The 57,671-nt window shown below is 59.1% G+C and carries 48 protein-coding genes, 1 tRNA gene and 1 pseudogene (2 of these 50 only partly in view); 20 read left to right on the forward strand and 30 right to left on the reverse strand.

The genetic code is table 11. The features are described from left to right. Together BM416_RS05175 and BM416_RS05180 are read right to left on the reverse strand one after the other, a co-directional pair. A protein-coding gene (locus BM416_RS05175; RefSeq protein WP_256577450.1) for a hypothetical protein crosses the window boundary here: on the reverse strand, positions 1-256 show its 5' portion. Its footprint begins 179 nt before the window's first position; the window shows 256 of its 435 coding nt (coding positions 1-256); the start codon lies at positions 254-256; its stop codon lies off the left edge, out of view. A gap of 61 nt (positions 257-317) precedes the next feature. Then, positions 318-1,529: an MFS transporter gene (locus BM416_RS05180; RefSeq protein WP_092486220.1), complete on the reverse strand. Its 1,212-nt coding sequence runs from the start codon at positions 1,527-1,529 to the stop codon at positions 318-320. A gap of 122 nt (positions 1,530-1,651) precedes the next feature. Here BM416_RS05180 and BM416_RS05185 point away from each other — a divergent pair, with 122 nt between their 5' ends. From BM416_RS05185 to BM416_RS05200, 4 genes are all read left to right on the forward strand, one after another. Beyond that, entirely contained in the window at positions 1,652-2,293 is a 642-nt protein-coding gene (locus tag BM416_RS05185) for a TetR/AcrR family transcriptional regulator (RefSeq protein WP_092486223.1), read from the forward strand. Positions 2,294-2,433: 140 nt separating this feature from the next. Then, positions 2,434-2,955 carry a sigma-70 family RNA polymerase sigma factor gene (locus BM416_RS05190; RefSeq protein WP_092486226.1) on the forward strand — a complete coding sequence of 174 codons (522 nt, stop codon included), beginning with the start codon at positions 2,434-2,436 and terminating at the stop codon, positions 2,953-2,955. Beyond that, positions 2,952-3,902, forward strand: coding sequence for a FecR family protein (locus tag BM416_RS05195; RefSeq protein WP_092486229.1), 951 nt, complete (start codon positions 2,952-2,954; stop codon positions 3,900-3,902). Before BM416_RS05190 ends, BM416_RS05195 begins: the two co-directional genes overlap by 4 nt. Before the next feature lie 75 nt (positions 3,903-3,977). Next, positions 3,978-6,389 carry a TonB-dependent siderophore receptor gene (locus BM416_RS05200; RefSeq protein ID WP_092486232.1) on the forward strand — a complete coding sequence of 804 codons (2,412 nt, stop codon included), beginning with the start codon at positions 3,978-3,980 and terminating at the stop codon, positions 6,387-6,389. 27 nt (positions 6,390-6,416) lie between these two features. Here BM416_RS05200 and BM416_RS05205 read toward each other — a convergent pair whose 3' ends face one another. Continuing rightward, positions 6,417-7,472, reverse strand: a complete 1,056-nt coding sequence (locus BM416_RS05205; protein WP_092486235.1) for an NAD(P)-dependent oxidoreductase — start codon at positions 7,470-7,472, stop codon at positions 6,417-6,419. Positions 7,473-7,536: 64 nt separating this feature from the next. Further along, entirely contained in the window at positions 7,537-8,433 is an 897-nt protein-coding gene (locus tag BM416_RS05210; RefSeq protein ID WP_092486238.1) for a LysR family transcriptional regulator, read from the reverse strand. A gap of 122 nt (positions 8,434-8,555) precedes the next feature. Between BM416_RS05210 and BM416_RS05215 the strand changes: the two genes are divergently transcribed. The 3 genes from BM416_RS05215 (at position 8,556) to BM416_RS05225 (ending at position 11,811) form a co-directional block, all read left to right on the forward strand. Continuing rightward, the gene (locus BM416_RS05215; RefSeq protein ID WP_092486241.1) at positions 8,556-9,218 is read left to right on the forward strand and encodes an RraA family protein; all 663 of its coding nucleotides are present in this window, start codon (positions 8,556-8,558) and stop codon (positions 9,216-9,218) included. A gap of 11 nt (positions 9,219-9,229) precedes the next feature. After that, on the forward strand, positions 9,230-10,438 hold the full coding sequence (locus tag BM416_RS05220) for a pyridoxal phosphate-dependent aminotransferase (RefSeq protein WP_092486244.1): 1,209 nt from the start codon (positions 9,230-9,232) through the stop codon (positions 10,436-10,438). A gap of 95 nt (positions 10,439-10,533) precedes the next feature. Further along, on the forward strand, positions 10,534-11,811 hold the full coding sequence (locus tag BM416_RS05225) for a cation:dicarboxylate symporter family transporter (protein ID WP_092486247.1): 1,278 nt from the start codon (positions 10,534-10,536) through the stop codon (positions 11,809-11,811). A gap of 53 nt (positions 11,812-11,864) precedes the next feature. Here BM416_RS05225 and BM416_RS05230 read toward each other — a convergent pair whose 3' ends face one another. Continuing rightward, the gene (locus BM416_RS05230; RefSeq protein WP_027603994.1) at positions 11,865-12,323 is read right to left on the reverse strand and encodes an Hsp20 family protein; all 459 of its coding nucleotides are present in this window, start codon (positions 12,321-12,323) and stop codon (positions 11,865-11,867) included. A 259-nt stretch (positions 12,324-12,582) separates the two neighbouring features. On the opposite strand from BM416_RS05230, the gene BM416_RS05235 reads away from it, so the two are divergent. From BM416_RS05235 to BM416_RS05265, 7 genes are read left to right on the forward strand one after another with little or no spacing between them, the layout of a single operon-like run. After that, positions 12,583-13,398, forward strand: coding sequence for an ABC transporter permease (locus BM416_RS05235; RefSeq protein WP_092486250.1), 816 nt, complete (start codon positions 12,583-12,585; stop codon positions 13,396-13,398). After that, the gene (locus tag BM416_RS05240) at positions 13,388-14,656 is read left to right on the forward strand and encodes an ABC transporter ATP-binding protein (RefSeq protein WP_092486253.1); all 1,269 of its coding nucleotides are present in this window, start codon (positions 13,388-13,390) and stop codon (positions 14,654-14,656) included. The genes BM416_RS05235 and BM416_RS05240 overlap by 11 nt, the downstream gene beginning before the upstream one ends. Continuing rightward, positions 14,653-15,975 carry a polysaccharide pyruvyl transferase family protein gene (locus BM416_RS05245; protein ID WP_092486256.1) on the forward strand — a complete coding sequence of 441 codons (1,323 nt, stop codon included), beginning with the start codon at positions 14,653-14,655 and terminating at the stop codon, positions 15,973-15,975. Before BM416_RS05240 ends, BM416_RS05245 begins: the two co-directional genes overlap by 4 nt. After that, a complete protein-coding gene (locus BM416_RS05250; RefSeq protein ID WP_092486259.1) occupies positions 15,968-16,672 on the forward strand; it encodes a 2OG-Fe(II) oxygenase family protein in 705 nt (234 codons plus the stop codon). Before BM416_RS05245 ends, BM416_RS05250 begins: the two co-directional genes overlap by 8 nt. An 11-nt stretch (positions 16,673-16,683) precedes the next feature. After that, positions 16,684-18,840 (forward strand): glycosyltransferase, encoded by a 2,157-nt coding sequence (locus tag BM416_RS05255; protein WP_092486261.1) that lies wholly within the window; start codon positions 16,684-16,686, stop codon positions 18,838-18,840. A 19-nt stretch (positions 18,841-18,859) separates the two neighbouring features. Continuing rightward, positions 18,860-19,837 (forward strand): class I SAM-dependent methyltransferase, encoded by a 978-nt coding sequence (locus BM416_RS05260; protein WP_256577451.1) that lies wholly within the window; start codon positions 18,860-18,862, stop codon positions 19,835-19,837. A gap of 13 nt (positions 19,838-19,850) precedes the next feature. Further along, positions 19,851-21,920 (forward strand): glycosyltransferase, encoded by a 2,070-nt coding sequence (locus BM416_RS05265; RefSeq protein ID WP_092486264.1) that lies wholly within the window; start codon positions 19,851-19,853, stop codon positions 21,918-21,920. Here the strand turns inward: BM416_RS05265 and BM416_RS05270 are convergent, their stop codons facing one another. The 7 genes from BM416_RS05270 to BM416_RS05300 all read right to left on the reverse strand — a co-directional run bounded on the left by BM416_RS05270 (position 21,921) and on the right by BM416_RS05300 (position 28,627). After that, entirely contained in the window at positions 21,921-22,790 is an 870-nt protein-coding gene (locus BM416_RS05270; RefSeq protein WP_092486267.1) for an NAD(P)H-binding protein, read from the reverse strand. After that, positions 22,783-23,694, reverse strand: coding sequence for a glycosyltransferase family 2 protein (locus tag BM416_RS05275; protein WP_092486270.1), 912 nt, complete (start codon positions 23,692-23,694; stop codon positions 22,783-22,785). Before BM416_RS05275 ends, BM416_RS05270 begins: the two co-directional genes overlap by 8 nt. After that, entirely contained in the window at positions 23,672-24,778 is a 1,107-nt protein-coding gene (locus tag BM416_RS05280; RefSeq protein ID WP_175539035.1) for a glycosyltransferase family protein, read from the reverse strand. The genes BM416_RS05275 and BM416_RS05280 overlap by 23 nt, the downstream gene beginning before the upstream one ends. Then, the gene (gene wecB / locus BM416_RS05285) at positions 24,775-25,878 is read right to left on the reverse strand and encodes a non-hydrolyzing UDP-N-acetylglucosamine 2-epimerase (protein WP_256577452.1); all 1,104 of its coding nucleotides are present in this window, start codon (positions 25,876-25,878) and stop codon (positions 24,775-24,777) included. Before wecB ends, BM416_RS05280 begins: the two co-directional genes overlap by 4 nt. Positions 25,879-26,282: 404 nt before the next feature. Beyond that, positions 26,283-26,762, reverse strand: coding sequence for a YbaK/prolyl-tRNA synthetase associated domain-containing protein (locus BM416_RS05290; RefSeq protein ID WP_016964635.1), 480 nt, complete (start codon positions 26,760-26,762; stop codon positions 26,283-26,285). A gap of 16 nt (positions 26,763-26,778) precedes the next feature. After that, the gene (locus tag BM416_RS05295; protein ID WP_092486278.1) at positions 26,779-27,537 is read right to left on the reverse strand and encodes a sulfite exporter TauE/SafE family protein; all 759 of its coding nucleotides are present in this window, start codon (positions 27,535-27,537) and stop codon (positions 26,779-26,781) included. A gap of 4 nt (positions 27,538-27,541) precedes the next feature. Next, a complete protein-coding gene (locus BM416_RS05300; protein ID WP_092486281.1) occupies positions 27,542-28,627 on the reverse strand; it encodes a TauD/TfdA family dioxygenase in 1,086 nt (361 codons plus the stop codon). A 109-nt stretch (positions 28,628-28,736) separates the two neighbouring features. Here BM416_RS05300 and BM416_RS05305 point away from each other — a divergent pair, with 109 nt between their 5' ends. Next, a complete protein-coding gene (locus BM416_RS05305; RefSeq protein WP_092486284.1) occupies positions 28,737-29,669 on the forward strand; it encodes a LysR family transcriptional regulator in 933 nt (310 codons plus the stop codon). A 297-nt stretch (positions 29,670-29,966) separates the two neighbouring features. Here BM416_RS05305 and BM416_RS05310 read toward each other — a convergent pair whose 3' ends face one another. Beyond that, positions 29,967-31,133: an MFS transporter gene (locus BM416_RS05310; RefSeq protein ID WP_092486288.1), complete on the reverse strand. Its 1,167-nt coding sequence runs from the start codon at positions 31,131-31,133 to the stop codon at positions 29,967-29,969. A 94-nt stretch (positions 31,134-31,227) separates the two neighbouring features. Between BM416_RS05310 and BM416_RS05315 the strand changes: the two genes are divergently transcribed. Further along, positions 31,228-32,121, forward strand: coding sequence for a LysR family transcriptional regulator (locus tag BM416_RS05315; protein ID WP_027603978.1), 894 nt, complete (start codon positions 31,228-31,230; stop codon positions 32,119-32,121). Between the two features lie 39 nt (positions 32,122-32,160). Here BM416_RS05315 and BM416_RS05320 read toward each other — a convergent pair whose 3' ends face one another. The 7 genes from BM416_RS05320 to imm2 form a co-directional block, all read right to left on the reverse strand. Further along, positions 32,161-32,436, reverse strand: coding sequence for a ParA family protein (locus BM416_RS05320; protein WP_371856039.1), 276 nt, complete (start codon positions 32,434-32,436; stop codon positions 32,161-32,163). A gap of 491 nt (positions 32,437-32,927) precedes the next feature. Beyond that, positions 32,928-33,281 (reverse strand): hypothetical protein, encoded by a 354-nt coding sequence (locus tag BM416_RS05330; protein WP_256577453.1) that lies wholly within the window; start codon positions 33,279-33,281, stop codon positions 32,928-32,930. Between the two features lie 326 nt (positions 33,282-33,607). After that, complete coding sequence (locus tag BM416_RS30770; protein WP_235865602.1) at positions 33,608-33,745, reverse strand: hypothetical protein; 138 nt, start codon at positions 33,743-33,745, stop codon at positions 33,608-33,610. A 30-nt stretch (positions 33,746-33,775) separates the two neighbouring features. Beyond that, positions 33,776-33,982, reverse strand: coding sequence for a hypothetical protein (locus BM416_RS30775; RefSeq protein ID WP_235865603.1), 207 nt, complete (start codon positions 33,980-33,982; stop codon positions 33,776-33,778). A gap of 249 nt (positions 33,983-34,231) precedes the next feature. Continuing rightward, entirely contained in the window at positions 34,232-34,885 is a 654-nt protein-coding gene (locus tag BM416_RS05340; protein WP_256577454.1) for a DUF6990 domain-containing protein, read from the reverse strand. Positions 34,886-35,058: 173 nt separating this feature from the next. Beyond that, a complete protein-coding gene (locus BM416_RS05345) occupies positions 35,059-35,517 on the reverse strand; it encodes a hypothetical protein (protein ID WP_092486291.1) in 459 nt (152 codons plus the stop codon). 476 nt (positions 35,518-35,993) lie between these two features. Then, positions 35,994-36,350 (reverse strand): Imm2 family immunity protein, encoded by a 357-nt coding sequence (gene imm2 / locus BM416_RS05350; RefSeq protein WP_175539036.1) that lies wholly within the window; start codon positions 36,348-36,350, stop codon positions 35,994-35,996. Positions 36,351-36,637: 287 nt separating this feature from the next. On the opposite strand from imm2, the gene tnpB reads away from it, so the two are divergent. Next, a complete protein-coding gene (tnpB, locus tag BM416_RS05355; RefSeq protein WP_256577456.1) occupies positions 36,638-36,997 on the forward strand; it encodes an IS66 family insertion sequence element accessory protein TnpB in 360 nt (119 codons plus the stop codon). An 18-nt stretch (positions 36,998-37,015) separates the two neighbouring features. Beyond that, on the forward strand, positions 37,016-38,527 hold the full coding sequence (locus BM416_RS05360) for an IS66 family transposase (protein WP_092486293.1): 1,512 nt from the start codon (positions 37,016-37,018) through the stop codon (positions 38,525-38,527). Positions 38,528-39,237: 710 nt separating this feature from the next. On the opposite strand, the gene BM416_RS05370 is transcribed toward BM416_RS05360, so the two are convergent. From BM416_RS05370 to BM416_RS05395, 7 genes and pseudogenes are all read right to left on the reverse strand, one after another. Further along, complete coding sequence (locus tag BM416_RS05370) at positions 39,238-39,438, reverse strand: hypothetical protein (RefSeq protein ID WP_092486296.1); 201 nt, start codon at positions 39,436-39,438, stop codon at positions 39,238-39,240. 627 nt (positions 39,439-40,065) lie between these two features. Further along, entirely contained in the window at positions 40,066-40,389 is a 324-nt protein-coding gene (locus tag BM416_RS05375; RefSeq protein ID WP_175539037.1) for a hypothetical protein, read from the reverse strand. Positions 40,390-40,477: 88 nt separating this feature from the next. Continuing rightward, positions 40,478-48,208, reverse strand: a complete 7,731-nt coding sequence (locus tag BM416_RS05380) for a two-partner secretion domain-containing protein (RefSeq protein ID WP_092486302.1) — start codon at positions 48,206-48,208, stop codon at positions 40,478-40,480. Between the two features lie 33 nt (positions 48,209-48,241). Next, on the reverse strand, positions 48,242-49,963 hold the full coding sequence (locus BM416_RS05385) for a ShlB/FhaC/HecB family hemolysin secretion/activation protein (protein ID WP_092486304.1): 1,722 nt from the start codon (positions 49,961-49,963) through the stop codon (positions 48,242-48,244). 315 nt (positions 49,964-50,278) lie between these two features. After that, positions 50,279-50,371 (reverse strand): annotated as a pseudogene (locus BM416_RS30780) (ParA family protein); the annotation flags it as partial. A gap of 122 nt (positions 50,372-50,493) precedes the next feature. After that, positions 50,494-50,569, reverse strand: a tRNA-Asn gene (locus tag BM416_RS05390). A 60-nt stretch (positions 50,570-50,629) separates the two neighbouring features. After that, on the reverse strand, positions 50,630-51,526 hold the full coding sequence (locus BM416_RS05395; protein ID WP_092486306.1) for a LysR family transcriptional regulator: 897 nt from the start codon (positions 51,524-51,526) through the stop codon (positions 50,630-50,632). Positions 51,527-51,626: 100 nt separating this feature from the next. Here BM416_RS05395 and lldD point away from each other — a divergent pair, with 100 nt between their 5' ends. Further along, positions 51,627-52,769, forward strand: coding sequence for an FMN-dependent L-lactate dehydrogenase LldD (gene lldD / locus BM416_RS05400; RefSeq protein WP_092486309.1), 1,143 nt, complete (start codon positions 51,627-51,629; stop codon positions 52,767-52,769). A 282-nt stretch (positions 52,770-53,051) separates the two neighbouring features. Then, the gene (locus tag BM416_RS05405) at positions 53,052-53,978 is read left to right on the forward strand and encodes a GGDEF domain-containing protein (protein ID WP_092486312.1); all 927 of its coding nucleotides are present in this window, start codon (positions 53,052-53,054) and stop codon (positions 53,976-53,978) included. Between the two features lie 22 nt (positions 53,979-54,000). Here the strand turns inward: BM416_RS05405 and BM416_RS05410 are convergent, their stop codons facing one another. The 3 genes from BM416_RS05410 to BM416_RS05420 form a co-directional block, all read right to left on the reverse strand. Next, a complete protein-coding gene (locus BM416_RS05410) occupies positions 54,001-54,771 on the reverse strand; it encodes an iron-containing redox enzyme family protein (RefSeq protein WP_371856043.1) in 771 nt (256 codons plus the stop codon). 78 nt (positions 54,772-54,849) lie between these two features. Further along, the gene (locus tag BM416_RS05415; protein ID WP_092486317.1) at positions 54,850-57,312 is read right to left on the reverse strand and encodes an EAL domain-containing protein; all 2,463 of its coding nucleotides are present in this window, start codon (positions 57,310-57,312) and stop codon (positions 54,850-54,852) included. A 71-nt stretch (positions 57,313-57,383) separates the two neighbouring features. Then, positions 57,384-57,671, reverse strand: the 3' portion of a protein-coding gene (locus BM416_RS05420; protein ID WP_092486320.1) for an ABC transporter ATP-binding protein. It continues 1,515 nt past the right edge of the window; only the last 288 of its 1,803 coding nucleotides appear in the window; its start codon lies beyond the right edge, outside the window — the gene reads right to left on this strand; its stop codon occupies positions 57,384-57,386.

Genomic DNA, 57,671 nt, shown 5'->3' on the forward strand with positions numbered 1-57,671 from the left:
GATCGCTCAGGTCCGGCGCAGCCTGCACGCCGTCGTAGGTACCGGACAGGCGCGAATGGGTCTGGACGCTCAGGCGCAGGCTGCGACGCAGCAGCGCCACAGCCCCTTGCTGACCGATAATGGGGGTGAGTGCTGCGTCGATGTCCTGCAGGATCGAAACGATCGCCTCAGCGATGCTTGCAGGGTCAGCGGTAGGGCCAACACGGTGCGCCAGAGAAGCTACGATCTGGCGGCTCTCTTCGCTTAGCGTGGACATGTCGGGCTAATATCTGATGAATTCGCACTGATCGTACACCCTATTGCGCCCGGCCGAGGGGTTAATGGCCCACTGCCCCATGCGCAGTGCGCCGTCCGGGCCTGAAACCGTGGCCACGCGCCGCCCAGGCAATCGCCAGCGCCACCGCGATCAACCCCAGCATTGCCCACGGAAATGCGCCCACGCCCCAGGTGTCCAGCAGCACGCCACCGACCACGCCGCTGCCGGCAATCGCGCTGTTCCACGCCACCACGTTCAGCGACAGCGCCACATCCGCGCCCTCTCCCGCCGCATCCGCCAGGGCGGTTTGCAGCAAGGTCGCGGCGCCGCCGAAGCTCAGGCCCCAGACCGCCACGCCGAGGTAGATCACCAGTGGCACATTCCCCAGCAAACCAAATAGCACGCTTACCGCCGCAAACATCGCCAGGCTCACCAGCACGGTGTTGCGCAATAACGGTTCGACCAGTCTGGCCGTGAGCCAAATCCCCGCCAACGCAGCGATCCCGAAGACCAGCAACACCAGGTCCACGCGCTCGGCCAAACCGGCCGGCGCCACGAACGGGGCAATGTAGGTGTACAGAATGTTGTGGGCCAGCATCCAACTGATCACCACCGCCAGCACGGGGCGCACGCCCGGCGTGGTCAGCACCTTGTGCAGCGACAGGCGTTGATGGGCGGGCTGCGGCGCGTAGTCCGGGACTTTCACCAGCACCCAGGCGATCAGCACCAGGCTCACCGCCGACATCAGGCCGAACGTGGTACGCCAGCCCACCAGGCCACCGAGCCAGGTGCCCAACGGCACCCCCAACGACAGCGCAATCGGCGTGCCGACCATCGCCAGCGCCAGTGCCTTGCCCTGTTGGTGGGGCGCAACCATGCGCCGGGCGTAACCGGCCAGCAGGCTCCAGGCCAACCCCGCCGCCACCCCGGCAAAGAAGCGCGCCACCAGCGTTACGCCATAGTGGGATGACAACGCAGTGATCGAGTTGAACAGCAGGAAACCGACGATGGTCAGCAGCAGCACATTGCGCCGGCGCCAGCCACGGGTGGCGATGGTCATGGGGATCACCGCCAGCACCGAGCCCAGCGCATACGCGGTGACCATCTGCCCGGCCATCGACGGCGAAATCGCCAGGCCATCGCTGATCAACGGCAACAGGCCGGCGGGCAGGGTTTCGGTGACGATGCAGATGAAGCCGGTCATCGCCAGGGCGAGCAAGGCACCGATGGGCAGGCGCTCGGAGGCGGCCGATAAAGTGAGTGAGGGGGTCACGGTAAACTCCTTGGGCAAGACTTAGATACTGATCGATATAAATGTTGCGGGCGATCGGTGTACGTTGTCAACGACTTATGTATCGACTAGTATTTATCTCGCTTTCCCACCGGAGACCTGACATGGCACAAATGGGCCGCCCCCGCACCTTCGACCGCGAACACGCCGTGGAACAGGCCATGCACCTGTTCTGGCAGCATGGCTACGACGCCACCTCCCTGGCCCAGCTCAAGGCGGGTTTGGGTGGCGGGATCTCCGCGCCGAGTTTCTACGCGGCGTTCGGTTCCAAGGAGGCGTTGTTCGACGAGTGCGTAAAGCGCTACCTGGCGACCTACGCCCAGGTCACCGAATGCCTGTGGGACGAAAGCCTGCCCCCGCGCCAGGCCGTCGAAACCGCGCTGCGCCAATCGGCGCGCATGCAGTGTGAAGACGGGCACCCCAAGGGCTGCATGGTCGCGTTGGGCGTGATGAGTGCGCCCAGCCCGGAGAATGCGCGGGTGGCCGATGCATTGACCCAATCGCGCCTGCGCACCCGGGCCGGGATTGTGGCGTGTGTGGAGCGCGCGATTCGCCTGGGCCAGTTGCCACAGCAGACCCAGCCCGCCGTGATGGCAAGTGTGTTTGACAGTTTTTTGCAGGGGGTGTCGATCCTGGCGCGGGACAACGTGCCCCATGCCACCCTCGACGCGGCGATCAGCCAGTTGCTGATGAGCTGGGATGTTGCCGCGTCGTCGGTGCCTCCCCGTAGCACACCTTCGAAATAACCGGCGTCCATGGGTGGATAACCCAGCGGATGCTCAGCCCCGGCGATATAAATACAGCGCTCCATGCGGGCCACGCTTGCTTTCGCTGATGGCACACCGCTAATCTTGCGAATAATTCTTATCCGCAGACGTATCCTTCCATGTCGGCAAGCAACCTTCCCTTGAACCAGGCTGTCCATGCGCTCTACACCGAGCACCATGGCTGGCTGTTCGGCTGGCTGCGCAAAAAACTGGGTTGCCCCCATAACGCCGCGGATCTTTCCCACGATACGTTTGTGCGAATCCTCGCCTCCCGCGATGCCCTCGGTGGCATGCGCGAGCCCCGGGCGTTTCTCACCACAACGGCGCGCCACCTGATTATCGACCGCGCACGCCGCCACCAGCTGGAAGAGGCCTACCTGCGGGAACTGGCGCTGACCGTCGAGATGATGGAGCAGTGCCAGCAGTCGCCGGAACAGATCCTCGTCACCCTGGAAGCGCTGGAGCAGATCGCCTTCGTGCTCGACGGCCTGGCCCTGAATGCGCGGCAGGCGTTCCTGCTGTACTTCCTCGAAGGCCTGCGCCAAAGCGACATCGCCAGCCGCCTGGGGATTTCCGAGCGCATGGTGCGCAAGCACTTGATGAACGCACTGATGCACTGCAACCACGCGTTGGACGTATGAGCGCCGACCTCGACCAACAGGCCGCCAACTGGGTGATTCGCCTGAATGAAGGCAACCTCAGCGAGCGCGAGCAACAGCAATTCGAACGCTGGAAAGCCGCCGACCCACGGCACGTGGCGGCGTTTGAGCGCTTGCAGGGTTTTGTCGGGCGCTTGCAGGCGTTGCGCCCGCAACAGGCGCCGGTGCAGGCCGCGCTGGAAGCCGCCCGGGTACGTCGGCGCAACCCGGCCGGCCGCGTGCTGCTGGGCCTGTTGCTGGCGTTGCCGGTGGCCCTGGCACTGCGAACCTACCCGCCCGGTTACTGGCTGGCCGACCAGCGCACCGCGCCGGCGCAATGGCAGCGGGTCGACCTGGAAGACGGCTCGCAATTGACCCTCGGCGGCAACAGCGCCGTCGACCTGACTTTCAACGGCCAGCAGCGCCAGGTGCGCTTGCTGCGCGGCGAAATCCTCGTGCAAGTGGCCCATGATGCGACGCGGCCGTTTACGGTGGTGACCGACGACGGCCAGATGCGCGCCCTCGGCACGCGCTTCACGGTCAAGCGCGAAGCACCGGGCACACTGCTGGGTATGCTCGAATCCACCGTCGCCGCCACCGACGCCAGCCGGCATGACGCAGTCCAGGTCAGCGCCGGCGAACAGGCACGCATCACCCCGGACGCGGTCACGCTGTTGGGCAAGATCGACCCACGCGCCACGGACGACGCCTGGAAACACCATCAATTGGTGGTGCAGGACCGGCCGTTACCGGAGGTGCTCGACGAACTCGCGCGCCAGTACGGCGGCCACGTACAGTTCGATCGCCAGCAGTTGGCCGACCTGCGCGTGTCCGCGGTGTTGCCGCTGGATAACCCGCGGCGCGCCCTGCAATTGATTGCCGACGGCCTGCCGGTGCGTATCCGCGCGTTCAGCCCGTTGTGGTTGCAGGTCGAACGCCTGGAAAAATAGTTTCGCCTGCCGGGTTCCGCTTTTCACGCCTGCCCCGTCAAGGAAGAAAGCACCTCAATAACAGGAATTTCTTCCATGCCCCGCCACCTCAAGCGTTCTCCCTTACCCCTCGCCCTGGCGATCAACCTGGCCAGCCTGGCTGCGCTGAGCTTAGGCGTGTGCAGCCCGGTGGCGGCGCAGGAGGCGGCGCGTTATGCCATTGCCGCCGGCCCCCTGGGACCTGTGCTGAACCTGTTCGCCCAGCAGGCCCATGTGGCGCTGTTGTTCGACAGCACAACCGTCGCCGGCCTCAACACCAGCGGCCTGCAAGGCGACTTCCCGGTAGCCCAGGGTTTTGCCCAGTTGCTACGCGGCAGTGGCTTGCAGGCGGTGCAAGGCGCCAATGGCTACGTGCTGGTGCCGATCGACACCACAGGCTCCTTGGAACTGGGCCCTACGTCGATCACCGGACGGATCGAAGAGAGCAGCACCGATCACGTCCAGGGCTATGTCGCCACGCGCAACCTCAGCGCCACCAAGACCGACACGCCGATCATCGAAACCCCGCAGTCGCTGTCGGTGGTCACCAGCGACGAGATCCGCGACCGCCAATCGGAAACCCTGTCGCAGACCCTCGACCTGACCCCGGGCTTCACCAGCCAACCCACCAGCTTCAACCGCACCTCGGACCGCTTTCGCATTCGCGGCTTCGATGTGGAATCGGCCACCGGCGGTTCCCTGCGCGACGGCCTGCGCTTGCAGAACAATTCCTACGACGGCGTGCAGGAACCCTATGGCCTGGAACGTGCGGAAGTGATTCGCGGCGCGGCGTCGGTGCTATATGGCCAGCTGTCGCCGGGCGGCCTGATCAATACCGTGAGCAAGCGCCCCAGCCAGACGCCCTACCACGAGATCAACCTGCAAGCCGGGCAGAACGACCGCAAGCAACTGTCCGCGGACTTCACCGGCCCGTTGGGCGACAGCGACACCTTGAGCTACCGCCTGACCCTGCTCGATCGCAAGAGCGACACCGCCGCCGACCATATCAACAACGATAAGATCTACGTGGCCCCGGCCCTGACCTGGCGGCCCGATGACGACACTTCACTGACCCTGCTGTCGTTCTACCAGAAGACCGAAACCGGCTTCTCCGCGCCCCTGCCCTATCAGTTGACCAAAGGCGTCGGCGAAGGCCGGTTCCAGATCGGCCGCCACGACTTTATCGGCGAGCCGGACTACGACGAAATGAACGGCGAGATGTCGGCGCTGGGCTATGAGTTCGAACATCGCTTCGACGAACACACGCGCATCAGCAACAAGCTGCGTTACTACCAGTCGGATGTGACGTGGCGTTACCTGCAAGTCAACATCGCCGGCACCAACATCGGCACCGCACAAACCACCGGCCTGCTGCGGCGCCAATACAGCGACCGCCAGGAACGCTCGCGGGGCCTGGCCAGCGACACCCATATCGAGAGCAAATGGCAGTTCGGCGACTGGCAGCACACCTTCCTGCTGGGTTTCGATGGCTACGACACCAGTTACGATTCGCACAACTTCCGTGGCAACGCACCGTCGCTGAACCTGGCGACCTACAACTACGGCCAGCCGGTGGTGGTCAATAAAAACCCCGCGACCGACCGTGGCTCGCAGATCGACACCCTGCAAAAAGGCATCTACTTCCAGAACCAGATCAAATTCGACGAACGCTGGATTCTGCTGTTGGGCGGCCGCCATGACTGGGCCGACCAGGACACCGAACTGTTCCGCAATTCGGCCAAGAGCAGCCAGAGCGATGAAGCCACCACCTGGCGCGCGGGGCTGGTGTACAAGGCCGACAACGGCCTGGCACCGTACATCAGCTACAGCGAATCGTTCTTCCCCGTGGCCGGCACCGACAAGGCGGGACAAAGCTTTGTGCCCACCGAAGGCAAGCAATATGAAATCGGCATCCGCTATCAACCCGAGGGCAGCGCCACCCTGCTGAGTGCAGCGGTGTATCAGTTGGAGCAGCGAAACGTGCTGAGCCAGGACCGCACCGACCTCAATTTCTCGGTACAGGTCGGCGAAGTGCGCTCCCGTGGTTTCGAGCTGGAAGCCAAAACCGAAGTCACCCCCAACCTCAGCCTGATCTCGTCCTACGCCTACATCGACGCACGCATCACCAAAAGCGATATCGCCAGCGAAATCGGCCAGCGCAGCGAAGACACCCCCTACCACCAGGCCGCCCTCTGGGCCGATTACCGCCTGGCGGCGCTCGGCATCCCGCAACTGCGCATCGGCGGCGGCGCCCGCTACAAAGGCACCACCCAGGCCTCCGGCGTGCCGTCATCGATGCCCGCTTATACCCTCTACGACGCCCGCGCCAGCTACGAGATCGACCCGCATTGGGAAGTCGCGCTGAACGCCAATAACGTCACCAACAAGCGCTACACCTACTGCGAATTCGCGATTTGCCGCTATGGCGATGAGCGACAGTTGGTCAGTTCGTTGACGTATCGCTGGTAAGGCGCGCCAGCAGCGGCTCGGCAATGGTCAGCCTGGGTCCGCAGCCAGGCTGAGCGCGTGGATCTTGTCGACAATCTGCCGTGAAGCCTTACGGATCGCCGTCGTCGTGCTGCCGGCGATATGCGGTGTCAGTTGGGCATTGCCGATGCCCGCCAGTGGCGAGTCAAAGCGGTCTTTTTCGTGGACAAAGGTATCGATGGCAACCGCTTTTATATGCCTGGGAAACGCGGTCATGAAGCTTGCCAACTGGGCTTCGTCGACGATGCCGCCGCGAGCGGTATTGATCAGTATCGAGCCTTGGCGCATCTGCCTGAACTGGGCAAGGCCGAACAGGCCTTGGGTCAGCGGTGTCAGCGGTACGTGGATAGACACCACGTCGGCCTCCCCCAGCAATTGCTCGAGGGTTTGCCGTCGCTCAAGCCCAAGGCTGTGCGCGACCTGCTGCGTAAAACGCTCTGAACCGCTGGCGATGACCTTGATACCGAGCGCACCCGCTTTGCGTGCGACGGCTTGGGCAATGCTGCCGGTGCCCACCATCCCCAGCGTGAGTTCGCCGAACTCGAGGCCTGGCGCCAAGGTGCCCTTGGACCAGCGACCGTTGTGCGTTTCGGCGTTGTAGTGGTCCAGGTCCCTGGATAAAAACAACGCCTGGGCGATGACATATTCGGCCACCGCCGCCGCGTTGGAGCCCGGCGTGTTGAGTACGCTCACGCCACACCGTTCGGCCTCTTGCCGGTCGATATGGTTAACGCCTGTACCCGCCTGGGCGATGGCGCGCAGCGGCGTTGGCAGGGCCGGTGATGCAGCGGCGCGGATCAGCTCGCGCTCAATGGGAATATTCAGGCGCGTCTTGAACACGCTATACCCCCCGGCCTGGGTCACGGCGTCGATGAAAGCTTGCCTGTCATGGCCATTGATCTCGGTGTACCGGATGCGCTCGCCATAGTGCTCGCGGATACTGTGTTTATCGGTGAAATAGTAGAGATTCAGGGTAACGACCAGGCCCAACTCGAGAAATCGGTCGACTTCCTCGAACAGCAACGGCGGGCCGGGTGCATCCAGTATCAGGGTGGTGAATGCCATACCTGTGAGCCTCTTTAAAGGGTGTTCAACCGCACCAATACACTAGCATCGCGCCACACTTGCTCTAAAACAACAACCGCGAAAAATCGCAGCACACCTGCGCCATCCGCGCCACGTCCTGATTCAAGCCGAACTGCCGATCCACGCGATGCAACGCTACATACTGGATATTCGGCAACTCCGGCTGCGTGACCAGCGCGCGTAATGCACCGTGCTCGATCAGGTGGGACAAACACGCCTTGGGCAAATAACTCACGCCGATCCCCGACAACGCCAACCCCACCTGCACCAGCAGGTTATGGCTGGTGAGGGTGCGCGGCATCTGCACATTGTGCGCGGCCAGCCAACGCTCGTAGATCAGCCCGGTGCCCGACTGCGAACCCTGGGTCAGCACGGTGTAGTCGGCCAGCACTTCCAGGCTGACGGGGTCGGGATGGGGGATCAGGCCAGGCGCGCAGATCCAGGCGTTTTCCACGCTTTGCAGGACGGTGCTATGGAAGCGCGGGTCGCTGTAGACGTCCGGCACAATCACCAGGTCGAGTTGGTCGCTTTCCAGCTTGCGAAACAGTTCGCTGCTCAGTTCCACTGACGGTTCGATCTGCACCTTGGGGTAGGCCTGGCGCAACGCTTCCACCAGCGCCGGCAGCCAGGTCAAGGCGGTGAGTTCGGTGACGCCGAGGCGAAAACGGCGCACCAGCACCTGGCGGGCGCTGACCCGTTCGAGCAGTTGGTCGCGGCTGTTGAGCAGGTCGCGGGCATAGTCGAGCAGCTCACCGCCCTTCTCCGTCAGCCGGGCGTTGCGCTTGCTGCGGTCGAAAATCTCGACGTCGAAGGTGTCTTCCAGCTCCTGGATGCGCTTGGAGATGGCCGACTGAGACATGTTCAGCTTGTTCGCCGCCGCTTCGAAGCTGCCGAGTTCGGCGATCCAATACAGCGCATCGATTTGCTTGAAGGTGATCATGGCGGCAAACTCATGAGAAAAAGCGATGCTATCACATCATAAAATATCGCTAAAACTCTCCCGTCATCACTCCTAAGATCCGGCCATAGCCCATCGCTATCCAACAATTCTGGAGATTTGCCATGTCCTTGCCCGGTTCACGCATCCTTCCCAACGCGCCCATGGCGTCGGCCGAACTGGTCGAGGCGTTTGCCCATGTCGTCACCCCGCATATCAGCGACAACCTCGGCCGCCATATCGGCGCCCGTGGCCTGACCCGCTACAACCGCAGCGGCAAGCTGGTGGGCACGGCAATCACGGTCAAGACCCGCCCCGGTGACAACCTGCTGATCTACAAGGCCATGAGCCTGCTGCAACCCGGCCATGTGCTGGTGGTGGACGGCCAGGGCGACACCAACAACGCGGTGATCGGCGAGTTGATCAAGCTGTATGCCCAACAGCGCGGTTGCGTGGGGTTTGTGATCGACGGCGCGATTCGCGATGTCGCCAGCTTCGAGGACACCCCCTGCTACGCCCGCGCCGTGGTGCATACCGGCCCGTACAAGACCGGCCCCGGCGAAGTGAACGTGCCGGTGTCCATCGGCGGCATGGTGATCAACCCCGGCGACCTGCTGGTGGGTGATGAAGACGGCCTGGTCGCGTTCTCCCAGGCCGACGCCGCCGAAGTGCTGCGCCGTGCCGCGCAACATGCCGAGCATGAAGAAGCGGTCAAGGCAGAGATCGCCAGCGGTGCGGTGCGCCAGAGCTGGATCGACAAGGCCCTGAACAACGCTGGTCTGGCGTGAAGGAGTCCGAGATGAGCACTGCCTTTTTGTCGGACCGCGTCCTGGGCATTGCGCCCTCCCCCAGCATTGCCGCCAACGCCCTGGTCACCGAGTTGCGCGCCCAGGGCCGCGACATCGTCAACTTCACCGTGGGCGAGCCGGACTTCGACACCCCGGCGCACATTCTCGAGGCCGCCAGCCTGGCGATGCACAGCGGTGACACCCATTACACGGCCACCACCGGCACCCTCGCGCTGCGCCAGGCCATCTGCCTGAAACTGCAGCGCGACAATGATCTGGTGTATGGCCTCGATGAAGTCGTCGCCGGTTGCGGCGGCAAGCACATCATTTATCACGCCCTGGCCGCCACCTTGAATCGCGGCGATGAAGTCATCGTGCACACGCCGTATTGGGTCTCGTACCCGGACATCGCACGGCTCAACGATGCCACGCCGGTGATCATCCCGGGCGATGAACGCCTGGGTTTCAAGCTGTCGCCCGCCGCCCTCGAAGAGGCGATCACCCCACGCACCAAATGGGTGATCCTCAACAGCCCGAACAACCCCAGCGGCGCGGTGTACAGCGAAGCCGAGCTGCTGGCCCTGGCGCAGGTATTGCGTGGTCATCCCCATGTGCTGGTCATGGCCGATGAGATCTACGAACACTTCGTCTACGGCGATGCCCAACATGTGCCGCTGACACGCCTGGCGCCCGACCTCAAGCCACGCACGCTGATCGTCAACGGCGCGTCCAAGGGTTATGCGATGACCGGTTGGCGCCTGGGCTTTGGCGCCGGGCCGGCGTGGCTGATCGCGGCCATCGCCAAGTTGCTGTCACAGACCACCACCTGCCCCAGCTCAGTGAGCCAGGCCGCCGCCGTGGCTGCATTTGCCGGTGACCAGGCGCCTATTGCCGCGATGCGCGAGGAGTATCAGCAACGCCGCACATTGATGCTGGAGCGACTGGCCGACGTTCCCGGCCTGAGCATCATCCCGCCCGATGGCGCGTTCTATGTGTTCGCCAACGTCAGCGGCCTGATGGGCAAGCTCACTCCCCAGGGTGATCGCCTCGACAGCGACACCCAACTGGTGGACTACCTGCTGCGCGACTACGGCCTGGCCACGGTCAGCGGCGCGGCCTACGGCATGTCGCCGTATGTGCGCCTGTCGTTCGCAAGCGCCCTGGACGTGATCGAAGAAGGGTGCCGTCGCCTCAAAGACGCATGCCACGACCTGCGCTGACGGCCACCCGCAACACCCGGCGACCAGCGGACGGCCGCCTTTTGACTGCCTAGAACAACAACTTAAAAATCATTGATCTCAAATGAGGCATTCCCATGCACACGCCCCGTATCGCGCTGGTCTGGCAAATCATGATCGGCTTGCTCGCCGGTATCGCCATTGGTGCCCTGCTGCACCGCTTTCCCGAATCCCGGCCGTGGCTGGTGGACAATCTCCTGCAACCGGCGGGCGATATCTTTATCAAGCTGATGAAAATGATCGTGGTGCCCATCGTGTTTGCCTGCATGGTGGTGGGCATTGCCGGCCACGGTGACGGCAAATCCCTGGGGCGTATCGGGGTGAAATCCCTGGGCTATTTTTTCTGCATCACCACCCTGGCGATCATCATCGGCCTGGTCATGGGTAACCTGCTCAAGCCCGGCGCCGGCACTGAACTCTCCAGCCTGCACGCGGCGAATATCACCCTGCCCACCAGCAACGGCGCCGGTCATAGCCTGGGGCAAATCATTGTCGGCATCATCCCCGACAACGTGGTCAACGCCATGGCCCAGGGCAGCCTGTTGTCGGTGCTGTTTTTTGCAGTGATGTTCGGCCTGGGCGTGGCGCGCTTGCCCGCCGAGCGCAAGGACCCGGTCATCGCGCTGTTGCGCGGCGTCAGCGACGCAATGTTCAAGGTCACCTCGATGATCATGGCCTACTCGCCCATCGGCGTGTTCGGCATGATCGCCGTGACCGTGGCCAACTTCGGCTTCAGCTCATTGCTGCCGCTGGCCAAGCTGATCATGGTCAGCTATGTGGCCATCGCCTTCTTCGTACTGGTGGTGCTCAACCTGGTGGCGCGCGTGTGCGGGATCAACCTGTTCGCGCTGATGCGCCATATCAAGGATGAACTGGTGCTGGCCTTCTCCACCGCCAGCTCGGCGGCGGTGATGCCGCAACTGATGAAAAAACTCGAAACCTACGGCGTGCCCCCTTCACTGGTGAGCTTTGTGGTGCCGGTGGGTTACTCGTTCAACCTCGACGGCGCTTCCCTGTTCCTCGGCATCGGCACGTTGTTCGTCGCGCAGTTGTACGGCATTGATTTGAGCCTGGGCGATCAGGCCTTGCTGGTGGTGACCATGGTGCTCACCTCCAAGGGGGCTGCCGGAGTACCGGGATTCATGTTCGTGATTCTCTCGGCCACCCTCGCCAGCGCGGGTTTGCCGCTGGAAGGCATTGCGTTTATCGCTGGGGTGTATCGCTTGATGGAGATGCCGACCACAGCGCTGAACGTGCTGGGCAATGCGCTGGCGCCGTTGGTGATTGCCAAGTGGGAGGGGCATGAGGGGCGGGCTGGGCATGAGTCGAGTGGGAGAAATCTTCCCTCGCTATAATATGAACGCTACGAATAAAGGCGCTCCGAAGAGCGCCTTTATTCATTCCAGCCTTACTGCTCGCTGATGGATTTCACCTCGGCCTTGGCAGCACCGCCAATCGCAATGCGCTTAGGCTTGGCTTCCTCCGGTACCACCCTGAGCAGGTCGATGCTCAGCAACCCGTTGGCGAGTTGTGCGCCCTGCACTTCAATGTGGTCGACCAGGCGGAACGACAAACGGAACGCGCGCTGGGCGATGCCCTGGTGCAGGTAGGTGATGCCCTCATCGTGTTCGCGCTTGCCGCCGGCGACGGTCAACACGCCTTTTTCCACCTGGATTTCCAGGTCATCCTCCACCAGGCCTGCGGCCGCGATGACGATCCGGTAGTGATCTTCACCGTGCTTTTCGACGTTGTGAGGTGGGTAGGTGGTACCGGCCTCGCTGCGAAGCGCCGATTCAAAAAGGTCGTTGAAGCGGTCAAAGCCGACGGAATGACGGAACAGTGGGGCCAACGAAAGAGTAGTAGCCATTGCAAAATCTCCTGAGTTTTCTCCAAGTGATTTGACACGCGACCCGCATTCGGCATCGCGTAAGACCTAAGTAGGTTCAGGGGTAAAAATTTCAAGCGTCATCACAAAAAAATTTATCCGGTGCGCTGATCACCTGAAGACAGGCTGGCGCGACAGGGCCCACGCCCCCTCGATCAAGTAATCACTTGACGCCACATAGCTAAACGGCAATTGCTGACTAGACTTACGGTCGCACTGCACTGGCAATGGGAATCGCTGCATGAGTGAAACAAACGCGCGGGCAGGGATGTTTTCCAGCCCGTGGCGACACAGGGAGTTGTTGTTTTCCATGGTCCAGCGGGAAGTTATTGGGCGTTATCGAGGCTCCATCATGGGCCTGTTGTGGTCGTTCCTTAACCCGCTATTCATGTTGCTGGTCTACACCTTCGTGTTCAGCGTGATGTTCAAGCTGCGCTGGCCCGCGGGCGACGGTTCGCGCACCGAGTTTGCGCTGCTGGTGTTTGCCGGCCTGCTGGTGTTCAACGTGTTCGCCGAATGCGTGGGACGTGCGCCGGGCCTGATCATCGCCAATGCCAACTACGTCAAGAAAGTCGTGTTCCCCCTCGAGATCCTGCCGTGGGTGGTGCTGGGCGCCGTGTTGTTCCATACCCTGGCCAGCCTGGTGATCTGGCTGGTCTTCCACCTGGTATTTTTCGGCTGGCCGCCCCTGACCAGTGTGTTGCTGCCCCTGGTGTTATTGCCGCTGGCGCTCTTCACACTGGGAGTCACCTGGCTATTGGCAGCGCTGGGGGTTTACCTGCGTGATGTCGGCCAGGTGGTGGGCGTGCTGACCACGGCATTGATGTTTGTCTCGGCGATTTTTTACCCGACCAGCGCATTTCCGCCAGCCTATCAGGGCATCCTTCACCTCAACCCGCTCACCCTGATGGTCGAACAGGCCCGGGACGTGCTGTTCTGGGGCGTGGTACCGGACCCTTTCACCTGGGCCTGCGGCCTGCTGGTGGCCGGGGGTATCGCCTGGCTGGGGTTCAGCTGGTTCCAGAAAACCCGCAAAGGATTTGCCGATGTGCTCTGACATCGCCGTACAAACGGCCCACCTGAGTAAGAGCTATCACATCTATGACACGCCCAGGGATCGCCTGTGGCAGCTGTTGTCTCGCGGCAAAAAGCAGTTCTATCGCGAGTTCTGGGCACTGCGGGACGTGTCGCTGCAACTGTGCAAAGGTGAAACGGTAGGGATCATTGGTCGCAACGGCAGCGGCAAATCGACGCTGCTGCAACTGATCTGCGGCACGCTCAGTGCCACCTCCGGCAGCATAGAGAGCCATGGCCGCGTGGCGGCGTTGCTGGAGCTGGGATCGGGCTTCAATCACGATTTCACCGGGCGTGAAAACGTCTATATGAACGGTGCGGTATTGGGGCTCAGTCGCGCGGAAATCGACGCTCGTTTTGCCCAGATCACCGACTTTGCCAATATTGGCGACTTCATCGACCACCCCACCAAGACCTATTCAAGCGGCATGCTGGTACGCCTGGCCTTTGCCGTCGCGGTGTGCGTGGACCCCGACATCCTGATCGTCGATGAAGCCCTGGCAGTGGGCGACGCGTCCTTCCAGTTCAAGTGCCTCAATCGGCTGGAAGCGCTCACCCAGCAAGGCACGACGCTGCTGTTCGTGTCCCATGACATGGGCATGGTCAAACGCTTTTGCAATCGGGTGATTTACCTGCGCGAAGGCCAGGTGCGCGCCAGTGGCTCTCCCGAAGAAATGGCCGAACTCTACCTGCTGGAGATGCGTGACGAACAGCGTCGCTGGGCCAGCGGCGGCGCGGTGGCGGTCGCCCCCAAGGCGTTCCTTGCCCAACAGGCTGGCATCGCCTTTGGCACCGATGAGGGGCATATCGTTGCGGCCTGCTTTACCAACACTGACGGCCTGTATTCAAGCTTTGTGTATGGCGAGACCATCCACCTGTGCATCGAAACCCGGGTGCGCGACAGCATCGAGTTGCCGACCCTCAGCGTGACGATCCAGGAGGCCCGGCTGCTGGTGATCGGCGGTGCCAACCTGCCGCTGCACCCGGAGGCAGCGCACGACGGCTGGCGCAAGGCGACGCTCAACGTCCGCTTCCCCGCCAACCTTGTGGCGGGCAAGTACCACATCACGCTGAAACTGATGAACGGCCACCTCGAAGAAACCGCGCAGCTTATCGAGAAACAGGTAGCGCTGCTGGCGTTCGACACCTTGCCGGGCACCCGGGAATTCCTTGGGTTCGTCGATCTGGGAATAGAGGCCGGTCCTGCCCCTCACACGAATGAACCGGGGGTGCGGCAATGAGCCGAGAGTGGCAGGTCGGGATCTTCGGCACATTCGATGTCGCCAACTATGGCGACTTGCTGTTTCCCATCCTCGCTGAGGCGGAATTAACCCGGCGCCTGGGGGCGATAACGCTGCACCGGTTTTCCTATCACGGGAAAACGCCGCCCGAATGGCCGTACGAGGTCACCTCGCTGACCCGTTTGCCGGACATCGCGGGTCAGTTGGATGGGGTGTTGATCGGCGGTGGTTTCATTGTGCGTTTCGACAAGCTGGTGGCCAGCGGTTATTACCCCCCGGATGCCGCCATTCACCACCCTACCGGCTACTGGCTGACGCCCGCGCTGATTGCGCTGCAACATGGCACCCCGTTGATCTGGAATGCACCGGGCATGCATTGCAACGACATCCCGCCGTGGGCCGCACCGCTGGTGCAACTGACCCTCGAACACAGCCCGCACATCAGGGTACGCGATGCGCTGTCCCAAGCGGCCCTGGCCCAACTGTCGCCGACGGCCCAGGTCGAGGTGCTTCCCGACACGGCCTTTGGCCTGCCACGCCTGCTCGACCCTCAATCGCCTTCTGCCCCGTTCCTGGAGCTGTGCAGCAGCGCCGGCCTGACTCAACCCTATCTGGTGGTGCATGCAATGTGGGGGTTGGACAGCTTCCTGCAGCTGTGGCGAACCCACGCCGGGCAGTTCGAGGACGTGCAACTGCTGCTGCTGCCCATAGGGCCGGTACTGGGCGATCACGAATCCGTACTGGGCGACGGCCTTGCGCGCGCGCGTTGCCTGCCCTTCTGGCCAGAGCCCCTGCTGCTGGCAGAACTGCTGGCCCATGCCGAAGGAGTAATCGGACACAGCTACCACCTGGCGATCAGTGCATTGGCCTTTGGTGTGCCGATCTTCTGCTCGGCGGACCTGGGCACTGGCAAATACACTGCGCTGCCGAGCCATGGGCGAATATTCCAATTACGCCGGGACCAGCCGATTGATCCGCAGTGGTTTCGCGCACAGTTGGGCAAGCAGCCGGTGTCCCAGGTCACCGCCGACGCGATGGTACAGATCGACGCACATTGGGACCGCGTGGCCGAGTTGATCCGCGCAGGTCGCAGGCCCACGCAGCCCGCGCTCAACCGCTACTGGCAAGCCTTGCCGGGTGTTCTCGAAGACCTGCACTCACTCCTCGAAAGCCAGGCCGCCGAGCGGCAACACGAACGCGAGCAACATCAACAGGCACTGGAAAAGCTGTACCGCTCCAACTCGTTCAAGCTGACGGCGCCGTTGCGCCATCTGCGCCGAACCCTGAACAAATGGCTGGGAGCCCTTCGACATGATTGACCTGAGCAAACTGACGGCCCACCGCCTGCAGACCGTGCCTTTTTCCTGGGCGCAAATCGGTGCGCTCTACACCCCCGACGATGCCAAGGCGCTGGCCGAAACCTACCCGCACGACCACTTCAAGACGGTCTCCGGCTACGGCGGGGCCAAGGACTACGAATACGAGGCGCGGCAATTGATCGCCATGGGCAGCCACGAAGTGGTCAATCCACAAGCCTTGAGCCCGCAATGGCTGGCTCTGGCCCACAGCCTCTGTTCACCGCAGTACCGCCAGGCCCTCTCCGCGCTGACCGGGGTGGACGTGACCGAGGTCCCCATGGAGGCCAACCTGTTCCACTACGGCCCCGGGGCCAACCTCGGGCCGCACCCGGACCTGGACGACAAACTGGTCACGCACATTTTGTACTTCAATCAGACCTGGGACCCCGCCGATGGCGGCTGCCTGCAGATCCTCGGCTCTGCCAGGCCCACCGATATCGTCGCACAAGTGACGCCCGAGGTCGGCAACTCGGCGATTCTGGTGCGCGCCGACAACTCCTGGCATGCGGTTTCACGGGTGGTCGAGGGTTGTCGTTCTTCCAGGCGCAGCGTGACGGTGACGTTTTACCGCCCCGGCTCTACCAGCTCGATGTGGCCGGACGACGACCCGACACCTCTGCACGCTTACGGCGAACAGCACAACACAAGGTTTTCGTGAAGGACGGCATCATGGATAAGGACACTCTGGCCACCCTTGAGCGCGAAAGCGTTCGCATGGAACGCGATGCGGCCATCAGGGAGCGAGACGCGGCGCTGGCCTACATCGCCATGTTGAAAAATACCCGCTCGTGGCGGATCACCAAGCCCTTGCGGGCGCTGCTGCATTGGTTGAGGTATCGGGCGCCGCACACAGAAGCCGACACGCCCGACTTCCTGCACGGGCAATATCTGCCGTTGCACACTGCATCGAAAAACACACTGTCGCCATCGGCTGATTCAGCATCACCAGAGGCGCGCTTCGACATCCTCTGCTTCGCCAACATCGACTGGGACGCACGCTTCCAGCGGCCCCAGCAGTTGATGAGCCAGTTCGCCCGTCACGGCCACCGCGTGTTCTACATCATGCCCTCCCGCAGCGCCGAGCCTGGCCAGGCCTACAGCACCTTGGAAGTGGCACCCGGGGTATTCGAGGTGACATTGCAGCGCGACGAGTTCGTAGACTGCTACACCCAGCGTATGTCGGAAAAACACCTGCAAACCTACGCCAACGCAATCGATGCGCTGGCCAAGGATTGGCGCATAAAAACCGCAGTCAGCGTGGTGCACCTGGCGTTCTGGTCTACGCTCGCGCATCGGTTGCGCGGCACCCACGGCTGGAAAATCCAGTACGACTGCATGGATGACTGGGTGGGCTTTCCGGGGATCGGCGCGACGTTGCTGGAGGAAGAACACACCCTGGTCCGAGACGCCGACCTGGTGACGGTCACCGCCGCGCTGCTGCAGGAAAAATGGGCCGCGATGAGCCGCAACTGCCTGTTGCTGCGCAATGGCGTGGATGTCGAGTTCTTCGAGCGCAATTGTGTGCCCAACCCCTTGATGGCGGAGATCGAGCGGCCGCTGATCGGCTTCTACGGTGCCCTGGCCGAATGGGTCGATTTGCCCTTGATCGCGAGCATCGCCCGGCTGCGGCCGGACTGGAACTTTGTGTTGATCGGCGACATTTTCGTCAAGGACCTGGCCGGCCTGAACCGCCTGCCCAATGTGCATTTACTCGGCAGGAAGCCCTATGCACAGATGCCGTTGTACCTCTACCACTTCAATGTCTGCCTGATCCCGTTTCGCCTGTATAACGTGACCCATGCGGTCGACCCGGTGAAGTTCTACGAATTCATCAGCGCGGGCAAACCGGTGGTGTCGGTGCCACTGGAAGAAATGCAGATCTACGCGGATTTCGTGTATTTCGCCAGCGAACCGCAGGCCTTCATCGAGCAGATCGAGCGCGCCCTGAACGAAACCGATACCCAGGCTGCCAGCCGGCGCGTGGCACTCGCCAGCGCCAATGACTGGCGCCACCGCTTCGACGCCAACCTCAGTGCGCTGAAGTCCTTGCACCCGAAAGTGTCGATCGTGATCGTTACCTACAACAACGTCGAACTGACCCAGGGCTGTATCCAAAGCCTGTTGCGCAACACCACGTACCCCGATTACGAACTGATCATTGTCGACAATGCGTCCTCGGACGACACGCGCAACTACCTGCGTTACCTGGGCCGCACCCACGCGAACGTCACCCTGGTGCTCAATGACCGCAACCTGGGCTTCGCCGCCGCGAATAACCAGGGGCTGCGCCTGGCGACCGGGGAATACCTGGTGCTGCTCAACAACGATACGGTGGTGCCCAAGGGCTGGGTCGACCCGTTGCTGCGCCACCTGCAAGACCCGCAGATTGGCCTGGTCGGCCCGATGACCAACTCGGTAGGCAACGAAGCGAAAGTGCTCGTCGACTACGTCGGCCTCGAACACATGGAGGCCTTCGCCGATCAGCACGTCGCGCGGCATCGCGGTCGCACCTTCGATATCAGCATGCTCGCCATGTTCTGCGTGGCCATGCGCCGCGAGGTGCTGGAACGCATCGGTTGGCTGGATGAGGCGTTCGGCATCGGCATGTTCGAAGACGATGACTACAGCCGGCGCATCCAGGCGGCCGGCCTCAGGACGGTGTGCGCCGAGGATGCCTTTATCCACCACTACGGGCAGGCGTCCTTCAAGAAGCTGATTGCCAGCGGCGAGTATCAAGCGCTGTGGGACAAGAACCAGGCGTACTTTGAAAGCAAATGGGGCACATGGACGCGCCCTGAACCGCAGCGCAAATCGGGTAACCCTTGACCAACCAAAGGAAGACACCGTGTTCAAGCGAATCATGCACAAGCTCAACGGCAAGCGCGAAGGGATCCGCGCCGACAAGCAAGTCACGGCAGATCACTGGTCAGAAAACATGGCCGGCTCCGATGCCTTTTCTGCGGATGTCTATTGGCTGGCGGTACCGACCGTACAACGCCGCCATCAGCATAAGGCAACGGCGGGCAGCGGCCATCCGGGCTGGGTGCAGTACTGCCTGAAGGAGTTTCTCGGCAACCCGGCGCCAGGCACACGGATGCTGAGCATCGGCTGCGGCACCGGCACCCTGGAGCGCGAACTCTACAGGCTCAAGGCGTTCGAGCACTGTGACGGCGTGGATATAGCGCCTGCCGCCCTCGAGGTGGCCAGAGCCGAGGCGCTGGCGATGGGCGCGTCGACGATCCAGTACGCCCTGTGTGATATCGAACGCACTGACCTGCCGGGCAATCACTACGACGCGGTCTGGTTCAATGGCTCACTGCACCATATCCGCGAGCTGGAAGTGGTCTGCCAGCGGGTTCGCCATAGCCTGAAACCCGGCGGCTGGCTGTTTTTCAATGAATATGTCGGGGCCAATCATTTTGCCTTTGATGCCCAGCAAAGGGCGGCCATCAGCCATGCGTTCGGCTTGATTCCCGAGCATTTGCGCCGCTCATTCGTGAAGGGTTCATACGGCCAGGTTCAACAGGTCGTGCCACTGCCCGACCCCGCCGAGGTGGTGAAAGTCGACCCGTCGGAAGCCGTGCGGTCGGCAGATATTCTGCAGGTGGTGCAGGAGCACTTTGATGTGCGTGCGCTGAACCTCTGCGGCGGTTCGCTGCTGCAGTTTCTGCTGCACGGTATCGCCGGCAACTTCACCGCGGACAACCCGCAGTCCCTCAGGGTGCTGCAGATGTTGTTCGACATCGAAGACGGGCTGATCGAGTCGGGCACGCTGAAAAGCGACTTTGTGGTGGTCGCCGCATCGCCGAAAACGTCCGGATGAGGTCGCCCCGCCCATGCTGATCGAGCGACGCTCATCTGGCCGGCAGCGCTGGCGCGCGGTGTATCACCGGCTGCCGTTGCCGGCCAGCGCGAAAAAACTCCTGGCAGTCATCTACCGACGGGCACTGCTGCCCGCTGTGCGCGCACTGCGCGGCGTACTGCAACCGATGAAAACCTTCGCCGACCCAGCGCCGTCGCCTCAGCCAGCGCCCCAGCCACAGCAGGCCGGGCTGGCGGATTACATTATCTGGGGCGCTATCGACTGGGACTTGCGCCACCAGCGCCCGCAACAACTGGCCCAGGCGCTGAGCGCCACCGGGCGGCGGGTCATCTACGTATCGGCCTCGTTGATACACGCCCCCCAAGCCGGCTTTGAACTCGAGTCGCTGGAGCAGACGCAGCGGTTGTTCCAGGTCAAGCTGTTCGCCCGTGGTGCACCGCTGATCTACACCGCAGCGCCTGACGCCGCGCAGGTTCGGCAGCTGTGCCGCAGTATTGGCGAGGTACTCCTCTGGGCCGGCTCTGCCCGGGTCATTTCGCTGGTGCAGCACCCTTTCTGGTGCGACATCGCCGGTGAATTACCCAACAGCCGATTGATCTACGATTGCATGGACCATCATCAAGGCTTCGGCGACAACGGCCCGAGCATCCTGCAGCTGGAGCAACGGCTGGTGCGCAATGCGGACGTTCGGCTGTTCACCTCCGACTGGTTGGCCGAGCAATGGCCGGCCCAGGCCAATGAAACCCGCGCCATCCTGCGCAATGCCGCCGACTTCACCCGGTTCTGCACCCCACCGGCCTCGATCTACCGGGATCGCTTGCAACGCAAGGTGATTGGCTACTACGGCGCCATTGCACACTGGTTCGACCAGGCGCTCGTCGCCCGCATCGCCGAGGCGTTTCCACAGCATCTGGTGCTGCTGATCGGCGCCGATACGGTGGGCGCGCGGGCGCAATTGAGTGGCTATGCGAACGTAGAATTCACCGGCGAAGTGCCCTATGCCACCCTGCCCTATTACCTGCATGGCTTCGATGTGGGCATCGTGCCGTTTCACATCACGGCACTGACGCTCGCTACCAACCCGGTCAAGGTCTACGAGTACCTGAGTGCCGGAAAACCGGTGGTCTCGGTCGACCTGCCAGAAATGCAACAATTCGGCTCCCTGGTGCAGGTCGGCCGGGACGGCCCGGCGTTCATTGCCGCGATCACGCGGGCATTGCTGCCAACGACGACCGAACAGATTGCCCAGCGTCAGGCGTTCGCTGCCCGACAAACCTGGACACACCGCGCCGATGCGCTCATCACCCTGGCCGAACGCCGCGACCACGCGGCACGCATCAGCGTGATCGTCGTGACCTACAACAACCTGGCGCTGACGCGGGCGTGCCTGGACAGCCTCGAGCACGACAGCGAGGGGCCTGAACTGGAAATCATCGTGGTGGACAACGCATCCAGTGATGGCACCGCTGAATTTCTCTCGCAATGGGCGGCCGACAGCGGCCAGACGATCGTACTCAACACCGACAACCGCGGTTTCGCCGCCGCGAACAACCAGGGCCTGGCGATCGCCAACGGTGAGTACCTGGTGCTACTCAATAATGACACGCAGGTTACCAGCGGCTGGGCGAGTACCTTGCGCCGCCATTTACAACGCAATCCCGAGCTTGGCCTGATTGGCCCGGTGACCAACAACATCGGTAACCAGGCCAGGATCGACATCGACTACACCGACCTCGCAGACATGCCACAAGCGGCTCGGCGCTTTACCCGCCGCCACCTTGGCGAGGTGGTCCGGCTGCCGACGCTGGCGTTCTTCTGCGTGATGATGCCGCGCAGTACCTACACGCGAATCGGCCCGCTCGACGAAGTCTATGGCCGTGGATTCTTCGAGGATGACGACTACTGCCGACGTGTCGAACACGCCGGCCTGGTGAATGCCTGCGCCCGCGATGTGTTTATCCATCACCAGCTTTCGGCATCGTTCGCGCTCATGAACCGGGATGAACGCCAAGCCCTGTTCGAGCGCAACAAGGCGATCTATGAAGCCAAGTGGGGCCCGTGGGTGCCCCATGAATATGAGTAACTAACGCAGGTCGTCCTGTGACAATAAAAATCCCCTGGGCGCGAAGCCAAGATCCCGGGCAGCCTCGGTATGCTCGAACACCAGGTCCTGGTTCATGCGCTGCGCCATCGCCGCCGACCAATGGCGGTAGCGTGGCAGTACTCGCAACAGCCACAACGTCATCCGGAACACCCAGAGCGGCACCGTGAGAAAACGCGGGCGGCGCTTCTGCGCGGTGAACACGCGGGAGACCATCTCCCGATAGGGCAACGTTTCTGCGCCGCTGAGGTTGTAGGCATGGCGGCACACCTGGGGTGCCTGCAACGCACGCACACAGGCGCTCGCCACATCCTCGGCATGCACGGGTTGACGCAGCCCCATCGCGCCACCCAACAGCGGGAAAAAGCCGAAGCGCCGAATAAAGCGCGCGATCTCGGTGATGTTTTTGTCGCGGCCCTGGCCGTAGATCAAGGTCGGACGCAGGATGCCCCAGCGCACCCCGTGGTCCTGCGCCCACTGCTCAACACGCGCCTCGGCATCGCCCAACAGGTTGGCGAGGCGCCGCTCTGCGGAGTCGACGGAGTGGCTTTTGCTAAAGCGACTGGTGGAAGACAGGGCCACGACTTTGCGCACTCCGCAGGCCTGCAGCAGCGCAAAATGCTGCGGCAGCGCCCAAATCGGTGCCACGCAGATCCAGTAGGGAATCGGCGCGGCATACGCGCTTACACCCGCCTCAGGAAGTCGTTGCCAACTGACCGTGTCACTGTCGCTGCCGTGCCGGGGCTGGCGGGAAAAAGCGACGACCTTGAACTGTTCGCGCACAAGCAACGCAAGCAGGCATCGGCCTACCAGGCTACTGGCCCCTAGCACACCGACCGTGACCTCAGGCATGCCCACTCCGGGATCGTCCCAGCAACCAATTGAATCCATGGTAGATGCAGACCAAACCGAAGCGCAGCCACACCCCCAGGACCACCCACCACCACAACCCCTTGGGGTAGTTGACCCTGAAGAACTTTGCGTAGAACCGCACCATCCCTCGGTGTTTGTGCCACTCGACAAAAAACGGTCGATTCCGGCTACAGGCGCCCCGCCAGTGCATGACGCGCGCCTGTGGCACAAACACGACGCGCCACTGTTTGAGCTTGAAGCGCATGCACCAGTCCAGATCCTCGCAATGCAGAAAATAGCCTTCGTCCCAGAGGCCCACAGACTTCAACGCTTCACACTTGACCAGCATGCAGGCACCGGAAATGGCCTCCACCGCGACGGGCTCGGAGGGCAGCGGCTCACGATGCAACAGGAAGTCGGCGCACAGCGTGGGAAACACTCCATCCAGGCGCGATAAGCCAAAAGCCCGGACGAATGCTCTCCTGGGGGTCGGAAACACCCGGCGCCCGCCCGGCTGTTCGGACCCATCGGGGTTGCATAGAAAGCCCCCCACCATGCCCGTGGCTGCATCCGCGTGCAGCGCTTCCATCATGCCCTGCAATGAGCCCGGCAGCAGGACACAATCCGGGTTCAGGAACAACAATGCGCCGGCACTCGACACCCCCACACCGGTATTACAGGCCGAGGCAAAGCCCATATTCCGCTGATTCCGGATGATGCTCAGGCGGGTATCGGCCGGGCACTCATCCAGGTACGCCAGGCTGCCGTCAGTCGAAGCGTTGTCCACCACAATCACCCGCCGCGCGCCTTCCCTGAAGGCCGACGCCACGCATTCGCCGAGCAGCGTGCCGACGTTGTAGTTGACGACGATCACGTCGCAGTCATGGATGAAGCGTGGCGGCATCAAAACGCGCTTCCCATGAGTGCTGCAGTGCAAATGCACGGGCTTCGTCCGCATTGCGCTCACACTGCAAGGCGGCCTCGGCCAGCCCGGCAATATCGCTGTGCGAGTGACTGATGAAAACACCCGGCAGCCCTGAACGGCCATGCATCTCGCCGAAATCAGTCGAGATCACCGGCAATGCCAGGCCGCGGTATTCGTAGTACTTGATCGGATCGACCGACGCGGTGAGCAGGGTCTTTTTGAAAGGAATCAAGCCCACGTCGAACTCGGCCATGGCGGCCAACGCCGCGCCATGATTATCGGCAGGCAACACCACTACGTTGCTCGGCAAGTGCGCGGGCGCGGCGCCGAAGATCGGCCCCATCAAACGAATTTCATCGTTGGGCCTGGCTTCGGCCAAAGCCGCCACCCAGGCCCAGTCAAACCAGGTGGCCAGGGTGCCCACGTAGCCAAAAACCTTTCGACTCGATGACGTCGACGCCCGCTTTACGGCAGAGATCGCCGCCAAGTCCAGGCCATTCAGCACCAGGCACACCTCGTTGCGATAACGCCGCCACTGTGCGTCGAGCACGGAACTCGACGTCCAGATGACGTCCACGCGCTGGGCGATCAGCCGCTCACGGCGCGCCAGGGCCGATCGCGAGAGGCCGGTATAAAACGCCGGGAAATCGTCCATCGCATCATACAAGGACGCGCAGTGACGAAGCCGCTGCAACAACAGATGTGCCAGGACCGAGGGCTTGCCGACCACGAGCAAGGCTGGGGAGGCGTGGGTGAATTGATCGATCCTGCTCAATGCATGCCGCCAGCAAAAGCGGTTCACCCAGCCCGAGCCCGGTAGAGGTTCTATCGGTAGACCACCCGGCTTGATCAACGTGAGCCATGACGGCGTGCCGCTGGGTGGACGCGTTTGCGCGCAGGGCGCAGCCGCCTTGAGATCGCTCCACCTGGGCAGCCGCGTGGGATAAGGATCAACCCATAGCACCGACGCCCCTGTGCGGCTGTGCACCCAATCGACAAACTTGTGCGGCCGCTGGGCGAAGCTGTGCCAGGGCAACGGCGAGAGAAATACCAGGCGCTTCAAGAAAAGTGCTCGCGCAGGACCTTCACGATACGCCCGGCAGCCTGCCCATCGCCGTAGGGCGAAACACCTCGTACCATGCCACGGTAGGCCGACTCCTCGTCAAGCAGGCGCTGCGCCTGCTCGATGATACGTTCATAGTTGGCACCCACCAGTTTGACGCTGCCCTGCTCCACCGCTTCCGGGCGCTCGGTTTCATCCCGCATGACCAGCACCGGCTTACCCAGCGCCGGCGCCTCTTCCTGGACGCCTCCTGAGTCGGTCAGGATGAAATACGCAGCTTTCATGGCGGCGATGAACGCCGCGTAACCCAGCGGCGCGCACAGCCTGAAGTTCGGTATGCCTGCCAGGCACGCCTGGGCGACGTCCTGGATATTCGGGTTCGGGTGCACAGGGTAGAGAAACTGAACCCCAGGGTTGTTCTCGGCAAGGGTGCGCAGCGCTCGGCAGATGTCGAGAAACGGCGCGCCAAAATGCTCCCTGCGATGGGCCGTCACCAGCACCAGGCGCTTGCTCGGATCAAGATCAAGGCCGATCTCCACCTCACTGGCCGCGGTCATGAGCAGGGCATCGATCACCGTGTTGCCCGTGACGAAAATGTCCTCACTGGCTACGCCTTCGTTCAGCAGGTTTTGCCGAGTGCCTTGCGTTACCGCGAAGTGCCAGTGCGCTAATTTACCGGCAATGACCCGGTTGGCTTCCTCGGGGAACGGATGCTGCAGATCCCAGGTGCGCAGGCCGGCCTCAATATGCCCCACCGGTATGCGCCGATAAAAACAGGCCAGGGCACAGGCCATCACCGTGGTGGTATCGCCTTGCACCAGCACCGCATCGGGCTGTTCTTCGAGCAGGACAACATCCAGCTTGAGCAATAACTGCCCGGTCAGGGTGGCCAAGGTTTGATTGGGTCGCATGACGTCCAAGTCGATATCGGGCTCGATGCCGAAAAACGCCAGGACCTGATCCAGCATGTCGCGATGTTGTGCCGTGGCGACCACACGCACATCGACCCAGCCCTGCTGCTTCAAGGCCAGAATGACCGGGGCCATTTTGATCGCTTCGGGACGCGTTCCAACCACGCAAAGAATTTTTTTTACCGACACACCAAGCCTATTTCCCTATTCGATAAGTGGCTGAATCGCTCAGGCGTTCAAGCTCATGCTCACGCACATTCCGCTGTGCTGTTTTGATGCTGTAATGGTGAAGTCCGGACTGCGGACAGCGAGAGTGCGGCGTCGAGACAGGTTCATAGCGGGTCTCGACACCCATACTGCAGCATAGACACAGACTGCAATACCTGCACGGTGGATGGACTAAAGGACGGTCTGGTCCCGAGGAATTCCCGCAAATCTACGCCAGGGAATGAGCGCACCGGTTCATGCCTGATGCGGGTGCTCTGGAAATGACGTGACCGACCCGTCGTTCGAGCCTGAAGACCGGCCAGTTACAGTGCATAACAGGCCAAGGCGGCTATCAGTTTTTTTGCAGCGTCTGTGAAAACGCCTGCTCAGGCCTGGCTGATATCCAGCAATCGAGGCATGGCGATCGCCAGATAGTCCTGCGTATCGAGCACCATCGACGCATCCAGCCGCCCCGCGTTGAAGGCTATTTCGGCGTAGCCTGTGGTCAAGGCCGGATCGACGATCAATTGAATCCGCTCATCGAAAACAAAAGGAGGGATGGCGCCGATCCGGCACCCGGTCAGTTCCATGGCGGTTTCGGCCTTCACCAGCTCGGCTTTTTTCCCGCCCAGGGCCGCTCCGACTTTCTTCATGTCCAGCTTCTGGTCGCCCGGCAGTATCACCAGCGCATAGGGACCGGCCTGGCCCTTGAGGGAGCAAAGCATGGCCTTCGCGCCTTGGCCGGGCTCGGTGCCACGGATTTCGGCGACCCGCGCCGACTGGCCCTCGGCATCGTGCATCAACACTCGGTAAGAGGCTGAGCGGGCATCGAGTAATGCCACGAGGCGATCGAACATGGGATGCATGTAGTTTTCCTCTGGTTTACAGGAACAGGTCGTAGGACAGCTTGCTGATCAGAATCACCAGTAACACCAGGAATAGAGCCCGGACAAAGGGCACGCCTTTATGAACCGCCAGCCAGGTGCCGGTGAGCGCGCCCAGGATGTTGAATGCCGCCATGGGGATTGCGATCAGGTAGAGCACGTTACCCGTCGGAATGAAGAATATCAGTGCCGCTACGTTGGTCGCGATGTTCACTAGCTTGGCCGATGCCGAGGCATGGAGAAAGTCGAAGGCGAAGCAGCGGATAAACAGGAAGATCAGGAAGCTGCCAGTGCCGGGACCGAACAGACCGTCGTAGAAACCGATGGCGCCGCCGATGACGATCGCCAGCAGTTTTTCCTTGGTACCGATGCGCATGGGTTTGTGCAGGGTGCCGAAATCTTTTTTCCAGAAGGTGTAGATCGCCATCAGCACAATCAACACCAGCACCGCCGGCCGGATCATCGACTGGGGCACGAACGACACCGTGGCGGCTCCGAAGAAGGCCATGACAAAGGCCGCGCAGGCGGCGGGGATCACAAGCCCCCAGTCGATCACCACCTTGCGCACGAAGGACCGGGCCGCGAATGCGGTACCGCAGGCGGCCGCGACCTTATTGGTACCCAGCAGCGCCGCCGGTTGAGCGGTGGGTAGCACGTTGAATAGCGCGGGAATCTGGATCAGTCCGCCGCCGCCCACCGCCGCATCGATCAGGCCGGCGGCGAAGGCGAACACGCAAAGGATGACAATATCGACCATGAAATCAGGCTCTGACTATGTAGGGCTGATGAGGATCCAGCGGTACCACACGTGCCGGATCATTGACCCCGAAGACACGCAACATCCAGCGATCACGGCCGTCGTAGCGGGGGGTAAAACCATCCCGGGCATGCAGGGTTTGCTGGTTCTTGAAGATCAGCATGTCCCCCGGTTGCAGCATGATGTGGTGCACGACATCGGGATGATTGGCGGCGGCGGCGAACAGCTGGAGGGCAAACTGCGCAGGGGCGCAGGTCGCTTCGACACTCGCTTTGTTGTAGCGGCAATACAGGCCATCGGTTGCGCTTCTGTAGAGCAAGGGGACGTTTTCCAGCACATTCCCCTGTTTGCCGAAGGAGGCCGGTCGGCGAACGGTGAAGTTCGGTCGTGATAGTTCTTCTTCGACGTAGGCCGGCAGAATGGCCAGCACCTCGTCAATGGCGACGATGCGCGTCGGCACGTCGAGCTCGCAGCGCAGGCCGGTCAGGGACAGGTACTCCGGACAGGCCGACAACTGCGAGACGGGTTCGCAGATCAAAGGCAGGTGAGGGTTGTCGACATGCATGTCCAGATCCGCCCGCGAGCCATAGGAGCTCTTTTCGGTCTCCCGCTTGCGCTTGGGCGATACGTGACGGAACACGGAGTCGGTGCTTTCACCCTCGTACGCCAGCGGACGGGTTTGCAGAGTGTGCAGCACGGACAAAATAGCCCCGGCCAGAATCGACAGGTTCTCGATACCCGGCTCCAGGTCATAGGGCGTGGCGGGCAGTTGCGGGTCCAGCGGCAGCCCCCTGACGATCATCGCCACGTCACGGGCCTGTGGAAAATTGCGCAGCTGCTGAATTTTCTCGCTGCCCAGGACACTTTCCAGCAACCGCCCCAGGACCGGCATGTGGCGGATCCCCGAGGCGCTATCGGTCACGTCCAGCGATGCCAGCCCGGCCTGAAGTGTGCGTTGTTCTTCCAGCGACAGATGAATTTGCGGTATCTCCCGTCGGGTCGAAGTCACTGATTTTTTTTCCAGCCTTTCATGAATGACTTCATCAATACACGCTGCGGCTTTCCCGATTACTTCATCCAGCTTCGACACGTCCTTGCGCTCCTGTTTGCACCATCCTTGTGGGTTGAACGGGAAGGTTAACGGAAGGGCCTTTTTTGTGTTGCAATGCCGCGTTGTGAAAAATGCAATGAGGTGGAAAGTGGCATTGAATATGTTGGGGGAACTTGAAGCCTTCGCGACCGTGGCTCGCAAGCGCAGCTTCGTCGCCGCGGCACGGACGCTGGGGCGCTCCCCCAGCGCACTGACCCGTGCGGTTCAAGCCCTGGAGGAAAGTGTGGGGCTCAAGTTGTTCAATCGCTCGTCCAATGCCGTGAGCTTGACCGAAGCGGGCGAATGCTTATTGCCCCACGCGTACAAAATGCTCGATCTGCAACGTGAGGTGGATGAAGACCTGGCCGGCCTCAGCGGCCTGGCCTCCGGCTGGATCCGTTTTTCCGCCCCCGAGGTTCTCGGACACGGGGTATTGCCCCGGTTGATCGCGCAATACTGCGAGCGTTATCCAGACGTTAACATCGATGTGATTTTCACCGATGAGATCATCGACCCGGCCAAGAGCAAGCTGGACTTCTCGATTCGCGGCGCGTTTCCACAATCCAGCGACTTGATCGGCTTTGCGCTGTGGAGTTACTCACGTTACCTGTATGCCAGCCCCGGCTACCTGGAGCGCAACGGCATGCCCGACTCCATCGAGGCACTGGAGGCGCATTCGCTGATCCTGCATACGGCGCCGCGGATTCTCAAGGAGTGGAATTTTCGCAGTGAGGAACAGGCCATCAGCTTTCGGGTTCATCCAAAATTTCGGTTCAGCTCCGGCCTGGCGGTATTCCAGGCAGCCCTGGCGGGCGTCGGGATCGCCCGCCTGGCGGATTGGATGGCGGAACCCGAAGTGGAAACTGGGCGCCTGCTCCGGGTGTGTCCTGAGTACAAGCTCACCTCCAGCAGCGGTGAGAGCCCACAGATGCACGCGGTATACCCGGCCGGAAACTTGCCGCTGCGGGTGAAGGCATTGATGGAGATGATCCGTGGCTTAGGTGAACGCCTCGAATGTAAACGCGGCTCAGCACCTCTATGAAGTCGGCCCTCGAGTCGCTGTGAGGGGGATTCATTCAAGCATTCTGAATCGCCCCGGCACCGTAGATATCTCCAGCCTGCAAGGCTACGTTCATTAATGAGGCGTCATGGGAGGAAGGTAAAGGGTGTAGGCGCTGACCTTAGACTCCTTGTTCAAACGCTATATTGGGCTCCACTCTAAGTGCTCCCGCGGGCAAGCAAAGCGTGTGTTACTCGGCGATTCAGCCATCCAATTTGGTCATGCCAAAATCACAATGGAAGTCACGGAGCAACTGAGTGACTGGCTCTCCCATCAAGCTCACACCCATGCAGTTGCAATCTTTCTGGAACGCCAGGCAAATCCCAGCACCATCAGCAGCCCTAGCCCCGCCACTGCCGCTCCAGCCAGGGAAATCGCCGGATAACCTAGCCCTGCATTGATCACCGCACCGCCCAGTGCCGCACCAATCGCATTGCCGAAGTTAAACGCACCGATGTTCACCGCCGAGGCCAGATTGGGCGCGTCCTTGGCAGCTTCCATGACGCGCATCTGTAGTGGCGGCACCAAGGCGAAACTGGCGATACCCCATATCAGGATGGCAACGGCCGCCGGCAGCGGCCAACGCATCAGTGCCGTAAACGCCAGCAACACGAGAATCAGCACGCTCAGCGAAACGATCAGTGTGCGATCTATCGAGCGGTCGGCGGCCTTGCCGCCCCACATGTTGCCCAGTGTCAGGCCCACACCGAACAGAACCAGCATGGCGGTTATGTAGGCGGTGGACGCGTGAGTCTCGCTGCTAAGGATCGGCGCGATGTAGGTGAAGACGGTAAACATTGCGCCCGAGCCGACTACCGTGAGGGCCAACGCGCCCAGCACCGGGCCACGGCCCAGTACCCGAATTTCGGCCATTACACCAACGCCTGGCGGCGCCTTCAGGTTGGGCAGGGCGAACCATAACGCGGCCATGGCGACCACGCCGAGGCCGGTAATGCCCCAGAATGCAGTGCGCCAACCGAACATTTCGCCAAACCAGGCGGCCAGCGGCACACCGCCAATGGTCGCCAGGGTGAGGCCCATAAACATTGCCGCGACCGCTCCGGCACGTTTCTCTGGGGCGACCACGCTGGCAGCAACGATAGAGCCAACGCCAAAGAACGCACCGTGGTTCAGTGAGGTCACCACCCTGGCGATCATGAGGCTGTAGTAATCGGTCGCCAGGGCTGACATCAGATTACCCAGGGTGAAAATCGCCATGAGTCCGATCAGCAGATAGCGCCGGGGGATCCTGCCGGTAGTCAGGGTCATCAGCGGCGCGCCGAGCAGTACACCCAGGGCGTAAGCACTGACCAACAGGCCCGCGGCGGGAATAGAAACGCCGAGATCCGCAGCGATGCCCGGCAACATGCCCATGGGGGCGAACTCGGTAACACCGATGCCAAAGGCACCTATGGCAAGTGCGACAAGTGGTGGATTGATACGCATGGAAGGCTCCTTATCTATGCCGCCAATGCTACGATCCAGCGTTTTAAGGCGGTAGATAGCATTTCTGGCAATCACCTATGCGTAAGGAGCACAAATGGACTTCAACGGCAGATCCGGTGACATGCTCGTGTTCGCCACCGTGGCGCAGGAAGGCAGCCTATCGGCTGCCGCGCGTGCATTAGGGCTCACACCCTCGGCGGTCAGTCGGATCATCGCGCGTACCGAACAGCGCCTTGGCACCCGGCTGCTGTTGCGCACCACCCGAGCGATCAGCTTCACTGCCGAGGGCGAGGCTTTCCTGCGCGGCGCCCGACGTATCCTGGCCGATATGGCGGAGGTGGAAGAAGCCATCGCCGACCAGGGCGTACCCAGGGGCCGATTGCGAGTCAGTGCCGCCCTGGGCCACGGACGGCTGGCCATCGTCCCCCTGGTGGCGGCATTCAGCGCCCGCCATCCGAACATCTTGGTCGACCTCACCCTCGGCGACGAAGTGGTCGATATTCTCGGCGGCCAGGCCGATGTGGCGGTACGTTTTGGCCATCTGCCCGACAGCCCGCTGACCGCGCGCAGGATCGGCGACACCGGCCAGGTAGTGGTGGCATCGCCCGAGTATCTGCAACGCCACGGCATCCCTCGCGAACCGGAAGACCTGCTACGGCATAACTGCCTGCGCTTCAACTTCCGGCGTGCCGAACCCAACTGGCCGTTCATCCGCGACGCAAGAGAGTTCTCCCTGAAGGTCTGCGGCAACATCGAGTGCAGCAGTGGTGAAGCGCTGGCACAACTTGCGCGAGTAGGTGCGGGCATTGCGCGTATCGGCGAGTTCAGCGTGAGCGAGGATCTGCAGCGCGGTGACCTGATACCGCTGCTGGAAGCCTGGAACCCCGGCGACCGGGAACCGATTCATGCGGTGTTCGTAGGCGGCTCGGCAATGCCGGCGCGAGTGCGGTTGTTCGTAGACTTCTTGCTGGAGCATCACCGGATGTGAGCGGTGGCGTCAGCTGATTGAACGAACCATTGGAATGGATCAGTGAGAGATTAGGAATGCTGGTGTGCGAAATGACCTGGGCGGCCCGGGTCTCGTTGTTCGCGAGATTCCACCGGGCGCCTCATGCGATAGCGCATAGAACGACGACAGCGACGGCTGATTATCCAGATCGATGAGCAGGGTACGGATCCCTGCATCGGCGCAGAACGCGCCCAGATTGACGCCAACCGTGGTTTTACCTGGCCCGGCTTTGGTTGAAACGACCGCAGTGACTTTCATGATATTGACCTCGGAATCGTAGGATTTGAGATGCATTCATGCGGGTCACTCTGTGCGCTTTGATCACCCCGGAAAAATCCAAGGCAAAAAAAAGCCTGCATCGCTGCAGGCTTTTTCCCTATCTGGCTCCACGACCTGGACTCGAACCAGGGACCCAATGATTAACAGTCATTTGCTAGCTGTTAGTCGCAACGGTGCCACGGAAGAACGTGGTGGATATATAGGGTTACTGCATAGCGTGCGCTGTATGAGCTCAGCACGCCACGAAAGTTAGTCGTGTTGGATTGGGTTGTCAAAGCGTGGCAAAGCAATGACTTGTAGGAAAAGGAGGCGGCAGCAGTCAGCTAACGGGCCGTCTCCAATGCGTGTCTGAGCGGTTCGACTGCCAGATGGCGTTACTCCAAAGTTGTGGCAATTCGTAGCTACAGTACTAAAGGACAGACTATATTTAAAATTACTAAACCACCAAAGAATGGAATCGTGAGCTGACCTCGTTTGCTGACGCCCTATCCAGCAGCCTTCCCTACCTACAATGACAGAAGAAAGTCCTTCCAACCGCGTAAGGCTCGTTCGAAGTCATCCAAACTTATAGTTATTGAGAAGTCCTCATCATAAAGTGAATAAATTTTAACTCCACTTTTCGAAATATGGGTTGCCCAGGCATCGCGGGCCCATTCAGTGGAGACCTCATCCTCTCGCCTCACTGCTATCAATCTATTCAGGCCCTCGTCTAGCCAAGGAATAGTTTCGACAAAAGGTCCCCCTCCATCGTCGATCAATAGGCAAGCAAGAATATCTACATCATCAGGCCCCAACGCATCCGTGCTACACCAAGGTATTGCTACCCCAGTTGATTCTTCCAAAAAAAACTGAATACTCATCTTACTCCTTACATCAATGGATATAAGGTCGGCTTTAAGACTCACCAACCTCATCTTGACTCCACTAAAACCGGCTACAACTCAAAAACCCATGACTATTTTCTTTAACTTTTACCACAGTAGGCAGCGAACCAGCACACACTTAACTACGAGATAGCCAAATAGTAAAAACGTTGCCTGACCCCACCACTCACTAAAAACACCACACCTCCACTCTAGTTGACTAGCGGACAGGATTATTTATTGCGCTAGCGCTAGCACTAACCCAAAACCCAAAACCATATATTCCACGCACAAAATCTTCGTGCAACCGCCATTGACCAATGTCACTGAAGAGGCTTGCATTTTATAACTGATAGACCTTGAGCAAGCACCTCAAACCCCGTACCACCATAGTCTTTCAGACTATATTTAACACCCTTAAGTTGATCAGCCGAGACATCATCCATTTCAATTTCGCTCAAGTAAAAGCTCCCACACACTTCAGGAATTTTTTAGCAGTGAACCCCCGTAAACCCTAAAACAACTTCAAACGCCGACTGTTCAGACTCATAAAGCATCTCAAGGTCAACTTTATAAGCATCAATTATTTGCCCGCCATTTTCACGCTGCACGCTGAGCCCCAACACAAGATTTAGATTATAAAAATCAAAATCAGAAATAATGAAAAGCGTTTTCAACGCCTTCAAAACTTTTTTCAAGTGCTCGCATATTTTCTTCCTTAATAATAAGGATGCACGCCAGGTCTCGTGCCCTTAACGTTCTGATTCCTGTCCACATCTCGCACATGATGGTGAGGATTTGGATGAGCAAATAGGAGAAAATAGGGGCCAGACCAACACTCTCATTTTTAAATGAGTAACTCTGCTGGGCTTTATAAAAACGTGGTCTGCCCCCGATTTCTCACCCCGATTGCTCCACGGCTCGGTAGCTCGTTTTTAACCGGATGGTTATTTACTTTTCTGAGCGACCATAAGTGCTCGATCAATCATCTCGGAAGTAACGTAAGGCACAAATCCCATCCTATCACCCATCTCAAAACTCTTCTTATACTCATCTAAACGCCCAGTATCACCAGCCATTGCTAGTGCAGCCAAATGTCGGATTGGCATTGCACCTTTAACATCTGTTGGCAGCGCTCTATAAACCCTCAACCCCTCGTCAATATTTTGAGAGCGAGCCCAAGAGATAGCCTTATCAGACAACCTAATAATGTCATCACTAGAAAAACTCGAAAATTTCTCCGGAGCTCCATTACTAACTATAATTGGAGCATTGCTACTGTCATCACCAAGTATAAAAGAAACAGCCTCAGAAAATTCTCTAGACGAAATGGAGGGCATAAGCGAAGCTCGAAAATGGTCCGAGCGCTTACCTACAGATGGGATAACCTGAAGTTGAACCTCTCCGACATCGGCGAGGCAAAAATAATCACCAACTTCATCCTTATTACAAACCCAGCCCTGCTCCTTCAAGATGGAAACAATATCTTTTTCTTTCATTATTTGGCACCAGGAAAAATTCATAATCTCAATGGAAATTCCGTTAGGATACCCTTGCTCCTTTAACGGCACACCCGACTTCAGGCCAAAGCTTTCAGCCACTTTGCCCCTAGAAATTGAATTCCCATTTTTTATTTGAGGGGAAATCTCGGACTGACGAATACTTATGTCCGCACTCCCTAACTTAACCTCAATAATCCTAATGCAAATAGGGTGCAAAAACACCGGCGCAAGGCCGGTGTAGAAAGTGTCAGATCAAGTGAAACTTCTACAACTCACCAAATTTCATGGGTCTCGGCTCTGTAATTCTTTTCAATACGCTCAACAAGCAATGGCGCGCTGATAATTCCTCTTATGGAATCCTTCAGCTCTTCCGAGCTAATCTTTCTCTCCAGCCGAAGTGCTTCGCTTCCATTCCAAAGCCAAATAGAGCCTCCCGGCCCGCCATTCCTGGAGCGGAACGTAGGAAACATTTGTAACCTTTCGGGAACCGGAACATTTGCCACAACGGATAGAAGCCCTTGATTTACCGCACTTTGAACAACAAAGAATGCGGAAAATTGTGGTTCACTATCAACAAAAACCGAAAAATCTTTTGGGTGTTCATTATGAAATCCGGGAAAAACACGAATTAAAAAACCAAATTCCGGATGCTTATGAGTAACTTGCGCATATGCGACACCCTGCGAGGTTAACACCTGCAAAATGTCGCCCAGCTTTATCTTCTTAGACATTTAAAATCCTTCATATCCAGCTTTTTTCAACAGCTCGGCGACGCGAATCAAACCCTGCTCATACTTAGTCGGTTTTTTGACAGACGATATAAAGTTGATCATATTAATTAACGTGCCGCCATCTTTACCAAGGCCATGGTAATCGATCAGTGTTTGCTCGACTGCCCGTGCGTCAGCACGTAGTAGACAATTACTGTCGGCTACACGAGGCCAGACAAAGCTTCTGCGTAACACTCAAATTTTTCGATCGCCTTCAAAACTGCTGGCGTGAATGGAGCCACTTAAAAATCTCCCCCTTCTTTGCTGACCTATGGCGATTTAAAAATAATCAGCATGGAGGCAATAGATTCATAGGTATTCCTTAGGGGCCGGCTATGATTCTGGAAAGTTAATATTGTCCTTTAGTGCAATCACTGAGATCGCCTAAGCACCGCTCCTGTAAGCGCAATATGCAGCAATTACTGTTCGTACAGAGCCTAACAAATCCCTAATAATCGAAGATCCTCAACAAGGTCTGCTGCCTCTTCCGGAGTCAGTTCTTTCAGCATAGAGGCAAGGTCAATCTGCTCGATCAGCTTTAAGGCAGCATCCATATGATATTTCCTGACACTCTCGGAAGATCGACCCGCAGAAAGAACAAGAGCTAAAACTTCAAGCATCAACTTCTCAACTGGCAGGTCGAAGGAATTTTCAAGTTCACTATAGGCAAAGCCTACTTCGCTTTCACCTTCGACCCAAGCGCTTCGATGCCTAAGCTTTATTCTGCAGTAGCTGTAGTAACTGCCCAAAAACCAAGCCCTGATTTCAGCGTAAGTCACTCTTTCTTCTATCACGGAGTCTTCCTTGGTGGACGCAACATAGCGCCCTGATTATCGAAAATATTCAAAGTGACATTAGGATACTTCGCCCTGAATAATTACGCGATCCGCGTCATCGAGACCATTAACAACAACCCAATACCCTACTCTACTTCCGGAATCCCACATCATGGCGCTCCAATACCCCGTTTTGTTAAACGCATCGTAGCTGAATGTTTGTAAGCGCTCCATGAACCCCACATTCAAAGCGCTAAGCTGATGTCGGATGCTGTGCTCCCGATTCTCTCAGGAGCCCGTTCGCCATGATGCGACCCGACGCCAAAGTCGAAAAAGTGTATCTGTACCCCAAGCCGGTCGACTTCCGAAAACCCATCGACGGCCTGGCTGCCTTGGTTGAGCTGGACATCAAGGTCGCCGTTTTCGACCCGGTGCTCTTCGTCTTCCTCAATAAGCCACGTAATCGAGTGAAAATTTTGTACTGGGAGCGCAACGGCTTCTGCCTTTGGCTAAAACGCTTGGAGTCCGAGCGATTCAAAACTTCGCCAGATGCCACCGACGCGGCGATTGTCCTGACTGTTCAGGAACTCAACTGGATGCTCGACGGCTTTGACCTCTGGCGTAACCGCCCTCATCAGGTTTTGACGCCGCGATTTGTGGCCTGATTCGGTATAATCCAGGGCATGCACTCCATGCCCGAAAACCTCCCCGACGATCCCCAATTGCTCAAGCAAATGCTTGCGCAGATGCAGTCGCGGGTCGGTTTGTTGGAGGAGGAAAATGCGCTGCTACGTCAGCGTTTGTTTGGCCGCAAGTCCGAGCAAGCGGCCGACCCTGCTACGCCACAGATGGCCCTTTTCAACGAAGCGGAAAGCGTTGCCGAACCTGCCGGCGAAGATGCTGATGAAGAGGTCGTCTCACCCATCAAACGTCGGGGTAAACGCAAGCCGCTGCCTGCTGACCTGCCACGTATCGAAGTCATCCACGAACTTCCCGAGCATGAACTGAGCTGCGTCTGCGGCTGCCGTAAACACGCGATTGGCGAAGAAGTCAGCGAGCAACTTGAAATCGTGCCGATGCAGATTCGGGTCATCAAACACGTTCGTAAAGTCTACGGCTGTCGCGACTGCGAAACGGCGCCGGTCACTGCGGATAAACCAGCCCAGTTGATTGAAAAAAGCATGGCCAGTCCAAGCGTTCTGGCGATGCTGCTGACCACCAAATACGTGGACGGCTTGCCACTTCACCGCTTTGAAAATGTACTGGGTCGCCATGGCATCGATATCCCTCGTCAGACCTTGGCACGCTGGGTTATCCAGTGCGGCGAGCACTTCCAGCCACTCCTGAATTTAATGCGCGACAACCTGTTGGCCAGCCGTGTCATCCACTGCGATGAAACTCGTGTGCAGGTGCTGAAAGAGCCTGACCGAGAGCCGAGCAGCCAGTCATGGATGTGGGTTCAAACCGGCGGCCCGCCCGATAAGCCTGTGATTCTTTTCGACTACTCCACCAGCCGAGCGCAGGATGTACCTGCACGTCTGCTTGATGGCTATCGTGGCTATCTCATGACCGATGATTACGCCGGTTACAACGCGCTGGATGCTCAACTTGGTATTGAGCGCCTGGGATGCTGGGCCCATGCTCGTCGCAAGTTCGTTGAGGCACAAAAAGTGCAACCCAAAGGCAAGACGGGACGGGCAGATATCGCGTTGAAACTGATCAGCAAACTGTACGGTATTGAAATCGCTTACAAAGAGAAAAGCGATGAGGCGCGCAAAAAAGCTCGCCAGGACTTGAGCTGCCACGTAATGGGACAACTCAGAGAGTGGCTGCACAAAACGCTGCCCTATGTGACTACGCAGAATGCACTTGGCAAAGCAGTTACCTACCTGGCAAACAACTGGGACAAGCTTGAACGGTATGTCGAGGAAGGCTACCTGCCTATCGACAACAACAGGGCCGAACGAGCCATCCACCCCTTCGTGATCGGAAGAAAGAACTGGCTTTTTAGCGACATGCCTAGAGGCGCGAAGGCCAGCGCTCAGCTTTATAGCTTGGTCGAGACAGCCAAAGCCAACGGCCAAGAGCCTTATGCGTGGCTGCGCCACGCGCTTGAGCGCTTGCCAACAGCGTCCTCGGTTGAGGATTACGAGGCCCTACTGCCATGGAACTGTTCGCCGTCGTCATCTAGCTGACTGCGCCGCCCACTTCAAATCGGTGGGGTTTATGGAGCGCTTACGAAACGGTTGGCCAGGTTCGGGTTATCGCTTAACCCCGCGAAGACTCGGCTGATTGAGTTCGGTCGTTTCGCCGTGATGAATCGCAGGAAGCGGGGCTTGATAAAACCGGAGACTTTTGATTTTCTGGGCCTTGCCCACTGTTGTAGTGTCAGCCGACGGGGTGACTTCCAAGTACTGCGACTGACCGTCAAAAAGCGTATGCGTGCGACGCTTCTTGCTATCCGCGAGGAGCTGAGACGCCGGCGTCATGACCTTGTCCGGGTTCAAGGGCAATGGCTCAAACGTGTGGTAAGCGGTTACTTCAATTACCACGCGGTACCGGGGAACCTGATACGTCTTGGTGGTTTTCGTTTGGCGGTGTGCCGTCTCTGGCGGCAAGCCCTTAAGCGTCGCAGCCAGCGTAATCGGCTTCAATGGTCACGTTACGGACGTCTTGCCGACCTCTACATACCTAGACCCAGAAATGCACACCCATACCCGGAGGATCGCTTCGCGTCACGTACCCAAGGCAGGAGCCGTATGCGGTAGTTCCGCACGTACGGATCTGTGCGGGGGGCGGCAGGTAACTGCCGTCCCTACCGCGACCCAGGCTTCTCCCATAACTCCAACTTCTTAATTTTCCTTAAGAAGAATCGAGGAAACGGAGGGTCAACCCCTTACTCTGTTCACCCTTCAATCCGATCAAGCAGTATTCCGACCTCGCTCATAAAGTCTAAAGCTCGTCCCCTATTAACCCCGATTCGAGTTTCAAACTCAAAAACTTCTATACCATTACATATTTCATTCAAAGCCGTATAAATGAGCAAAAGCTCCTCACGCCCGATACTGATGCTAGTCTGATTAGATACAGATTCAATGATTTTCATTATTCTCACTTCAAACTATCAAAATATGCACGCCCTCCTGTAGGACGAAATAAGGTTTTACCATCGAATAAAAATTGGGGGCAAGCAAGAAAATTAGGGCAGACCACCATTCTCATTTTTAAAGAGCAATTGTTGCTGGCCTTTATAAATGCGTGGTCTGACCCCGTTTTCTTTCATATTGGTGTGTGTTCGCAACTATCACCGTAGACCAAGGCCAGCCTTTCTCAATTTTTTCAGAAGGAACAGAGGGTTACCTGTTAAGTAAGTGCCATTAAAATCTGTCCAATTTTTCCAAAAAATTATATAAAATCCGCCTCAACAATACTTTTAGATTCAAATTCAACCAACAGCTCCACGAACTCTGCATCAAGCTCCCTACTGCTCACAAAGTCTGGTAGAGCGGCGTAATATGCATAGTTTTTCATATCTAGAAATCCACAGATATATGCGTTGTATTCGAAGGCTTCCGATACAGCACACCATCTTGACCAAACAGTTTATCCCCAATATTTATTTGTACCGTCCAACCAGAACCAGAATTCGAACCAATATAATTCGCCGCATAAATACCCCCCACTTCCAGACCCTTTGAGACTTATCATTCGGCATCTTAACAAAAATTCGCCCCTAGGATTGAGCCAGCATATAAAGCCTCTCTTTCTCCACCGCTAGATCCAACCGATCAAACCCTCTAACAAAACTCTCCAACTCACAATCTAAATCACAATTAAATCGCCACAGCGCCGTGGCACCAACATATTGAAGAAAACTTAATCCTCCTATAACCCCCCCTGCCTCCATAAACGCTAAGCCTTTCATCTCGGCAAATAACTTCTCATATACACCTTTAATACAACTTTCACACTCCACCGAAAAGAGCAACTTATACATTTCAGGTTCGTTGCGTAAAAAATCTTGTGAAAAAACAAATTCCTCCTCTTTGTAACTCATAAGGCGCTCCAGCACAGGGGTCCGCTGCCCCCCCTGCTTCACATACAAATAATAAATGACTTGCAGGGTCTGCATACACATAAATTAGCTATCTCAAAGGTTGAATATGCCAAACTTCTTTGGTCACAGGATTATAAACCATCTCCATCGACCCATTTGTGTAACGGTAAAACCCTGCCATTCTATCGGGTGTCACCGTTGTTGCTGTTTTTAGGACTTCCTCTGCTTGAACAAAAGGGCCGCCACGTCCCGTTGCCCACAAACGGTTGTAATAATATTCGGAAAATTTGAATGGAGTTCCTTCCGACTGGTAGAAGCCATCCACCACTTTGATTTCTTTAGAAGCCGCACTTGAACCAGCGACGATGTCGACTGCGCCACCCGACGCGATCTCTGACCCAGCGCTAGCCGCTCCGCCTGACGCGACCTCTGAACCAACCCCAACGTCAATCGCGCCGCCCGCTCCAGCTCTGGTCCCCGCACCTGATAATGCCCCTTCCGTAGACTCACTGAACATACCAGTGATTCTCTCCAGCCAGACAGCTGCCCGCGCCCCTAAAAATTCAGGAAAAAGCCCCGTCAGTATAAGCAGGGATATGTTCTCTTTCAGCTTGTCGATTTCTGCTACGGGTTGCTGAATCGACATCCCGTTGTCATCAAACTGATCCGTAGGATCAAGGTGGAACCCTTGGTCATTGTACTTCTCCGCCGTCCCACCAATCAGGCTGCCCGTCGCTGGATTTCCACCCGCCACACCGGCCGCAATCAATCCAATGATCTGCGCTGTGCCGATTTTCAGTTGGCTTCCTGCGGCGCTCAAGTCAGTCGCATCAAAGCGGGAGCTGACGAACTCTGACAGTAGACCATTCGCAATAGGCGTCAGGCCCTCAGCCACACCGCCTGCGATGGCTCCGCTGGCAAAACTCTCACCGCGAGCCTTGGCGATCAAACCGCCCAACGCCGCATGCAGGATCAGCTTCTCAGCAATCTTAGGCGCTACTTCCAGTCCCGCCGCCAAATCACCAATTGCCTTGTTACCTAAAGCGGCGCCAAGATCGATGCCCTCACCGATCAACGCATCTCCTAGGTTCGAGCCAAAACTTCCACCATTGATAGCAGTAGACACACCACTATTGATCAGGGCATGAGTGCCGCTGCGCAATAGGGTATCCGCCCAGTTTTCCGGGCTGAGCATACTGGAAGCATAACCTGGGTTCTGCAACGGCCCAGTGCTGATGACTTTCGATCCACCATTCGCCGCTCCGCTAGTGCCGGAAAACCATTTGGTGTCTGCATAATCGATAAGACCTGCCGTAACACCTGCGATAGCAGCATTTTTCAGGCTACTGCCGCTGAAAGTATCCTTGAGCGCAATACCCAGGTTGCCCTTGTTGGAAATCGTACTGTTGATTGCTGTGCTGGATAGACTGACAGCCACTGCTGCCTGCATAGGACTAAGCCCAAGACCTGCTGGCCCCATTACCAGAGATAGAGCGATGGCAAGGATTACCTGAGCACCAGCTCCCAGCCCCGAATGACTGTACTTGAAGGACTCGTGCACCTCCTTGACCATGCGCCAGTCCACGTCACCGCGCTTCTCTGCCTCCTTCATCCACGCAAGAGCTGGATCGGCCTTGACCATCGCATCAATCGCTTGGCTGACGGTCTGCTGATTGACCTGTTTCACGTCAATGTGCAGGCCTTCAACAGCATTGATCACCAGTTGTCCCTTGGCAGTAATCTGGCTCTGACGCAGAGTTTCATCGGTCGCGCTTTTGGTCGACATCGATGTCCAAGCCAGGCTAGTACTGCTCTTCTCGTGGCTCTCCTGATGCAGATCCTTGACTGCCTCAAAGGTCACTGAACCGCCACTATTGATAATCAGGTCTTCGCCGCTGTTGAGCCTAGCAACCTGATAACGCTGGTTTCCACCGCTGGCGAGCACCATGTCGCCGCCAGAGGTGATCTGACTACTGATATTGGTAACTTGCGTGACTTCGTCACGCTTGGTTTTCTTGGCGCCGAAAGAGCCTTTGCTCTTTTCATCGTAAAGAGAGTAATCACTGTTCTGAGCGGCGAAAACTCCAAGTTTGTTACCCGCTGCGAGATACGCTTCCTTGCCAGCAGTAATGCTGCTGGAGATCACCGCCATGTCTTTACCGGCCGTCACGGCCACATTCCCACCAGCGCTTATACTGCTCGCGACCTGCCGGACGTGGTCCTCCTGAATCGTCAGCTTTTTACTTTTGAAGAGAAAATGGTTTTCATCTGCGGCTGAAGCAATAGTTACGTCACCCGCCCCGACCATGGCGATATCCCGCTCAGCATCGATGTCGCCCGCAACAACCGTAACATCGCGGCCAGCCTGAACCGAAACGTCCCTCCCGGCACTGATACTGGCGCTGTACTGAGTAGTGCTGCTGCTGTTGCGGTTGACGCCGCGACCCAGACTATTGGTGGCCTGCGCGGAAGCGATGTTCACGTCCCGACTGGCGCCCAAGATCACGTCACGCCCACTTTGCAGTGCGCCACCGATGTTATTGATATCTCGCCCCGCCGAAATATTCAGGTCGTTGGCCGACTCGACGCGAGCCGCGCTGTCGACGTAGTCGTTGCGTACCAGGTCTTTCCCATAAGCAATCTGCGACGAAGTCACCGTGCGCTCGTTTGTGACATCGCCGGTGAGCGCCGTTAACGCCACATCCTTACCGGCAATAACGCCGCCCGCCTTGTTGGTTAGGTCCTTGCTGGCCAACAGATCAAGTCGCCCGCCAGCCTGCACCAGCCCGTTGCTAACCAGATCCTGGCCAGCAACGGCAGACAGGTTATTGGTGGCTTTCAACGTACCGGCATTGGTCAGGTTCTTGCCGGCGATCATCGTCAAATCGGTGCCTTGAATCAGCGCCCCATTAGGTGCCAGCCGATTATTGGCCTGCGCCATGTACAACACAGGCACCAGCACCTTCTCGCCATTAACCTCATGTTCTTCAAGCCAGACTATGTCGTGAGTCAGCGCCGCGACCTGTTGCGACGTCAGGGTCACACCAACTGCGAGATTGAGTTCATTCTTACTCGCGATGGCGTTGTTCATCAGGTACTTGAACTGATCCTCATTGGAGGTCTGGCCATCGATGAAGGCTTGGCCGGTGCGAGCGACCACAGCTTGCTGTACCAAGCGTTGTTCGTAGAGCCCGTCACCGAGGCGCTTGGCGCTGGTATCGGGGTCGTAGCCAAGGCGTGTGAGCAAGTAGTCCGAACTCATGAATTGCTTGAGGTCGGTGAGTGCGGGGTTGGTTTCGATCAGGTACTTCGGCGGCTTGACCGCCGTCACGCTGTTAGGGAGGCCTTGCACGCCCACGATTTGGCTGACGGCCGCACCCGAGGTGTCTTGGGCGTTTAGTCGGAACAAGCCGTTTTGACCCGTCGGCAGGCTGAAACCCGGCAACGCAGTTGGGTCAACTTGCAGTTGTGCCAGGTCCGGCGGCAACTGGCGGTTGAGCAAGACGGTTGAAGGTTGGGTCACGCTGAAAACGCTGGTGTTCGCTGACCGCTCGTCAACGGCAGTCGTGGTTTTCTGAACCACCAGATTGCTGATGTCGTTACTTGCTGAAACTTTGGAGGCGCCGCCAGCCTGGATGATGGCCGGTGCAGCCGCTTTGCCATCGGCCTGTACCGTCACAGGGTCGTTGATGCCATAAAACAAGGAAGGATCAAACTTCGCGACCAGTTGGCCAAACGCCACGGGATCAAACGGACCCGAACTCGGATGCTGGTTGTTGTAGGTGCGTACATCGCTCATCAACCGGTAAAAGTCACTCCCCGAAACCCAGTTACCGGCGCCCACCTCGTGACCGGATGTGCCCGACGCGGAAAGAGCCGCCTGGTTGGTGATGTTGGTGCTGGTGATGGATAGGTCGTTTGCCGCCGACAGCAGGCTGTATTGGTTGAGGACGCTTGTGCTGTTAACCGTGAGGTTGTGCCCCGACACAAATGTGGCCATGGGTGAGTCAACGCTCACGGTGCTTTCAACTGTTTTGTAAATGAATACCGGGCCACGCACACGTGGGCTTTCAGGGCCGTCACAGTGTTGTACGCAGGACATGGTCATGAAGCCGCCTACGACCACCTGCTCCATGCTGAATTTGTCGCGCTGGTTAGCGAAGTTTGCGGCGTCGACGTTGATGTCGCCGCCGGCCTCGATGCTGCCGGAGCGGTTTTCCAGGCGTTGGGCTGAGCTGCCTGGCGCTCTGCCTGTGACGATAAGATTGCCAATGCTGTAGATGTCGGCGTAGCGGTTTTTGATGCTGTTCGCCTGGAGGCTCATATTCCGACCGCTGAATATGAAGCCGCGGCTGCCGTCTTCGGCCTGATCGTTAAGGAGTGTCTCAGCGTTGATCACTAGGTCTTGCGAGGCCGCCAGGGCCCCGTAGTTGGCGAGGCCCGTGGCGGTCACGGTCATATCGCTGCCAGAGGTCAATCGGCCGTAGTTATTCAACTGGCCGATGACATTGATATCGGTTTTACCGCCGCCCGTGATACTGGCGGTAGCGCCGAGGTCCAGCTGAGAGGCAGCCACTTTCAGCTCGGCCAGGCTGCTCATCCGGCCGCTGCCCGAGTAGCCACCGGTCAACTTCAGGCCCAGCGTCCCGTCGCTGCCGATCACGCCGTCATTGACCCAGGTGTCGCCTGTACCGACAAACGCCGTCGACGCCAACAATTGCCCGGTAGCGGTTTGTGTGAAGTCCTTAATGTTGACGTTGAGCGTCCCGGCCTGAATGACCCCGCTGTTTGTCCAGCTTTCGGCATCCAGAGTCAGGTCACCGCCCGTGGTGAAGCTGCCGCCGGCGTTCATTACATCGCTGCTGGCCACACCAAAGTTGCCTTTGCCGGCATGCACGATGCTACCGCCAGTGTTCAGCAAACTGCCGGTCGTGAGGTTGATATCGTTGTTTGCCGTCTCCAGCATGCCGCTCTGGTTATTCAGCCGCCCACCAATCTGGAAGCGGGTGATGCCACTGTTGCCGAGTGCGCGCAGTTTGCCGGTCTGGTTGTCGATGCTGGCCGCTGTGATCGTTAGGGTACTGTCGCTTTCGATAATGCCGAGTCGGTTGTTCAAATCACCGTCGAGGGTCAGGTCGATTATCTGGCCGGAGATTTGGCCACCTTTATCGCCGCTGTTGTCGAAGTTGTTGCCGGTGACGAGCACGCCCTGCTTTGCATAGAGCCCACCCTTGCGGTTATCGAAGTCAGCAGTTCGGGTGTCGATCAGCGCGTCACCATCTTGTGCAGCGATGCGTCCGCCGTTGTTGTTGATACCTGCCAGCGCGCGCAAATCAAGCGCGCTCGCCTGGACCGTGCCGCCTTTGCCGTCGAGGTCGTAACCGTTCTTGAGTACGCCAACAAGGCGTGCGGTGAAGGCGTTTTTCAGGCTGGACAGCGTGCCGCCACGGTTATCCACGTTGTCGGCGGTAACGCTCAGTTCGCCGTCCTGGGCGATGATTTTGCCGTCGAGGTTGTCGACATCACCTTTGGTTTCAAGCACCAGCGTCGTTTGGCTTTGCAGCGTGCCGTTGCTGTTCTCCACGCTGGCGACATGCAGGTTGAGGTTTGCGTTCTTGCTGTAGATCAGACCGTCGTTGTCATTCTGCACCTTGCCGGCGGCCGTCAACAGAAGCTGACCGTTGGCGGCGACTGTGCCGCCGTTACGGTTGTCCAGGCCACCGATAAGCAGCGTCATCATGCTCTGGCTGGCGAGCTGACCGCCCTGGTTATCGACCTGATCGGCTCGCTTGAGCAGCAGGTCTCCCACACTGGCGACTGTGCCCTTGGTGTTGGTCAGGGTGCCCAGCAGATCAAGGGTGGCCTCTGCGTTGGTCGCGATGCTGCCGGCAGTGTTGTCCACATCGGTACCGGTGACGGTCAGGCCGAGTTGGGAGCTGATGGTGCCGCCGACGTTGCGCAGCGTCATGGCGGCGACAACCAGCGACTCTGCGCTGTCGATCTGGCCCTTGTCGCTGTTATCCAACACACCGTTGACGGTGAGCGTCTGTCCTGCTCCGCTGGACAGGCTACCCTGCCGGTTATCGATGTTGTCCGCGCTGACCGTCAGCGCTTTTTGGCTAACCAGCGCGCCTGCGTTGCTGTTGTCCAGGTCGCCGCTGAGCTTGACGCTGACCTCGCCGTTGAGGCTGGAGAGCTTGCCGTGGTTGCTGTTGTCGAGCTTGCCGCCTTTGACTTCAAGGCCCTGCAACCCAGAGATCAGGCCTAGTTGGTTAAGCACCTGATCGGCTTTGATGGTGAGCGTTTGCTCGCCGATCAAGCTGCCGTTGTCGCTGTTGTTGAGTCTGCCGCCAGTCAGCCGGATACTTGCCTTGCTGGCGATTGCACCGCCGCGGTTATCCAAGTCTGCGCTGACAATGCGCAAGTCGCCCTGGCTATAAATTTTGCCTTGGGCATTGAGGAGATTATCTGCGTTGATGCGGGCCTTATCAGCGCTGAGCACCTTGCCGCCATTGCGGTTATCCAGCGTACCTGCGGTAATTTTCGCGAGACGTTGCGCGCTGACAATACCGCCGGTGTTATCCAGGGCTTGATCCACCGAAACACGCACGTCATGGCTGGCAACCACACTGCCGTTGTTACGCATGTCCTGGGCGCGGATCTTGATATCGCCCGTGGTATTGCGGGTGTTGTCGTCGTTGACGCCCACTTCGATGATCGCGTTGTTGGTCAACTGCCCCTGGGTACGAAGTTCGATCTGGTCACGAGCCGCGATGTTTTGCTGGATACTCAGCGCATCGCGGGCCTGCAAGTTCACGCTACTGCCGTAAACCGTGCCCTGCATATCGGTACTGGCAGCTTTGACGGTCACTGCGTCAGTGGCAGCGAGTTGCGCAACGGTCAGGTCGCCATTGGCGGCGATCTGAATATCGCCCGCGCTGGCGGCCATTTTCCCGTCAAGCTTTACCCCGACCCCAGCTTCACTGCTGACCAGCTTGATCGCCCCGGCATACATGCCACCCAGGGCCGAGGAATCGATGGCCAATTGCGGCTTGGTCGCAGGATCGGCGGCGCGTGCGGTGGCTTTGAGGGTCTTGGCATCGACATCATTGGCACCGGCAATAATCGTCAGATTCTTGGCCTGGATCTCAGCGTTGATCTTGGCCGAGCGGGTGATGATTTCGAAGCGATCGATGTTGTTGGCATTAAGGCCCGCACCTTCGATGGCGACGCTACCCTGATCAACTTGGTAGCGAGTGATCTGGCCGTTTTCGATCACCGCCTTGCCGGTGGTCAACGTGGCCTGCGGCGTGTTGATAAAACCGCAACCGTTGCAGGTGACACCATACGGGTTGGCCACGATCACGTGGGCCGATTGCCCCGCCACCTCGGTGTACCCGCGCAACTGACTCGGGCTGCCGCCGTTGACCTCGTTGAGGATCACGCTGGCTGCTGTGCCGTTGAGGTTCTGGTTGCCGAGGATAATTCCGCCCAACTGGGTCGACTGGGTGCGGCTGGTGGCGTTGTTGAGGATGACGCCCTGCTGGCCGACGTTGTAATCCTGGAACTGGTTATGGGACAACCCGCTGCCATTGGGCGCCGCGATATTGACGATGGGTACGCCGTTACCCGCCTGGCCCAGCGTTGTGCCCGGTGCGCTCACCACAATCCCATCCGCCTGGGCCAGCAACGGCTGCCAGAACATCGCGTTGGCCAGGATCAACGCCAAGCCGCGCTTGGGCAGTCCCAGGAAAGTGGAGCGCGTTTTCAAGGCCGCAGAAGGTTGGCGCGCAAGAAAGGCGAACTGACGAACGTCCATGTCAAATCCCGAGGCCCGAAGGCGGTAAATAATTTAAAGAAAGAAATCCATACGGAAATAAACCGGCGCTTCACGCTCAGTGATCGGCCCCGGGCGTTCCAAAGAGTGTGCAAAGGTCATCGAGGCGGCGACGTTCTGGCCACGCGCGAACAACTCCGCGGAGTTGCTGCTCATGCGTCCGTGCTGTTCGGCGTTGTAGCGGCCATGGCTGATCACGCCTTGGTCATAACCAAGGCTGGTGCCGTATTCATTGAATACCGGCTGCAACCACGCGATGGTCACCGGGCGGCTCCAGCGCAGGTCGTTGCGCCAGTAGCCGCCGCTATCGCCGGCCAGGCTTTGATCCTTGTAACCACGTATCGATGACTGCCCGCCCAGGCTCATGCGCTGCGGGCTGAACAGCACATCTTCGCTGCGCTGGCCGGTCATCAGGCTGCTGAAACTGAACGACTCGCCCCATAGTTTGAACGGGTACAGGTAGCTAAGGGTCGCGGTGTATTTGCGGTAGCGCGCATCGGCCTGGCCGGGGCGCGGGTTGTGATTGGCCTGGGCGTCGAATGCGCCAATGCCGTCCTGCATGCCCAGGTCGATGTTGAGGAATGAGCCGCCGATACGTCGACCATGGTTGATGCCGAACTGGGCTTCGCTAAGGCGGTTACTGCCCAACGCGAGCTTGCTGTCTTCGATGAAGTTGTTGGTGCGCAGGTACGCCACGCCGGTGCTGAGGGAGGTTTTGCTCAGGGCGTCGCGGTGAATCACCCGTTCCAGGCGCAGTTGGTGGTTCTGGCTGTCGCCGGACTGCTTGAAGTTGAAACCGCTGGCTTGGGCCAGAGAGCGGTATTCGGTTTCGCTGTAGCTGTAATTGAGGTTCCACCAGCCAAATGGCAGGTTGTAATTGAGCATCGAGTTGCGCGAGGTTTTCTGGTGGTCGCTGACGGCATCGTGGCCGCCGCGCATCGAGAGTTGGTCCGCCAGGCCCAGCGGGTTGTCCCAATCCAGGCTGGCGCCCCACTGCTGTTCACCGGTGGCGCGCTGGCCACCGTTGTGGCGGGACAGGCCGACGCGCCAGGGTTTCTGCGGGGTGTTTTTGACCAGCACGTCGCTGCCGCCCACTTCTTTGCCGGGGGCTAACTCCATCTGCGCCTGGTTGGACGGCAGACGGTTCAGTTGGTCGACCATCTGCTCGATCTCGCGCAGGTTAAGCAACTCGCCCGTCTTGCCCGGAAAGCTCATAAACAGTTGGCGGTCGGTGATGCCGCTGCCTTCTGCGCCCTTCAAACTTTCCAGATTGCCCTCGACGACTTGGATTTTGAGGACGCCGCTGGAGAGATCCTGTTGCGGCAGGTAGGCGCGGCTGGTGACGAGCCCTTTCTCAAGGTAGCGGTCGGTGATGACCTTGAGCACTTCGTTCAGCTGGGGCACGCCGAGGCATTGGCCGATGTAGGGCTTGAGCAGGTTGTCGCGCTCGCCCTCGGACAGCGCGTGGGCACCGGTGAGTTCGATGGTTTTGATAGGGAAGCAACGGGTCTCGACGGGAGCTGCCGACTTTGTAGGAGGTGCGGCCTTGCCGGGCAAGTCCTTGAGCTCTTCGAGCCGGCGTTGTTGCTCTTCGAGCAGGCGATCCTGACGATCGCGGATCAGATCGGTGACGCCAGGCGTGTTCTGCGGGGTAGCGCCTTGAGCCATACCGGCTGCGCCCAAGCAAAACAAAGCGAAAAGAAGGCCGAGCCTGGCCCGAAGCACCAAACGCCACATTTCCAGATCCCTCTATATGGCCTAGTGCCACTAATTGACAGGGAGCATATGGTGGCGTTTTAGTGGCGTCAATTAAATGTACAACTTTGTTTCAGTGGTGACACACGATCACCTGCAGTCTGAAAAATTAAGATCTTTAACATCAATCACTTAACAGAAATCTCGAATATCTATTCCAGGTCGGTACCTGGCAAAGCAAGTAGGGGGTAAGTTCGCGCCTTTGGCATAGCCGACAGTTTTTTCATGGCAGAAAACCGCTCAATCGTGATGCTACTGTCTGATTGTCTTTTTTAGAGGGGTGCAGCCAGTGAGGTATACCCCATCATCGGCGCAGAACGCGCCCAGATTGACGCCAACCGTGGTTTTACCCGGCCCGCCTTTGGTTGAAACGACCGCAGTGACTTTCATGATATTTACCTCTGAATCGTAGGATTTGAGATGCATTCATGCTGGCCACGCTGTGCGCTTTGATCACCCCGGAAAAATCCAAGGCAAAAAAAAGCCTGCATCGCTGCAGGCTTTTCCCTATCTGGCTCCACGACCTGGACTCGAACCAGGGACCCAATGATTAACAGTCATTTGCTCTACCAACTGAGCTATCGCGGAATGCGCCGTATGTTACTGATTGAAAAGGAGAAGTCAAGCTTTCCCTGACGGCCTGGACGATTAATCCGGATGACCGGTTGAAAGCTGCTGCTCCTTGGCCAGGTCCAGCCAGGCGCGCACGGCGGGGGGCAGGTGGGCGCTGGCGCGCCAGGCCAGGGCGATGTGCCAGTCGGTGTGGGGTTCGTCGAGGGGGATCAGGGCGATGCCTGCGTGTTGATGCTTGTGCGCCAGCATGCGGGGCAGGAAGGCGACGCCGAGGCCGGCGGCGACCAGGTCGACGATGAAGTCGATCTGCCCGCTGCGCGCCGCCACACGGGGTATCACGCCTTTGCGCTCGCAGGCGGCGAGGATCTTGGCGTTCAGGGCGAAGCCGGCTTCGAACAGGATGAACGGCGAATCCGCCAGGTCGGCGAAGTCGATGCGTTGACGCTGGGCCAGGGCGTGGCTCCTGGGCAGTACGGCCATCAGCGGTTCGTTGCGCACGGGCTGATAATCGAAGCCTGCATCCACCGGCAGCAGCAACGCAGCGAGGTCGACCTCCCCCGCTTCCAGGCACTCGCGCAATCTCTTGCTACCGTATTCGGTGAGTTCGATGTCGATGTCCGGGTAACGACTGCGATAGGTGGCAAACATCTGCGCGAACAACACCCCGCACCCCACCGGTGGCAGGCCGATGCGCAACACGCCGCGCTTGAGGCCGCGCAGGTCGTTGATCTCGGCGACCAGGTCATGGTGTTCGGCGAGCAGTACCAGGGCGCGGCGGTAGGCGATCTCACCCGCGGCGGTGAGTTCGTTGCGGTGACCCAGGCGATCGAGCAGCGGCATGCCGAGTTCTTCCTCCAGGGTCTTGACCGCCTTGCTCACCGTGGATTGGGTCAAGGCCACCACGTCGGCGGCCTGGGAGAATCCGCCCTGGCGCACCACTTCGACGAAGGTGCGCAACGTTCTCAAGTTCATGGGTATTCCCTTAGCGACTGAGATCTAGCGATAAAAGTTGTTTTTATCATGACAGATATTTGCCTATCCTGACCCGCCCAGCCTTGTGGAGACACGCTTAATGATCATCTCGTCCGCCTCCGACTACCGCGCAGCGGCCAAACGCAAGCTGCCGCGCTTCCTGTTCGACTACATCGACGGCGGTGCCTACGCCGAGCACACGATGCGCGCGAACAGTTCGGACCTGGCCGAGATCAGCCTGCGCCAACGGGTGCTGCGCAATGTCGACAACCTCAGCCTCAAGACCACGCTGTTCGGCCAGACCCTGGACATGCCGGTCATCCTCAGCCCTGTCGGCTTGACCGGCATGTATGCGCGGCGCGGCGAAGTGCAGGCGGCAAAGGCGGCGGCGAACAAGGGCATCCCCTTCTGCCTGTCGACGGTGTCGGTGTGTTCGATTGAAGAAGTGGCGTCGCAGAGCCCGCAGTCAATCTGGTTCCAGCTGTATGTGCTCAAGGACCGGGGCTTTATGCGCAATGCCCTGGAGCGGGCCCAGGCGGCGGGGGTTACCACCCTGGTGTTCACCGTGGACATGCCCACACCGGGCGCGCGCTACCGCGATGCCCACTCGGGCATGTCCGGGCCGTTCGCGGCGCAGCGGCGCATGTTGCAGGCCGTCACCAAGCCGCAATGGGCATTCGACGTAGGGCTCATGGGCCGCCCCCACGACCTGGGCAATATCTCCAGGTACCTCGGCAAACCCACTCACCTGGAAGATTACATCGGCTGGCTGGCCAATAACTTCGACCCCTCCATCAGTTGGAAAGACCTGGAGTGGATCCGCGACTTCTGGAAAGGCCCGATGATCATCAAGGGCATCCTCGACCCTCAGGACGCCAGGGACGCAGTGAGTTTCGGCGCCGATGGCATCGTGGTTTCCAACCATGGCGGCCGTCAACTGGACGGTGTGCTGTCCACCGCCAAGGCTCTGCCACCGATTGCAGATGTCGTGGGCGATGACCTGACGGTGCTGGTGGACTCCGGCATCCGTTCCGGGCTGGATGTGGTGCGCATGCTCGCCCTCGGCGCCAAGGCGTGCCTGCTCGGACGCGCCACCGCCTATGCACTGGCCGCCGACGGGCAGCACGGGGTAGAGAACCTGCTGGACATCTTCGCCAAGGAAATGCGCGTGGCCATGACGTTGACCGGTGTCACGTCCATCGACCAGATTGACCACAGCACGCTGGTGCAGTCAGCCAAATAACTGACGTCAGTGCTTAACGACCGTTTTTTACTTTAAAAACGGTCTTTGATTTGTAAGGTTTTTTATTTATTTAAACGAAATGGCACGAATCTCGCTCTAACACCTTCCAAGCAGGTCAAGCGATGACAAGACGTGCGGCAGTGCCCAGGGGTTATAAACCCCCAGTAAAGCGGTCTAAACTGTTTCCAATGTTTTACGGAACTGAAGGAACAGTAAGACGCCTGGCATTTGCCACTCTCATCCAGCCTGTAAGACAGCTAAGTGCTTAGAGGCCGTTTGCTTATGAAAACCCCCACCCAGACCAACGCAATTGACTTCGACAGTGCAAAATTGCAACGCCTGGGCTTTGGCCAACCCGCCCTCCTGCCACGTCGCCCCACGACCCTTGTCCAACTTCGCCAGCAACTGGGCATGCAACTGCAGACCAGCCTGGAACCGCAGCGCATCCTTGCCGTGTTCTTCCGGGAGGTCCAGCATCTGGTGCCCCTGGACGCCCTGCAGTACCGCCACGACGCCAGTGATCTGCGCCTGGAGTTCGGCCACCGTGGCCACCACTCGGTGAGCTACAGCCTGAGCCACGAAGGCGAGCACCTCGGCGAGCTGGTCTTTCGCCGCAACCAGCGCCTGCTGGAAGAGGAACTCGGTCAGCTCGAATCACTGCTGTCGACCCTGCTCTACCCGATGCGCAACGCCCTGCTCTACCGCACCGCCACTCGCAGCGCCCTGCGCGACCCGTTGACCGAAACGGGCAACCGCATTGCCATGGACCAGACCCTGCAACGGGAAATCGACATGGCGCGCCGGCACCTGAACCCGCTGTCCCTGCTGATGCTGGACATCGACCACTTCAAGATCATCAACGACACCCACGGCCATGCGGCCGGCGATAACGTATTGCGCGCCGTCGCCGGGGCGATCAAGAGCCAGTTGCGTAACGTGGACATGGTGTTTCGGTTTGGCGGGGAAGAGTTTCTGATCCTGCTGTCCAACACCGGCCGGGATGCGGCGGCCATGGTCGGTGAACGCCTGCGCCAGGCGGCACAGGCCCAGGATTATTGGGCGGATGGCACACGGATCGAATTGACGGTGAGCCTCGGTTGTTCGACCTTGCTGGCCGCCGAGTCGGCCGAAAGCCTGTTGCGTCGCGCCGACAGCGCCTTGTACGTGGCCAAGCGCGAAGGCCGCAATCGCCTGGCAATGGCGGGGTAAAACCCCGCCCCCCCCCGTTACATCACGCTTCGCTGGCGACGCGCAACGGGCGCTCACGCACAGCAGCGCTCGCCGGTTTGTCTTTCTCCAGGCGCATGCAACTTTCCAGGAACAGGTACATGTAGTCGTAGCTCTTGCATACGGCCTGGCGCAGCTCTGCCTGCAGTTCCCTGGTCGGGTTCATCCCGGCCAGGGTGCAGATGATTTCCAGGGCTTCCCAAGGATGGGCATCGTCGTACTGGGCGTGCATCTTCAACCACTTCATCGCACGCTTGCGGTCTTCCTCGGGAAAGGCTGCCGCATACACGCCGGTGGAGCACACCACCGCCGACCATTCCCCCGTCGCCCCCTCGATCGCATAGTTGGTCGCGGCAATGGCCACGATCAACGAATCGGCCGAGCTGGTGTGCCAGCACCAGTGGCTCAGCGCATGCAACTCCGGCGGCACGTCCTGGGCCTGCAGTTCTTCGAGGCTGACGCCATGGGCACGCGCCCAATGCACCCAATAGTCCGCGTGGTTCAGCTCCACACGGATATTGCGCATCAACCAACGGCGCGCCATGTCTTCCCCCGGATGGCGGGCAAACTTGGTCTTGGTGAGGTTCTGTGCCATGTACAAGGCAAACTGTTCCACCACGGGCCAGCCACCGATCAGGTAGTGACGCATGGTCTTGGCGCTGAGCGTGTTGTCACGCATGCGTTGGTACAGTTCGTGTTCGACAACCCGGCGCTTGCTCTCGCTGCAGTCCTGGATCAATTGCTGAGCCCAGGCGGGGTAGCTTGAGGCTTCCATAAGCGGGCCGGTTCTGCTGAATGTGTCGATCACTATTAAGGCTCCTTTTTAAGTGTGATTTACAGACCGGCAAATGTTTCAGCGGAATGTGCCGGGCGCCCTGAATAACAGAGGCTGCGGCCGCACGGGTCGACACTGCAAGCTATCGAAGGTAAACAATTGCGGTCGTTCAATCAGGTAGCCCTGAGCGTAATCCACACCAATATCGAGCAGGGCCTGTTCGATTTGCGGTGTTTCAACAAACTCGGCAATTGTGCGCTTACCCATGACATGGCCGATGTGATTGATCACTTCAACCATCGCGCGGTTAATCGGGTCGTCCAGCATATCCTTTACGAAACTTCCATCGATCTTCAGGAAGTCTACAGGTAAATGTTTGAGATAAGCGAATGAGGACATTCCGGCGCAAAAGTCATCCAGCGAAAAATGGCAACCTAAGTCCTTGAGTTCATTAATAAAGCGGATGGCACTGCCCAAGTTTGCAATGGCGCTGGTTTCGGTAATTTCAAAACAGATCATGCTGGGCGGAATAGCGTAGGTATGAAATTTCTCTCGCAGGAATCCGAGAAAGTCATCATCGCCAATCGTTATACCTGACAGATTGATCGCACACAGGGCCATGGGACGGCCCGGACGCTCGTTAATGCAACGGGCAATAATCTCAAATACATTCTCCACCACCCAACGGTCCAGGGACGTCATCAAACCATAGCGCTCGGCGGCCGGGATGAAGCTGTCCGGCAGGATCACACGCCCCGCTTCATCGTGCAGGCGCAGCAGTATTTCGATATGCCCATTGCCGCCGTCGGTATGCCCGAGGGGGGAGATTTCCTGGGAGTACAGGCAAAAGCGGTTCTCCTCCAGCGCCATGTGCAGGCGTTGCACCCAGGCCATTTCGCCAAAGCGCAGGGACAGTTCGGAGTCGTCGGCGTGGTACACCTGCACGCGGTTGCGGCCTTTTTCCTTAGCCATGTAGCACGCCATGTCGGCGGCCCGCAGCGAGGCTTCCAGGGTGGTCGGGGTGCTGGCAATGTGTACCAGGCCGATACTCACGGTGGTCATGAACGGCCGCCCCTTCCATACGAAATGCAGACTCTGCACGGTATGACGCAGGCTTTCGGCGATTTTTTCCGCCACCGCCACCGGGCAGTTCTCCAGCAGGATGCCGAACTCATCGCCGCCCAGGCGCGCCAGGGTGTCACCTTCGCGCAGGTCCGACTGCAACAGCGCGCAGATGTGCCGCAACAGTTCGTCGCCCGCCGCATGGCCGCAGGTGTCGTTGACCAGCTTGAACTGGTCCAGGTCCAGGAACATCAACGCATGCCGCCCGGCCTGCGCCTGCCCTGCCGGGTGCAGCACCTGCTCCAGGCGGTACTCGAATTCGCGGCGGTTGGCCAGGCCGGTCAGCGCATCGTGGGTCGCCTGCCATGACAGATTGGCGATGTACTGGCGCTCCTGGGTCATGTCATGCAGCACCAGCACCGCGCCCGAGATCTTGCCGGCGCTTCGGATCGGCGCGCCCACCAGGGTGACCGAGACCGTGCTGCCATCCAGGCGCTGGATCGTCTTCGAATGCTCGCTGCCGCCGCTGAGCTGGCCCTTGACGATGTGTTCGATCAGGGTGAAGCCATCCGGCTGTGCGTGGTCTTCCAGCAACTTGAACAACGCTGCCAGGGGCTGGCCCTGGGCCTGCGCCGAGTGCCAGTGAGTCAGCGCCTCGGCCGCCGGGTTCATATAGGTAATAGCACCGTCGACGTCGGTGGTGATCACCCCGTCGCCAATCGACTCCAGGGTGATCTGCGCCCGCTCCTTTTCTTCCTGCAAGGCATCGGCGAAGGCATGGCGCTGGGCCAGCAGCTTATGGGTGCGCAACAGTGCCAATACGATCAGGCCCAGGGCCGTCGCCAGGTTCGTGATGACCAGCAGCCGCAGAATCATGCGCGAACCTTCGCCGAGAGCATCGCTGAAGGCCTTGGCGGCGGGTGTCACGCCTTCGTTGATGGCGATGATATGCGCCTTCCACTGGCGCACATCGTTGGCGCCGATCTGGTCGTGAATGATCGCCTGGTGCATCTCGCGGGCCAGGTCATCCAGTTGAAGCAGGTAACCATCGCCTACGGTCCACAGTTCGATGGCTTTTTCCAGGTAGCTGAAATGGCGAAAGTTGAGGTACAGCCAGATCAGGCTGGAGACATCATCCGGGTGGTTGCCCCCTTTGAGGATACCCAGGCGGGCTGCGGCAAGGTCGGGCACGGGACGGTCAAGGGCAATGCGCAGTTCGTGCCCGCCCTGGGGCACGGCAATGGCCTGCTGGTATTTGAGGTACGTGCCGGCGTCGCGATTATCGGCGTAGAGCGTCAGGTAATAGATGGCGTCCTTCTGGCCCTTGGACCACAGGCTCTCGCCGGCCACGTAACCACGCACGGCCGAAAGCACGTAGAGACTGACGCAGCCCAATAATGCCTGGAACAGCACCACGGCGATAAATGGCCAGACAATGCCCAACAACCGGGGCGTTCCTAAAGTCCGCTTTTGCTTCATGAAGTCCCTTGCACATGCACTGCTGGATACGCACGCGAAAACCCGCTTCCGATAGCTCAGCCTAGGCTAAATCAACGTACCTGTTGCAAGTGTCCATACAGTTTGGCGTACAGCCCGCCATCGGCAATCAACTGCTGATGGTCACCATCCTCAGCAATGTGACCGCCGTCGAACACCAAGACTCGATCCGCCTGCTTAACAGCCGACAGACGGTGGGCGATGATCAGTGTAGTACGCCCGCTGAGGAACCGTGCCAGCGCCTGGTGCAGGTTGTACTCCGTGGCGGCGTCCAGGGCGGAGGTTGCTTCGTCGAGTATCACCACCTTGGGTTCGGCCAGGACCATGCGCGCAATCGCCAG

This window comes from Pseudomonas sp. NFACC42-2 (assembly GCF_900116055.1).
Lineage (GTDB): Bacteria > Pseudomonadota > Gammaproteobacteria > Pseudomonadales > Pseudomonadaceae > Aquipseudomonas > Aquipseudomonas marginalis.

Bases quoted from the DNA above. Each gene is read 5' to 3' on its own strand.
- BM416_RS05185 (WP_092486223.1), top strand. From the start codon at position 1,652: ATGGCACAAATGGGCCGCCCCCGCACCTTCGACCGCGAACACGCCGTG.
- BM416_RS05190 (WP_092486226.1), top strand. From the start codon at position 2,434: ATGTCGGCAAGCAACCTTCCCTTGAACCAGGCTGTCCATGCGCTCTAC.
- BM416_RS05195 (WP_092486229.1), top strand. From the start codon at position 2,952: ATGAGCGCCGACCTCGACCAACAGGCCGCCAACTGGGTGATTCGCCTG.
- BM416_RS05200 (WP_092486232.1), top strand. From the start codon at position 3,978: ATGCCCCGCCACCTCAAGCGTTCTCCCTTACCCCTCGCCCTGGCGATC.
- BM416_RS05205 (WP_092486235.1), bottom strand. From the start codon at position 7,472: ATGGCATTCACCACCCTGATACTGGATGCACCCGGCCCGCCGTTGCTG.
- BM416_RS05210 (WP_092486238.1), bottom strand. From the start codon at position 8,433: ATGATCACCTTCAAGCAAATCGATGCGCTGTATTGGATCGCCGAACTC.
- BM416_RS05215 (WP_092486241.1), top strand. From the start codon at position 8,556: ATGTCCTTGCCCGGTTCACGCATCCTTCCCAACGCGCCCATGGCGTCG.
- BM416_RS05220 (WP_092486244.1), top strand. From the start codon at position 9,230: ATGAGCACTGCCTTTTTGTCGGACCGCGTCCTGGGCATTGCGCCCTCC.
- BM416_RS05225 (WP_092486247.1), top strand. From the start codon at position 10,534: ATGCACACGCCCCGTATCGCGCTGGTCTGGCAAATCATGATCGGCTTG.
- BM416_RS05230 (WP_027603994.1), bottom strand. From the start codon at position 12,323: ATGGCTACTACTCTTTCGTTGGCCCCACTGTTCCGTCATTCCGTCGGC.
- BM416_RS05235 (WP_092486250.1), top strand. From the start codon at position 12,583: ATGAGTGAAACAAACGCGCGGGCAGGGATGTTTTCCAGCCCGTGGCGA.
- BM416_RS05240 (WP_092486253.1), top strand. From the start codon at position 13,388: ATGTGCTCTGACATCGCCGTACAAACGGCCCACCTGAGTAAGAGCTAT.
- BM416_RS05245 (WP_092486256.1), top strand. From the start codon at position 14,653: ATGAGCCGAGAGTGGCAGGTCGGGATCTTCGGCACATTCGATGTCGCC.
- BM416_RS05250 (WP_092486259.1), top strand. From the start codon at position 15,968: ATGATTGACCTGAGCAAACTGACGGCCCACCGCCTGCAGACCGTGCCT.
- BM416_RS05255 (WP_092486261.1), top strand. From the start codon at position 16,684: ATGGATAAGGACACTCTGGCCACCCTTGAGCGCGAAAGCGTTCGCATG.
- BM416_RS05265 (WP_092486264.1), top strand. From the start codon at position 19,851: ATGCTGATCGAGCGACGCTCATCTGGCCGGCAGCGCTGGCGCGCGGTG.
- BM416_RS05270 (WP_092486267.1), bottom strand. From the start codon at position 22,790: ATGCCTGAGGTCACGGTCGGTGTGCTAGGGGCCAGTAGCCTGGTAGGC.
- BM416_RS05275 (WP_092486270.1), bottom strand. From the start codon at position 23,694: ATGCCGCCACGCTTCATCCATGACTGCGACGTGATCGTCGTCAACTAC.
- BM416_RS05290 (WP_016964635.1), bottom strand. From the start codon at position 26,762: ATGCATCCCATGTTCGATCGCCTCGTGGCATTACTCGATGCCCGCTCA.
- BM416_RS05295 (WP_092486278.1), bottom strand. From the start codon at position 27,537: ATGGTCGATATTGTCATCCTTTGCGTGTTCGCCTTCGCCGCCGGCCTG.
- BM416_RS05310 (WP_092486288.1), bottom strand. From the start codon at position 31,133: ATGCGTATCAATCCACCACTTGTCGCACTTGCCATAGGTGCCTTTGGC.
- BM416_RS05315 (WP_027603978.1), top strand. From the start codon at position 31,228: ATGGACTTCAACGGCAGATCCGGTGACATGCTCGTGTTCGCCACCGTG.
- BM416_RS05320 (WP_371856039.1), bottom strand. From the start codon at position 32,436: ATGCATCTCAAATCCTACGATTCCGAGGTCAATATCATGAAAGTCACT.
- BM416_RS05330 (WP_256577453.1), bottom strand. From the start codon at position 33,281: ATGAGTATTCAGTTTTTTTTGGAAGAATCAACTGGGGTAGCAATACCT.
- BM416_RS05345 (WP_092486291.1), bottom strand. From the start codon at position 35,517: ATGTCTAAGAAGATAAAGCTGGGCGACATTTTGCAGGTGTTAACCTCG.
- tnpB (WP_256577456.1), top strand. From the start codon at position 36,638: ATGATGCGACCCGACGCCAAAGTCGAAAAAGTGTATCTGTACCCCAAG.
- BM416_RS05360 (WP_092486293.1), top strand. From the start codon at position 37,016: ATGCACTCCATGCCCGAAAACCTCCCCGACGATCCCCAATTGCTCAAG.
- BM416_RS05370 (WP_092486296.1), bottom strand. From the start codon at position 39,438: ATGAAAATCATTGAATCTGTATCTAATCAGACTAGCATCAGTATCGGG.
- BM416_RS05375 (WP_175539037.1), bottom strand. From the start codon at position 40,389: ATGAGTTACAAAGAGGAGGAATTTGTTTTTTCACAAGATTTTTTACGC.
- BM416_RS05380 (WP_092486302.1), bottom strand. From the start codon at position 48,208: ATGGACGTTCGTCAGTTCGCCTTTCTTGCGCGCCAACCTTCTGCGGCC.
- BM416_RS05385 (WP_092486304.1), bottom strand. From the start codon at position 49,963: ATGTGGCGTTTGGTGCTTCGGGCCAGGCTCGGCCTTCTTTTCGCTTTG.
- BM416_RS05395 (WP_092486306.1), bottom strand. From the start codon at position 51,526: ATGAACTTGAGAACGTTGCGCACCTTCGTCGAAGTGGTGCGCCAGGGC.
- lldD (WP_092486309.1), top strand. From the start codon at position 51,627: ATGATCATCTCGTCCGCCTCCGACTACCGCGCAGCGGCCAAACGCAAG.
- BM416_RS05405 (WP_092486312.1), top strand. From the start codon at position 53,052: ATGAAAACCCCCACCCAGACCAACGCAATTGACTTCGACAGTGCAAAA.
- BM416_RS05410 (WP_371856043.1), bottom strand. From the start codon at position 54,771: ATGGAAGCCTCAAGCTACCCCGCCTGGGCTCAGCAATTGATCCAGGAC.
- BM416_RS05415 (WP_092486317.1), bottom strand. From the start codon at position 57,312: ATGAAGCAAAAGCGGACTTTAGGAACGCCCCGGTTGTTGGGCATTGTC.